Annotated in this window: 52 protein-coding genes and 1 pseudogene (1 of these 53 cut by a window edge); 7 read left to right on the top strand and 46 right to left on the bottom strand. The window is 70.3% G+C overall.

The genetic code is table 11. From position 1 onward, the window contains the following. From WAF18_RS11935 to WAF18_RS11780, 32 genes and pseudogenes are all read right to left on the bottom strand, one after another. A partial coding sequence (locus tag WAF18_RS11935; RefSeq protein WP_337245279.1) for an Hpt domain-containing protein occupies positions 1–703 on the bottom strand: 703 nt, incomplete at its 3' end. A 3-nt stretch (positions 704–706) separates the two neighbouring features. Further along, positions 707–1,324 carry a protein phosphatase CheZ gene (locus WAF18_RS11930; RefSeq protein ID WP_337245278.1) on the bottom strand — a complete coding sequence of 206 codons (618 nt, stop codon included), beginning with the start codon at positions 1,322–1,324 and terminating at the stop codon, positions 707–709. Then, complete coding sequence (locus tag WAF18_RS11925; RefSeq protein ID WP_183426876.1) at positions 1,321–1,713, bottom strand: chemotaxis response regulator CheY; 393 nt, start codon at positions 1,711–1,713, stop codon at positions 1,321–1,323. Before WAF18_RS11925 ends, WAF18_RS11930 begins: the two co-directional genes overlap by 4 nt. A 22-nt stretch (positions 1,714–1,735) precedes the next feature. Further along, complete coding sequence (locus WAF18_RS11920) at positions 1,736–2,491, bottom strand: RNA polymerase sigma factor FliA (protein ID WP_337245277.1); 756 nt, start codon at positions 2,489–2,491, stop codon at positions 1,736–1,738. After that, complete coding sequence (locus tag WAF18_RS11915; RefSeq protein WP_183426878.1) at positions 2,488–3,339, bottom strand: MinD/ParA family protein; 852 nt, start codon at positions 3,337–3,339, stop codon at positions 2,488–2,490. The genes WAF18_RS11920 and WAF18_RS11915 overlap by 4 nt, the downstream gene beginning before the upstream one ends. Beyond that, positions 3,326–4,867, bottom strand: a complete 1,542-nt coding sequence (flhF, locus tag WAF18_RS11910; protein WP_337245276.1) for a flagellar biosynthesis protein FlhF — start codon at positions 4,865–4,867, stop codon at positions 3,326–3,328. The genes WAF18_RS11915 and flhF overlap by 14 nt, the downstream gene beginning before the upstream one ends. A 170-nt stretch (positions 4,868–5,037) precedes the next feature. After that, positions 5,038–7,107, bottom strand: coding sequence for a flagellar biosynthesis protein FlhA (flhA, locus tag WAF18_RS11905; RefSeq protein WP_337245287.1), 2,070 nt, complete (start codon positions 7,105–7,107; stop codon positions 5,038–5,040). Between the two features lie 8 nt (positions 7,108–7,115). After that, positions 7,116–8,255: a flagellar biosynthesis protein FlhB gene (gene flhB, locus WAF18_RS11900; protein ID WP_337245286.1), complete on the bottom strand. Its 1,140-nt coding sequence runs from the start codon at positions 8,253–8,255 to the stop codon at positions 7,116–7,118. A gap of 79 nt (positions 8,256–8,334) precedes the next feature. After that, positions 8,335–9,132 (bottom strand): flagellar biosynthetic protein FliR, encoded by a 798-nt coding sequence (gene fliR, locus WAF18_RS11895; protein WP_337245275.1) that lies wholly within the window; start codon positions 9,130–9,132, stop codon positions 8,335–8,337. A 28-nt stretch (positions 9,133–9,160) separates the two neighbouring features. Then, entirely contained in the window at positions 9,161–9,430 is a 270-nt protein-coding gene (locus WAF18_RS11890) for a flagellar biosynthetic protein FliQ (protein ID WP_183426883.1), read from the bottom strand. Continuing rightward, positions 9,427–10,200, bottom strand: coding sequence for a flagellar type III secretion system pore protein FliP (fliP, locus tag WAF18_RS11885; protein ID WP_337245274.1), 774 nt, complete (start codon positions 10,198–10,200; stop codon positions 9,427–9,429). Before fliP ends, WAF18_RS11890 begins: the two co-directional genes overlap by 4 nt. Position 10,201: 1 nt before the next feature. After that, a complete protein-coding gene (gene fliO, locus WAF18_RS11880; RefSeq protein WP_183427101.1) occupies positions 10,202–10,564 on the bottom strand; it encodes a flagellar biosynthetic protein FliO in 363 nt (120 codons plus the stop codon). Positions 10,565–10,782: 218 nt separating this feature from the next. Next, complete coding sequence (fliN, locus tag WAF18_RS11875) at positions 10,783–11,127, bottom strand: flagellar motor switch protein FliN (RefSeq protein ID WP_183426885.1); 345 nt, start codon at positions 11,125–11,127, stop codon at positions 10,783–10,785. Continuing rightward, positions 11,124–12,137 carry a flagellar motor switch protein FliM gene (fliM, locus tag WAF18_RS11870; protein WP_337245273.1) on the bottom strand — a complete coding sequence of 338 codons (1,014 nt, stop codon included), beginning with the start codon at positions 12,135–12,137 and terminating at the stop codon, positions 11,124–11,126. The genes fliN and fliM overlap by 4 nt, the downstream gene beginning before the upstream one ends. A 10-nt stretch (positions 12,138–12,147) precedes the next feature. Further along, complete coding sequence (locus tag WAF18_RS11865; protein WP_337245272.1) at positions 12,148–12,636, bottom strand: flagellar basal body-associated FliL family protein; 489 nt, start codon at positions 12,634–12,636, stop codon at positions 12,148–12,150. 177 nt (positions 12,637–12,813) lie between these two features. Next, the gene (locus WAF18_RS11860) at positions 12,814–13,890 is read right to left on the bottom strand and encodes a flagellar hook-length control protein FliK (protein ID WP_337245271.1); all 1,077 of its coding nucleotides are present in this window, start codon (positions 13,888–13,890) and stop codon (positions 12,814–12,816) included. After that, positions 13,887–14,333: a flagellar export protein FliJ gene (fliJ, locus tag WAF18_RS11855; protein ID WP_183426888.1), complete on the bottom strand. Its 447-nt coding sequence runs from the start codon at positions 14,331–14,333 to the stop codon at positions 13,887–13,889. Before fliJ ends, WAF18_RS11860 begins: the two co-directional genes overlap by 4 nt. Beyond that, positions 14,330–15,721, bottom strand: a complete 1,392-nt coding sequence (locus WAF18_RS11850; RefSeq protein ID WP_337245270.1) for a FliI/YscN family ATPase — start codon at positions 15,719–15,721, stop codon at positions 14,330–14,332. Before WAF18_RS11850 ends, fliJ begins: the two co-directional genes overlap by 4 nt. Then, entirely contained in the window at positions 15,718–16,338 is a 621-nt protein-coding gene (locus WAF18_RS11845) for a FliH/SctL family protein (protein ID WP_337245269.1), read from the bottom strand. The genes WAF18_RS11850 and WAF18_RS11845 overlap by 4 nt, the downstream gene beginning before the upstream one ends. Continuing rightward, complete coding sequence (fliG, locus tag WAF18_RS11840) at positions 16,335–17,327, bottom strand: flagellar motor switch protein FliG (protein WP_183427103.1); 993 nt, start codon at positions 17,325–17,327, stop codon at positions 16,335–16,337. Before fliG ends, WAF18_RS11845 begins: the two co-directional genes overlap by 4 nt. Before the next feature lie 10 nt (positions 17,328–17,337). Then, positions 17,338–19,038 carry a flagellar basal-body MS-ring/collar protein FliF gene (fliF, locus tag WAF18_RS11835; protein WP_337245268.1) on the bottom strand — a complete coding sequence of 567 codons (1,701 nt, stop codon included), beginning with the start codon at positions 19,036–19,038 and terminating at the stop codon, positions 17,338–17,340. Between the two features lie 23 nt (positions 19,039–19,061). Beyond that, entirely contained in the window at positions 19,062–19,457 is a 396-nt protein-coding gene (fliE, locus tag WAF18_RS11830; RefSeq protein WP_337245267.1) for a flagellar hook-basal body complex protein FliE, read from the bottom strand. Positions 19,458–19,735: 278 nt separating this feature from the next. Further along, positions 19,736–21,157: a sigma-54 dependent transcriptional regulator gene (locus WAF18_RS11825; RefSeq protein WP_337245266.1), complete on the bottom strand. Its 1,422-nt coding sequence runs from the start codon at positions 21,155–21,157 to the stop codon at positions 19,736–19,738. Beyond that, positions 21,154–21,549: a response regulator transcription factor gene (locus WAF18_RS11820; RefSeq protein ID WP_337245265.1), complete on the bottom strand. Its 396-nt coding sequence runs from the start codon at positions 21,547–21,549 to the stop codon at positions 21,154–21,156. The genes WAF18_RS11825 and WAF18_RS11820 overlap by 4 nt, the downstream gene beginning before the upstream one ends. 8 nt (positions 21,550–21,557) lie before the next feature. Continuing rightward, entirely contained in the window at positions 21,558–22,967 is a 1,410-nt protein-coding gene (gene rpoN, locus WAF18_RS11815; RefSeq protein ID WP_337245264.1) for an RNA polymerase factor sigma-54, read from the bottom strand. Between the two features lie 166 nt (positions 22,968–23,133). Then, positions 23,134–23,766: a response regulator transcription factor gene (locus WAF18_RS11810; RefSeq protein WP_337245263.1), complete on the bottom strand. Its 633-nt coding sequence runs from the start codon at positions 23,764–23,766 to the stop codon at positions 23,134–23,136. A gap of 72 nt (positions 23,767–23,838) precedes the next feature. After that, the gene (locus WAF18_RS11805; RefSeq protein ID WP_337245262.1) at positions 23,839–24,408 is read right to left on the bottom strand and encodes a PilZ domain-containing protein; all 570 of its coding nucleotides are present in this window, start codon (positions 24,406–24,408) and stop codon (positions 23,839–23,841) included. Further along, positions 24,405–24,701, bottom strand: a complete 297-nt coding sequence (locus WAF18_RS11800; RefSeq protein ID WP_337245261.1) for a hypothetical protein — start codon at positions 24,699–24,701, stop codon at positions 24,405–24,407. Before WAF18_RS11800 ends, WAF18_RS11805 begins: the two co-directional genes overlap by 4 nt. Continuing rightward, a complete protein-coding gene (fliS, locus tag WAF18_RS11795) occupies positions 24,698–25,114 on the bottom strand; it encodes a flagellar export chaperone FliS (RefSeq protein ID WP_337245260.1) in 417 nt (138 codons plus the stop codon). The genes WAF18_RS11800 and fliS overlap by 4 nt, the downstream gene beginning before the upstream one ends. A gap of 19 nt (positions 25,115–25,133) precedes the next feature. Then, positions 25,134–26,531, bottom strand: a complete 1,398-nt coding sequence (gene fliD, locus WAF18_RS11790; RefSeq protein ID WP_337245259.1) for a flagellar filament capping protein FliD — start codon at positions 26,529–26,531, stop codon at positions 25,134–25,136. Between the two features lie 217 nt (positions 26,532–26,748). Next, complete coding sequence (locus WAF18_RS11785) at positions 26,749–27,003, bottom strand: flagellin (protein WP_337245285.1); 255 nt, start codon at positions 27,001–27,003, stop codon at positions 26,749–26,751. Between the two features lie 834 nt (positions 27,004–27,837). Then, positions 27,838–28,392 (bottom strand): annotated as a pseudogene (locus WAF18_RS11780) (flagellin); the annotation flags it as partial. A 283-nt stretch (positions 28,393–28,675) separates the two neighbouring features. On the opposite strand from WAF18_RS11780, the gene WAF18_RS11775 reads away from it, so the two are divergent. Both WAF18_RS11775 and WAF18_RS11770 read left to right on the top strand, forming a co-directional pair. After that, positions 28,676–29,185 carry a helix-turn-helix transcriptional regulator gene (locus WAF18_RS11775; RefSeq protein ID WP_337245258.1) on the top strand — a complete coding sequence of 170 codons (510 nt, stop codon included), beginning with the start codon at positions 28,676–28,678 and terminating at the stop codon, positions 29,183–29,185. Further along, positions 29,169–29,897, top strand: coding sequence for a nucleotidyl transferase AbiEii/AbiGii toxin family protein (locus WAF18_RS11770; protein WP_337245257.1), 729 nt, complete (start codon positions 29,169–29,171; stop codon positions 29,895–29,897). The genes WAF18_RS11775 and WAF18_RS11770 overlap by 17 nt, the downstream gene beginning before the upstream one ends. A gap of 78 nt (positions 29,898–29,975) precedes the next feature. On the opposite strand, the gene flgL is transcribed toward WAF18_RS11770, so the two are convergent. From flgL to WAF18_RS11710, 12 genes are all read right to left on the bottom strand, one after another. Continuing rightward, positions 29,976–31,178, bottom strand: coding sequence for a flagellar hook-associated protein FlgL (flgL, locus tag WAF18_RS11765; protein ID WP_337245256.1), 1,203 nt, complete (start codon positions 31,176–31,178; stop codon positions 29,976–29,978). Next, on the bottom strand, positions 31,175–33,049 hold the full coding sequence (gene flgK, locus WAF18_RS11760) for a flagellar hook-associated protein FlgK (protein WP_337245255.1): 1,875 nt from the start codon (positions 33,047–33,049) through the stop codon (positions 31,175–31,177). Before flgK ends, flgL begins: the two co-directional genes overlap by 4 nt. Before the next feature lie 15 nt (positions 33,050–33,064). Beyond that, positions 33,065–34,198 carry a flagellar assembly peptidoglycan hydrolase FlgJ gene (gene flgJ, locus WAF18_RS11755; protein WP_337245254.1) on the bottom strand — a complete coding sequence of 378 codons (1,134 nt, stop codon included), beginning with the start codon at positions 34,196–34,198 and terminating at the stop codon, positions 33,065–33,067. Position 34,199: 1 nt separating this feature from the next. Beyond that, on the bottom strand, positions 34,200–35,318 hold the full coding sequence (locus WAF18_RS11750) for a flagellar basal body P-ring protein FlgI (protein WP_337245253.1): 1,119 nt from the start codon (positions 35,316–35,318) through the stop codon (positions 34,200–34,202). An 8-nt stretch (positions 35,319–35,326) separates the two neighbouring features. Further along, on the bottom strand, positions 35,327–36,025 hold the full coding sequence (flgH, locus tag WAF18_RS11745; RefSeq protein ID WP_337245252.1) for a flagellar basal body L-ring protein FlgH: 699 nt from the start codon (positions 36,023–36,025) through the stop codon (positions 35,327–35,329). A gap of 7 nt (positions 36,026–36,032) precedes the next feature. Beyond that, complete coding sequence (gene flgG / locus WAF18_RS11740; protein ID WP_183426908.1) at positions 36,033–36,818, bottom strand: flagellar basal-body rod protein FlgG; 786 nt, start codon at positions 36,816–36,818, stop codon at positions 36,033–36,035. Positions 36,819–36,904: 86 nt separating this feature from the next. Beyond that, complete coding sequence (locus WAF18_RS11735; RefSeq protein WP_183426909.1) at positions 36,905–37,654, bottom strand: flagellar basal body rod protein FlgF; 750 nt, start codon at positions 37,652–37,654, stop codon at positions 36,905–36,907. A gap of 127 nt (positions 37,655–37,781) precedes the next feature. Continuing rightward, complete coding sequence (gene flgE / locus WAF18_RS11730) at positions 37,782–39,005, bottom strand: flagellar hook protein FlgE (RefSeq protein WP_337245251.1); 1,224 nt, start codon at positions 39,003–39,005, stop codon at positions 37,782–37,784. Between the two features lie 40 nt (positions 39,006–39,045). Continuing rightward, the gene (locus WAF18_RS11725; RefSeq protein ID WP_337245250.1) at positions 39,046–39,711 is read right to left on the bottom strand and encodes a flagellar hook capping FlgD N-terminal domain-containing protein; all 666 of its coding nucleotides are present in this window, start codon (positions 39,709–39,711) and stop codon (positions 39,046–39,048) included. After that, positions 39,711–40,118, bottom strand: a complete 408-nt coding sequence (gene flgC, locus WAF18_RS11720; RefSeq protein ID WP_183426912.1) for a flagellar basal body rod protein FlgC — start codon at positions 40,116–40,118, stop codon at positions 39,711–39,713. The genes WAF18_RS11725 and flgC overlap by 1 nt, the downstream gene beginning before the upstream one ends. A gap of 3 nt (positions 40,119–40,121) precedes the next feature. Continuing rightward, positions 40,122–40,529 carry a flagellar basal body rod protein FlgB gene (gene flgB, locus WAF18_RS11715; RefSeq protein ID WP_337245249.1) on the bottom strand — a complete coding sequence of 136 codons (408 nt, stop codon included), beginning with the start codon at positions 40,527–40,529 and terminating at the stop codon, positions 40,122–40,124. 78 nt (positions 40,530–40,607) lie between these two features. Then, the gene (locus tag WAF18_RS11710; protein ID WP_337245248.1) at positions 40,608–41,567 is read right to left on the bottom strand and encodes a chemotaxis protein; all 960 of its coding nucleotides are present in this window, start codon (positions 41,565–41,567) and stop codon (positions 40,608–40,610) included. Positions 41,568–41,676: 109 nt separating this feature from the next. Between WAF18_RS11710 and flgA the strand changes: the two genes are divergently transcribed. The 4 genes from flgA to WAF18_RS11690 all read left to right on the top strand — a co-directional run bounded on the left by flgA (position 41,677) and on the right by WAF18_RS11690 (position 44,399). Then, positions 41,677–42,354, top strand: coding sequence for a flagellar basal body P-ring formation chaperone FlgA (gene flgA / locus WAF18_RS11705; RefSeq protein ID WP_337245247.1), 678 nt, complete (start codon positions 41,677–41,679; stop codon positions 42,352–42,354). Positions 42,355–42,461: 107 nt separating this feature from the next. Then, positions 42,462–42,779, top strand: a complete 318-nt coding sequence (flgM, locus tag WAF18_RS11700) for a flagellar biosynthesis anti-sigma factor FlgM (protein WP_183426916.1) — start codon at positions 42,462–42,464, stop codon at positions 42,777–42,779. Positions 42,780–42,783: 4 nt separating this feature from the next. Beyond that, positions 42,784–43,119 carry a flagellar protein FlgN gene (locus WAF18_RS11695; protein WP_337245246.1) on the top strand — a complete coding sequence of 112 codons (336 nt, stop codon included), beginning with the start codon at positions 42,784–42,786 and terminating at the stop codon, positions 43,117–43,119. Positions 43,120–43,229: 110 nt separating this feature from the next. Then, the gene (locus WAF18_RS11690) at positions 43,230–44,399 is read left to right on the top strand and encodes an ATP-binding protein (RefSeq protein WP_337245245.1); all 1,170 of its coding nucleotides are present in this window, start codon (positions 43,230–43,232) and stop codon (positions 44,397–44,399) included. Positions 44,400–44,417: 18 nt separating this feature from the next. On the opposite strand, the gene WAF18_RS11685 is transcribed toward WAF18_RS11690, so the two are convergent. Together WAF18_RS11685 and WAF18_RS11680 are read right to left on the bottom strand one after the other, a co-directional pair. Beyond that, a complete protein-coding gene (locus WAF18_RS11685) occupies positions 44,418–46,127 on the bottom strand; it encodes an EAL domain-containing protein (protein WP_337245244.1) in 1,710 nt (569 codons plus the stop codon). 35 nt (positions 46,128–46,162) lie between these two features. Next, positions 46,163–47,428, bottom strand: a complete 1,266-nt coding sequence (locus WAF18_RS11680; protein WP_337245243.1) for a sensor histidine kinase — start codon at positions 47,426–47,428, stop codon at positions 46,163–46,165. Between the two features lie 200 nt (positions 47,429–47,628). On the opposite strand from WAF18_RS11680, the gene WAF18_RS11675 reads away from it, so the two are divergent. Continuing rightward, positions 47,629–49,132, top strand: the 5' portion of a protein-coding gene (locus tag WAF18_RS11675; RefSeq protein WP_337245242.1) for an EAL domain-containing protein. It continues 1,241 nt past the right edge of the window; the window shows 1,504 of its 2,745 coding nt (coding positions 1–1,504); its start codon is at positions 47,629–47,631; its stop codon lies off the right edge, out of view.

Below are 49,132 nucleotides of genomic sequence, written 5' to 3'. Positions count from 1 at the left end.
GCGCGCCGTGCAGCTGGTCGAGCAGCGCTTCGAATTCGTCGTCGTCGATGGTGTCGCCACCCGCGGCCGGTGCGGCGGCGACCGGCGTGGCGCCTGGGGCGGCCTTGCCGTGCAACTGATCGAGCAGGGCTTCGAACTCGTCGTCGTCGATCGGATCGTTCGGGCCTGGTGCGGGCGCCGGGGCCGATGCGCCGGGCGCCGCGTTGCCGTGCAACTGGTCGAGCAGCGCCTCGAACTCGTCATCGTCGATCATCTCGCCGCCCGCGGCAGACGGTGCGGCGACGGTCGGGGCCGCACGGGCGGCCGGGCCCGGTGCAACGGGGGCGGCGGTGTCGAGCGCGAATCCGGCAATCAGCTCGGGCGGCGCATGCGGCACGTCGCTGCCGGTTTCGACCGCGTCGACCATCGCCTGCAGCCAGTCGAGCGACTGCTGCGCGGCGTCGAAATGCCGCGGCAACAAGGTCGCGGCGCCCGAGCGTGCGGCGCCCAGCGTTTCCTCCGCGGCATGGCACAGCTCGACCAGCGCGGTTGCGCCGAGGAAGCCGGCGCCGCCCTTGAGGGTGTGGAAGGCGCGGAAGACCGCGTTGAGCTGTTCGCGGTCGTCCGGCGACTGCTCCAGTTCGACCAGTTGCCCGCCCAGGTCGACGAGCAGCTCGCGTGCCTCGAGCACGAAATCGGCGGCGATGTCGGGCGAGAACTGCATCGCTCAGAGTCCCAGGCGCGAGAGCAGGTCGTCGGCGTCGTCCTGGCCGACGGTGCCGGTGTCGAGCCCGGCAACGGCCGGGCCGACGGCCCGCAGACGGTCCTGTTCGCCGTCGGCGGGCGGCAGCCCGAGGGCGCCGAAGCCTTCGTGCACGCCGCGCACGATGCCGGCGACGCGGCGGATGATCTGCCCGCCCAGGTCCTGGTGGCTCTGCGCCAGCGCCATCTCGCGCAGGTTCTCGCGCAGCGCGTCGATGGTCGCGGTCTGCGCGGCGTCCAGCGTGCCGGCGCGCAACTGGGCGACGTGCGCGCGGCTGTCCTCGATCAGATCGAGCGTGCGGTGGGTGGCCTGCTCGGTCATCGTCACCACGTGGTCGAGGCGGGCGCAGGCATCGTCGAGCCCACCTTGCGCGGGTGCGGCCGGCAGCGTGTCGAGCGCCTGCGCCAGTTCGCGCGCCAGCCGGCCCAGGCCGTCGACCAGGGTGCGTGCGCGGGCGGCGGCGAGTGCGTCGACCTGCCGACGCCAGCCGGCCTCGTCGCCGCGTTCGAGCGCTTCGAGCGCGTCGTGCAGCAGCCCTGCGAGCTGGCTGCGGTCGGTGGTCACCGCGACGGTGGCGGTCACGCCGCGCCTCCCAGGCGCTCGAAGATCTTGCCAAGCTTCTCCGACAGCGTCTGCGCGGTGAACGGCTTGATGATGTAGCCGTTCACGCCGCTCTGCGCCGCCTCGATGATCTGCTCGCGCTTGGCCTCGGCGGTGACCATCATCACCGGCAGCGCGCGGAACTTGGGGTCGGCGCGGATCGCGCGCAGCAACTCGATGCCGGTCATGCCGGGCATGTTCCAGTCGGTGATGACCAGGTCGACCGCATCCTGGCGCAGCACGGCCATCGCGCTGTTGCCGTCCTCGGCTTCGACGGTGTTGTTGAAGCCCAGGTCCGACAACAGATTCTTGACGATGCGGCGCATCGTCGAGAAGTCGTCGACCACGAGGATACGGATGTTCTTGTTCAAAGCGGGCTCCACGGGTGGGGCATCAGTCGGCGTTGCCGATGCCGGTATCTGCGAGTTCGAAGGCGGACAGGCGGCCGCGCAGGCGCACCACGGCCTGGCCGTGGATCTGGCATACGCGCGATTCGCTCACGCCCAGTACCGCGCCGATCTCCTTGAGGTTGAGTTCCTGTTCGTAGTACAGCGACAGCACCAGCTGTTCGCGCTCGGGCAGCAGGGTGATCGCCGCGGCCAGTTCCCGGCCGAACTCGCTGCGTACCAGGTGTTCCTGCGGCGTCGGTCCGCCGTCGCGGTTGGCCGGCTCGACCTCGCCGTGGTCCTCGACGTGCGAGTCCAGGCTCAGCACCTGGCCGCGGGCGGCGTCTTCGAGCAGACGTTGATAGTCGGCCAGCGGCATCTGCAACTTGGCCGCGACCTCCTGGGCGCTGGCGGCGCGGCCGCTGGCCTGCTCGATCTCGCGGATTGCGGCGGCGGCTTCGCGTGCACGGCGATGGACCGAGCGCGGCACCCAGTCGCCGCGGCGGATCTCGTCGATCATCGCGCCGCGGATGCGGATCGAGGCATAGGTCTCGAACGAGGCGCCCTGTTCGGCGTCGTAGCTGCGCGAGGCCTCGAGCAGGCCGATCATGCCGGCCTGGATCAGGTCGTCGATCTCGACGCTGGCCGGCAGCCGCGCAGCGATGTGATGGGCGATGCGGCGCACCAATTCGGCATGCACCACGACCGGATCCGGCGCGCTGGCGCGCTGGACCGCCTGGTACTGGCGGGCGGCGGCGTTCATGCGGCCGCTCCCTGGCGCAGCAGGCGATCGACGAAGAATTCGACGTGGCCACGCGGCGCGGTCGGCGCCTGCCAGCGCGCGACGCGACGTGCGATCTCCACCAGCGCTTGCGACGACGGGCTGCCCGGGTAGGCGCGCACCACCGCCTGCTGGCGCTGGACCGCGGCGCGCAGCCACTCGCATTGCGGCACTGCGCCCAGGTAGTTCAGCGAGACGTCGCCGATGAAGCGCTCACACACGCGCACCAGCTTGTCGTACAGCGCGCGGCCCTCCTGCGGGCTGCGTACCATATTGGCGACGACCTGGATCCGGTCCAGGCCGCGCTCGCGCGCAAGCACCTTGATCAGTGCATACGCATCGGTGAGTGAGGCCGGCTCGTCGCAGACCACGACCACTGCGTCCTGCGCGGCCTGGCAGAAGGTCAGCACCGAGTCGGTGATGCCGGCGGCGGTATCGACCACCAGCACATCGAGCTCGCGCTCAAGCTCGTTGAAGACGTTGACCAGGCCGGCATGCTCGATCGGACGCAGCTCGGCCATGTGCCGGCGGCCGGAGGCGGCGGGCACGATCAGCACGCCCGCCGGGCCCTCGATGATCGCCTCGTCGAGCGTGCAGCGCCCGGCCACGAGGTCGGCCAGCGTGAAGCGCGGCGACAGGCCCAGCAGCACATCCAGATTGGCCAGGCCCAGGTCCGCGTCGAGCAGCATCGTGCGCTGACCCATGCCGGCCAGTGCGATGGCGAGGTTGGCCGACACGTTGGTCTTGCCGACGCCGCCCTTGCCGCCGGTGACGGCGAGGGTGCGGACGGGCGCGAACGGGGCGGGGGCGGGCAGGTCAGGCGACGGCATGGTGGGACTTCTGGGCGTCGGGGTCGTGGAGATCGTGCGTGGGGACGATCGGCTTATCGGCATCGCGGCGGAGATCTTCAAGCCGCAATGCCAGATGGGCGGCATTGGCGCGATGCAGGTCGTCGGGAATGCGCTGGCCGTCGGCGATCCAGGTCAGCGGCAGGGCGTGATCGACGGCGACCGACAGCACGCTGCCCAGCCGCCCGGTCTCGTCGAGCTTGGTCAGCACCGCGCCCTGCGGGCGGGCACCCTCGAAGCGGCGGACGACTTCGTCGAGGTCGGCGAAATGGGTGTTGGCGGGCAGCACGAGCAGGGTGCGGATCTGACGCGCGGCGCGCAGCCAGTGCAGTTGGCCGGCCAGGGCGCGGTCGCGCTGACTGAGCCCGGCGGTGTCGACCAGCACCAGCCGGTAGTCGCGCAGGCGCTGCAGCAACTGGACCAGCCCGGTCTCGCTGTCGGCCTCGTGCACCGCGATGCCGAGCTGCCGGCCGTAGCTGTGCAGTTGTTCGCGGCCGCCCACGCGCACGGTGTCGGTGGTCACCAGTGCCACGTCGCGGGCCTGGTGGCGGGCGACGTACCGTGCGGCGAGCTTGGCGATGGTCGTGGTCTTGCCGGCGCCGGTCGGGCCGACCAGCGCGATGACCCCGGCCTCCTCCAGCGGGTCGATCGGGCAGATCGGCAGGCGCTTGGACAGCAAGGCCAGCATCAGGCCGCGGACGCGGTGGGCCGGGGTGTCGGCCGGCACCTGCAAGGCGATGTCGCGGGTGATGCCGGCATCGAAGCCGTAGTCTTCCATCAGTTCCATGACCTGGCCGCGGGCCGGGGACCCGCGCAGGCGCTCGTCGGTCAGGCGCGCCATCTCGCGCTCGATCATCTGCCGCATCTGCGCCAGTTCCTCGCGCATCTGCGCCAGCTCGCCGTCGCTGCTCGGCGCCGGCGGTGCGGGCACGGCGACGAGGGCGGGCGGCGTGGCGACCGGGGCCGGCGGCATCGAGGTATGCGCGATGGGCGCGGCCACATCCGGCGCGGGCGCGGGCGGTTCGGGCGGCGCCTGCGACGGAATTCCGTCGTCTTCGGCGGCCCATGTCGCCGCGGCGGAGCGACGGCGCCCGAGCAGCTCGGCAAACGACGGAAATCCGGCGCCGGCGTCCGCGAGCTCGGCGTGCAGGGCCTCGGTGATCGCTGCGGGCGGCGGGTCGGCGACTGCCGCATGGACCACCGCCTGTGGCGGCGCAGCCGCCTCGGCCGGTGCCAAGGCACGCAGCCAGCGTTCGGCGGGCGAGTCGTCGCGGGCGTCGGCGGCCTGCGCCTGCGGCGGCTCGGCAGGCGAGGCGGCCGGTGCCTCGCGCCGCTGGGCCTCGTCGAGGGCGCGCTGGACCACGCTTTCGTCGTAGTTGCTGGCCGCGACAATCTCCACGCCCTCGTCGGTGCGGCGATTGGACAGGATCACGGCATCGGGCCCGTGCGCGGCCCGCACCATCTGCAGGGCGCTGCGCATGTCGGCGGCGACGAAACGGCGGATGTTCATGGGCGGCGGCCGGAGATGAGGAATGGGGCATGCGGCCTGGCGCAGGCGAGGGCACTGCGCCGGTCGGGGCGGCCTTGGGGGGCGCTGGGGTGTCGTGCGTGCATCGTGCGTTCTCCGTGGCGGGGCCCTGCGTTCACCAGTCCCCAGTCCCTACAACAAAGTCCCGCGCTTCAACTGATCGTCCCCAGCAACTTGAGCCGCTTGTCTTCGGGGACTTCGGTGTAGGCCAGCACCGACAGGGTCGGGACGCTGTGCCGGACCAGACGCGCGAGCGCGGCGCGGACCTGGCCGGGGACCAGCACCACTGCCGGTTCGTTCCTGGCCTCCTGCTGGCCGGCGCAATCGGCCAGGCTCTGCTGCAGACGTTCGGCCAGGCCCGGCTCCAGCGCAGCGCCGGTCCCTTGCGCGGAATCCTGCAAGACCCGTTCCAGCGCGGGCGCCAGCGTGTAGACCGGCAACTCGGGCGCCGGGCCGGCGATCTCCTGGACGATGAAGCGGCCCAGCGCGGTGCGGACCGCGGCGGTGAGTTGACCGGGGTCCTGGGTGTGCGCGGCGTGCTCGACCAGTGCCTCGGCGATGCGGCGCAGCTGCCGGACGGGAATACGCTCGACCAGCAGGTTCTGCAGCACCCGGACCACCACCGCCAGCGGCAGCGCCTTGGGTGTGAGGTCCTCGGCGAGCTTGGGCGCGCTGCGCGCCAGGGTCGCCAGCAACTGCTGGACTTCCTCGTGCCCGAGCAGTTCGGGCGCCTGTTCGCGGACCAGGTGCGAGAGGTGGGTCGCGACCACGGTCGCCGGATCGACCACGGTGTAACCCGCGGCTTCGGCCTGGGCGCGCTGGATCGGCAGGATCCACAGTGCGTCGAGCCCGAACGCCGGGTCCTTGCCCGGAATGCCCTCGATCGGCTGCAGCGCGCCGCCTGGGTCGAGCGCCAGCAGGCGGTCGGGATGCACCTCGGCGGTCGCCACCGGCACGCCGTGGACAAGCAGCCGGTAGGCGGTGGGCGACAGTTCGAGGTTGTCGCGGATGTGCACCGGCGGAATCAGAAAGCCGATGTCCTGAGTGAGCTTGCGACGCACGGCCTTGATCCGCGCCATCAGCTCGCCGCCTTGGGCCTTGTCCACCAACGGAATCAGCCGATAACCGACCTCCAGGCCGAGCGGATCGACCGGGCGCAGGTCGTCCCAGCCGAGCTCCGCATTGGCGGCCTGCTCGGGCGCGGGCAGTGCGGCGTCCGGCGCGGCTGCGGCGCGTTCGGCCGCCAGGCTGCGCTTGCGCATCGTCCAGGCGCCGTAGCCGACCAGCGCGGCCAAGGTCAGGAAGGCGAGGTTCGGCATGCCGGGCACCAGCCCGACCACCAGCAGAATGACCGCCGCGATCGACAACGCCCGGTACTGGCCGAACACCTGCCCGGTCACCGCGCCGCCCATGTCCTGGGCCCGCGAAGCGCGGGTGACCAAGAGCGCGACCGCCGAGGACACCAGCAGCGACGGTAACTGCGACACCAGGCCGTCGCCGATCGACAGCAGGGTGTAGGTCGCCGCCGCGTCTCCGAACGGCATGCCGTGCTGGAGCATGCCGATCACCAGGCCGCCGATGATCGTCACGAACAGGATCAGGATGCCGGCGATCGCATCGCCGCGGATGAACTTGCTGGCGCCGTCCATCGCGCCGTAGAAATCGGCTTCCTGGCGGACTTCCTCGCGCCGGGCCTTGGCGTCCTCGCGGGTCAACAGGCCGGCATTGAGGTCGGCGTCGATCGCCATCTGCTTGCCGGGCATCGCATCGAGGATGAAGCGCGCGGTGACTTCCGAGACCCGGCCCGCACCCTTGGTGATGACCATGAAGTTGATGATGGTCAGGATCGCGAACGCGACGATGCCGACCGCGAAGTTGCCGCCGACGACGAACTCGCCGAACGACTCGATCACGTTGCCGGCTGCGCCCGGGCCGTTCTGACCGTGCAGCAGGATCACGCGCGTGGAGGCCACGTTCAGCGCCAGGCGCAGCATCGTGGTCATCAGCAGCACGATCGGGAAGATGCTGAAGTCCAGCGGGCGCTGCACGTAGACCACCGCCAGCAGCACCACCAGCGAGATCGCGATGTTGAAGCTGAAGAGCACGTCGAGCGCGAACGGCGGCAGCGGCACCACGACCATCGCCAGCAGCGCCAGCACCAGCAACGGCGCGCCCAGTCCATGGCGCAGCATGTCGAACAGGCGCTTGGGGCCGGACTGCATCACCGCGCTCACGGCTGCGCCCCCCGGCCGGTCGCGTCCTCATCGACTTCGACCGCCGACAGTTCGGGGTAGGGCTGGCCCGGCGCCCAACTGCGCAGCTGGTACACGTAGGACAGCACCTGGGCGACGGCGGCGTAGAGCTTCACGGGGATTTCCTGACCGATCTGCGCCTCCCGATACAAGACGCGTGCCAGCGGCGGCGCGGCGACCAGCGCAATGCGGTGCTGCTCGCCGACGGCGCGGATGCGCAGCGCCATTTCGTCCACGCCCTTGGCGATCACCTTCGGCGCGCGCATCGCCTCGCCCTCGTACTTGAGCGCGACTGCGTAATGCGTGGGATTGACCACGATCACGTCGGCACCGGGCAAGTCTTCCATCATCCGCCGCTGCGACATCTGCTGCTGCATCTGGCGGATGCGGCCCTTGACCTCCGGCCGGCCCTCGCTTTCCTTCATCTCCTCGCGCAGTTCCTGCCGCGTCATCTTGAGCTTCCGGCGCCAGTTCCATTTCTGGTACGGCGCATCGAGCAAGGCCAGCAGCAGCAAGGCCGCGGAGGTTGCCATCAGCATCCACAGCGCGAAGCCGAGGCCGGCGCCGGCGGCGGCCTCGAGTGGTTGGTCGAGCATGCTGCGCAGGCGATGCAGACCGGGCCACAGGAACAGCGCGGCCGCGGTGCCGACCAGGGCCACGCGCAACAGCGATTTGAGCAGTTCGGCCGCGCCCTCGGGGCCATAGATGCGCTTGAGGCCGGCCAGCGGGTTGAGCTTTTTCAGATCGGGCACCAGCCCCTTGGTCGAGGCGTTGAATCCACCCATCAGCGCCGGTGCGACCAGACAGGCGAGCAGCAGCACCAGCAGCAGCGGCGCCAGCAGCCACAGGAAGCCGAGCATCAGCTGACCGGCATGGCCGAACAGCATCTGCGGCGATTCGAGCATCGCCAGGTCCGGGGTCAGCGCCGCACGCATCCAGTCGAGTGCGCGCGCCGACAGGCCGCCGCCGGTGACCAGCAGCATGCACACGCCCGCGCCGAACACCGCCACGGTCGACAGTTCGCGCGAGCGCGGGACGTTGCCCTTCTCGCGTGCGTCGCGCAGTCGTTTTTCGCTGGGCTGTTCGGTCTTCTCCTGACCGTCTTCGTTCTCGGCCATCGTTGCCGGCATCGCAGGTGACGGGCTGTCCGCTGCAAGTCATATGCCGCGCGGGCGGTGCCTTGGCTCAGCCGCGGCCTCAACGCCCCAGCGGCAGCCGCGCGGCGGCATCGAAGGCCAAGTCGAACAACCGCTGGATCGGCGGGCCCAGTTCCCCGGCCAGCACTGCGATCAGCAACAGGCCCACGAGGACCGAGATCGGCAGGCCGAGCTGGATCGGATTGAGCGCCGGCGCGGCGCGAGACAGCACACCGAACGCGAGATTGACCGCGAGCATCGCGACCATGACCGGCAGCGCCAGCGAGACCGCGCCGCGCAGCACCAGCGCGAAGAACTCGGGGGCGACGCGCAACGTGGCCTCGAGCTCGGGCAACGCCGTGCCGATCGGCAGCGCCTCGTAGCTGCGCACGAGCAGCGCAACCAGCGCGAGATGGCCGTTGGCGGCGAAGAACAGCAGGCCGAAGGCCAGATAGAACCACTGGCTGATGATGCCGGAGTTGACCCCGCGCATCGGGTCGCTCATCTGTGCGAACGACAGGCCGGTGCCCTGCGAGATCAATTCGCCGGCCAGCGCCCCGGCCTCGAACACCAGGCGCAGCATGAATCCCATCGCAGCCCCGACCGCGAGCTCGCGGGCGATCGACAGCACGGTGGCGGCGTCGAAGCCGGTCCAGGCTGGCGGCGCGGGCAGGATCGGCGCCAGCGCCAGGCTCATCGCCAGCGCGACCATCACGCGGATCCGCGCCGGCAGCGCACGCGTGCCGATCATCGGCATCGCCATCAGCAGCGCGCCCACCCGCAGTGCGGTCCACAGCAACGCGCCGATCATGCCGAAGGCCGCCTGGCCATCGATCGCCATCTGGGTGGCGGCATCCATCAGCGGGGGCCTGCGCGCATCGCGGCGATCAGCCGATCAGATGCGGGATGCTGTGGAACAACGTCGTCGTGTAGTCGACGAGATAGCCGATCAGGAAGGCGCCGAGCGCAAACAGCGCGGCGGTCAGCGCGACCGCCTTGGCGACGAATGCGATCGTCGGCTCGTTGATCTGGGTGGCGGCCTGCAGCACGCCGACCACGACGCCAACCACCAGCACGGTAGCCAGCAGCGGGCCGCCGACCCACAGCGCGACTTCGAGGCCGCGGCGCAACTCGGTGAGGGCGAGTTCGGGGGTCATGGCAGGTTGAAACTGGCCGCCAGCGTGCCGACCGTCAGCACCCAGCCGTCCACGAGCACGAACAGCAGGATCTTGAACGGGGCGGAGACCAGCATCGGCGAGAGCATCATCATGCCCATCGACATCAGCACGCTGGCCACGACCAGGTCGATGATGATGAAGGGGATGAAGATCAGGAACCCGATCTCGAACGCGGTCTTGAGTTCGCTGGTCACGAACGAGGCGACCAGCACCTGGAACGGTACCTCGTCGGGACCGGCATAGGTGCCGTGTCCGGCAAGGCCGGCGAAGGTCATCAGGTCGGTTTCGCGGACCTGCGCCAGCATGAAGCCGCGCAGCGGCGCCGTGCCGAGGTCCCACGCGGTGCGGAAATCGATGCGGCCGTCGAGATAGGGCCCAAAGCCCGCATTCCAGGCCGATTCCCAGACCGGCGTCATCACCAGCGCGGTGAGAAACAGCGCCAGGCCGACGAGCACCTGGTTGGACGGCGTCTGGCCGGTGCCCAGCGCCTGGCGCAGCAGCGCGAGCACCACGATGATGCGGGTGAAGGCGGTCAGCACCAGCAGCATCGACGGGATTAGCGTGATCGCTGTCATCAACAGCAGGGTCTGCAGCGGCAGACTCACCGGCGCATCGCCGATCTGGCCGACGGTCACATCGGGCAATGCCGGCAGTTGCGGCGCGATCGCCGGGGCGGCGAGTGCCAGCACCGGCAGCAACAGGCACAGCGCGCCGGCCAAGCGTGCGAGCAAGCGGGAATGGCGGGACATATCAGGGGTCCTTGCGCAGCCGCTGGGCGAGCAGCTGCCTGAAATCGGGAAGCGACTTGAGCGTCGGCATCGCCAGCGGCGGTGCCTCGGCCAGCGGTGCGGGCAGCACGTGCAGCGTGCGCACGCCGCCGGCGCCGATGCCGACCAGCAACTGCTCGCCGCCGACCTGCAGCACCGCGGCGCGCTCCTTGCCGCCGAGTGGAATGCTGGCGACCACCCGCAGGCCGTCGGCCTGGCGCAGGCCGCTGCCGGGCAGGCGCTTGAGCAGCCAGGCCAGGCCGAGGATCAGCCCGAGCACCAGCACCAGTGCGACGAATGCACCGCCCAGGCCCGGGGCCTGCGGCGCATGGCTGCCGATCGGCATCGGTGTCGGCGCGCCGAGGCTGGCGAGCGGCGTGGCGGCCGCAGGGGCCGTGGCCGCAGCCTCGACGGGTATCGCCGGTGCATCCGGTGCCGCGTCCGTCCCACTGCCCGCGGCGCTGTCGACGCGGGGTGCCGGCGCCGCTGCTGCCGCGTCCGGCGCGGCCGACAGGGCCGCGGCCCGACCGGTCGCCGCGGCAGCGGGAAAGGCGCCTGCGACGATCACCGCAGTCTCCGGATCCGTTCGCTGGGGCTGACGACGTCGGTCAGGCGCACGCCGAAGCGATCATTGATGACCACGACTTCGCCATGCGCAATCAGCGTGCCGTTGACGTACACATCGAGCGGCTCGCCGGCGCCGCGCTCCAGCTCGACCACCGAACCGCGATTGAGCTGCAGCAGGTTGCGGATCGGCATGCGCGTGCGGCCGACTTCCAACGACAGCGCGACCGGCACGTCGAGGATGACGTCGAGATTGAGGTCGGCGGCATCGTCGGCGCGCTCGGCGCGCAGGTCGTCGAAGCGCGCGGGCTCGGCTGCGGATGCGGCGGGATCCTGGGGATTCATGCGGGCAGGTCCTGGACGGGGGTGGGGCGGGGCGATGGGGTGCCGGGCGGGCGTGTGTCGGTGATCTTCACCACGTTGCAACCGCCGGCGGTGCCGAAGCGGCCGGTGAAGACCGGGATGTCCTCCACGCAGATCGGCACTTCTTCAGGCAGCTCGATCGGCAGGATGTCGCCGACCTTCAATCGGGTCAGGCGGCGCAGGTCGATCGTGCGCTTGGCCAGGATGCTCGACACCGTGACCTCGGCCGACATCAGCTGCTCGCGCATCGACACGTTCCAGCTTTCGTCGCGGTCGACGCGATCGCTCTGGATGCCGGCATCGAGCAGTTCGCGGATCGGCTCGAGCATCGAATAGGGCAGGGTGATGTGGATCTCGCCGCCGCCACCTTCCAGTTCGACGTGGAAGCGGCTCACCACCACGTACTCGCGCGGCGTGACGATGTTGGCGAAGTGCGGGTTGATCTCGGAGTTGATGTACTCGCACTCCACGTCCAGCACTGGTGCCCAGGCCTCGGCCATGTCGGCGAAGGTCTGGCGCAGCATCAACTGGATCACCCGCATCTCGGTCGGGGTGAACTCCCGGCCTTCGATGCGGGTCGGGTAGCGGCCGTCGCCGCCGAAGAAGTTGTCGACGACTGCGAACACCAGCTTGGGCTCGAACACGATCAGGCCGGTGCCGCGCAGCGGCTTGAACTTGATCAGGTTGAGGTTGGTCGGCACATAGAGCTGGTGCAGGTAGTCGCCGAACTTGATCAGGTCGATGCCGCGCACCGACAGGTCGGCCGAGCGGCGGATCAGGTTGAACAGGCCGATCCGCCACAACCGCACAAAGCGCTCGTTGACCATCTCCAGCGTCGGCATGCGCCCGCGGATGATGCGGTCCTGGCTGGCGAAGTCGTAGGTCCGCGCCTCGCCCGGATCGGCCTGCGGCTCGGTGTCCACCGCGCCCGAGTCGACGCCGTGCAGCAGCGCGTCGATCTCGTCCTGCGACAGCAGGTCGTTGGGATTCATGCCGCTCGCCTCACTGGGTCACGAAGCTGGTGAACAGCAGCGCCTCGGCACGCGGCTTGCCGGTTTCCTCGGTCATCAGCGTCTGCACCTCGCTCAGCGCCTGCGCGCGCAGCGCCTCCTTGCCCTGACGCGTGGCCACGGTGCCGGCGGTCTGCTGCGAGAACAGCATCAGCAACCGCGCGCGCAGCGCCGGCTCGTGGTGCTGGAGCTGGGCGACATCGAGTGGATCGCGGGTGACCAACTGCACTTCGACCTGCAGGTAGCGCGGTCCCTCGCTGTCGTCGCCGAGGTTGACGACGAACGGCGGCGCCATCGGCAGGTACTGGGCCTGCGCCGGCAGCACGGGTTTCGGCGGGCCCGGGTTGTTGCGCAGGTGCAGCGCTGCGGCGCCGCCGGCGGCCGCCAAGGCAAGCAGCACAAGGCCGCCGAGGATCGGCCACAGCAGCTTGCGCCGCTTCTTGGGAGGAGACTTGGGTTGGGGATCGGCAGCGGCGGCCACGGGGTGGGTCCGAAAGGGAATGCCTGCCTGCCGATGCAATCGCCGTGCCGTTCTGGCGACGGCGGATCGTCGCGCGGCGTACGCGTGGCCGTGCCGGAGGGTTGGAGGACGGCGCAGCGCGCCCGCCGCGGCGCGCTGCGCCGCCACTGGAAGGCCGTCGCGGGATCGACGCCCTGCCTAGGCGTAAGCGTCGAGCAGGCCGATCCGCCGGGTCGTCGGGGCGGGCGTCGGCAGCGTCTCGGGGCCGTGATCCTGCCGAGAAGCGGATGCCGGGTGCCCGGCCGGCGACGACATTCCTTCGCGTGCGTCCGAGCCGCCGTCGTGGCCGACGCCGGCATGCGCGAGCTGGAAGCCGTGTTCGCCGAGCAGGTCGCGCAGCCGCGGCAAGCCCTGTTCCAGGGCGTCGCGGGTCTGTGCGTGCGGACTGACGAAGTCGGCGGCGATGCGATCGCCGTCGAGCTGCAGACGCACCTCGATCGGACCCAGATCCTGGGGCGTGACGCGGATGCGGGCATGGCCGATCTTCTGGCCGGCCATCCATTCGAGCTGCGCGCCCAGTTGGTCCTCGAACTCCCCGCCATGGAGATCGGGCGTCGGCAGTGGCGCATCGAGCAGCGGCGGCGGGGCGCGTACAGCCGCCGCAGGGGCGCCCGGCAGGGCGAATGCGATCGGCGCCGGGGCCTCGCCGGGATCGGGCGCGGGTTCGCCGGCCGGTAATGCTGCGGCGATGTCGGCGGCGGCGACGGTCGCGAGCGCAGCCTCGTCGCCGGATGCGGTATCGGGCGACAGCGCGAGCGCGGGCATGCGGGGCACGGCTGCCGTCGCAACTGCGGGGCTTGCCGATGCCTGGGGCGGGCTCAAGGCCTCCGGCACTGCGGCAGTCTCGCCAGGCGGCTCGGCAAGCGGCATCGCAGCCAGACCCGGCAGCCCGGCCAGGCCTGCGGGCGGCCACGGCATCGGCTCGACAGGCAGTGGCTGGGGTCCGGTCGCGGCAGCCGATTCGCGGTCTTCGGGCGCTGGTGCGGTGTCGGGTGACGCCGCGGCATCGACCTCGTCAGAAGCGCGGTCGTCGCTCCGCGCCTGCGGGGCGCGCCGCTGCGCCGAGGCGTCGGCACTGCGCTGTGCCTGTCGCCGCTCGAGTGCGCGGGCGAATCCGTCCTCGCTGCCGGCGGGGCTGGGCGACGCGCCGGGACCGCGTGCGGCCACGGATGTCGCGCCGATGCCGGTGGTCGCGGTGGTCGCCAGTGGGGTCATGCGTCCTGGCCCTCGGCCGCGGCAAGGCGCACGCGGCGCGCGCCCAGGTCGTCGAGTTCGCGCTGCGAGCGACGCTCGTCGACCTGGCGCTCCTGCGCGCGATAACTGGCGGCCAGTTGCTCGAGCACCTGCTTGTCGCGACTGGCCAGCAGCAGCCGGCCACGCTCGAGCTCGACCGTCTGCCGGCTCTGATCGACTGTGCGGCTCTGCTGCTCGACGGCGCTCTCCAACCGCTCGAGGAAGGCGCGGCGGTTGGCGAGTTGGGCCGGGCTGGTCGCCGCGAGCTGGCTGTGCGCGTACTCGTCGGCATAGCGGCGCAGTTCGGCCAGGCGGGCCTCGTGCTCGTCGAGCGAGGACTGGCGCTGGGCGAGCACGCGCGCCGCGGCATCCTCGTGGTCCTGGGCGCGGCTGAGCAGCGGATCGATGCGTCGGGACTGTTTCATGCGGCGGATTCCTCGGGTTGCAGCAGGCGTTCGAGTGCCTCTCGGCTGTGGTGCAGGTCGGCGGCGCGCGCGATGTCCTGGCCCAGGAAGCCGACGATCTCTGGCCAGCGCGCCAGTGCCTCGTCGACGGCCGGGTCGCCGCCGCGCTGGTAGGCGCCGATGGCAATCAGGTCGCGGTTGGCGTTGTAGGCGCTGACCAGGCGCTTGAGTGCGCGGATGCGGTCGCGCCACTCGACATCGGCGATCTCGGTGACCACGCGGCTGACCGACGACTCGACGTCGATCGCCGGATACAGGCCGGCGTCGGCGATCCGGCGCGAGAGCAGAATGTGGCCGTCGAGAATCGCGCGGGCGGCATCGGCGATCGGGTCCTGCGGATCGTCGCCCTCGGTCAGCACGGTGTAGAACGCGGTGATCGAGCCGCGGCCCTTGGCGCCGTTGCCGGCGCGCTCGACCAGGGCCGGCAGCTTGGCGAAAACCGACGGCGGATAGCCGCGCGTGGTCGGCGGCTCGCCGACCGACAGCCCGATCTCGCGCTGGGCCTGGGCGAAGCGGGTCAGCGAGTCCATCAGCAGCAGCACGTTGAGGCCCTGGTCGCGGAACCACTCGGCGATCGCAGTCGCACGATACGCACCGTGCAGGCGCGCCAGCGGCGGTCGGTCGGCCGGGGCGGCGACCACGACCGCACGTCTGAGCCCGTCCTCCCCGAGCGTGGTCTCGACGAAGTCGCGTACCTCGCGGCCGCGCTCGCCGATCAGGCCGACCACGATCACATCGGCCGAGGTGAAGCGGGTCATCATGCCCAGCAGCGTCGACTTGCCGACGCCCGAGCCGGCGAACAGGCCCACGCGCTGGCCGCGGCCGATCGGCAGCAGCGCGTTGATCGCGCGCACACCCACGTCCAGCGGCTGGGTGATCGGTTCGCGCGCCAGCGGGTTGATCGACACACCGGCCATGCCGACCGTGCCTTCGGCGCGGATCGGGCCCTTGCCGTCGAGCGGCACGCCGTCGCTGTCGATCACCCGGCCGAGCAGGCCTTCGCCGATCTCCACGCCGCCGCGGCGCTGCAGCGGCACGACGCGGGCATTGGGCAGCAGGCCGTGCAGTTCGGCGCTGGGCATCAGCGAGGTGCGCTCGCCGGCAAAGCCCACGACCTCGGCCTCGACCCAGCCGCCGTCGGCGACCTCGACCCGACAGGTTGCGCCCATCGGCGCCTCGCAGCCGACCGCCTCGAGCGTCAGCCCGACCGCGCGGCGCAGGATGCCTTCGCGGATCAGCCCGCGGCCTGCCGCCGGATCGGGCCCGGTGGTGTCCAGGCGTGCGGCCAGCCGCAGGTTGCGTGCAGCCAGCCAGTCGGCGGGATCGGCGCGGGGCAGGGAAGCACTCATCCGCGCGTCCCGGCACGACGCAGCACGGTGTCCAGTGCGCCGCGCAGTCGCGCCTCGAGACTGCCGTCGATGCGCACGCTCGGCGCATGCACGCGCAGGTCGCCGCGCGCCAGCGCCGGATCGGCGACCAGGCGGGTTTCGTCCGGCAACGCCAGCAGCGGCGTCAGCGAGGCGATGTCGTCGGGATGCAGGCGCACCTCGACCTCGCGCGCCGCGCCGCCGACCGCGTCGACGGCTTCGGCGACGAGTTCGGCCAGCAGCGCCGGCTCGGCCTCGTAGGCGCGGCCGACCAGGCCGCCGGCCACGCGCACGGCCAGTTCGCCGAGCGCGGCGACGACTTCGTTTTCCAGCCGCGCCAGCGGCCGTGAAAAGTTGTCGAGGATGCCCTCGATCTGCGCGGCCAGCCGGCGCATTTCCGCCTGCGCCTGCGCCAGGCCTTCGGCGCGACCCTGGGTCAGGCCTTCGGCATGGCCTTCGCGCTGGGCGTCGTCGCGGATGCGCTGGATCTCCTCGAGCGAGGGCGGGCGCGGCAGTTCGGCCGGGACCTCGGCCGCCACCGGGGCCAGGCTGGCGCCCGCGTCGAGCGCCGGTGCCAGCCAGCGCACCGCGCCGCTCATACCAGCGCCTCCGCGTTACCGCCGCCGCCCAGCGTCAGCGCGCCCTCATCGGCGAGCCGGCGCACGATGGTCAGGATCTCCTTCTGCGCCGACTCCACGTCCGACAGCCGGACCGGCCCGCGCGCCTCCATGTCCTCGATCAGGATCTCGGCCGCGCGTTGCGACATGTTGCGGGTGATCTTCTCGCGTACGCGCGGATCGGCGCCGCGCAGCGCGATGCCCAGGCGGTCGCCCGACACCTCGCGCAGCACGATCTGCAGCTCGCGGTCGTCGAGCTCGATCAGGTCGTCGAACACGAACATCAGGTCCTGGATGCGCTGGCACAGCTGCGGGTCGATCTTGCGGATCGCGCCCAGCAGGCCCTGGTCCTGACCCGATTCCATGAAGTTGAGGATGTTGGCCGCGACCTTGACCCCACCCACCGCCGACGACTTGAGGTTCTGGTTGCCGGCGAACTGGCGCTCCATGATCTCGTTGAGTTCGTTGAGCGCATTGGGCGGGATGCCGTCGAGCGTGGCGATGCGCAGCAGCACGTCGGCGCGGGTGCGCTCGGGCATCAGCTTGAGTGCATCGGCGGCCTGATCGGGATCGAGGTGCGACATCACGATCGCGATGATCTGCGGATGCTCGTGGCGCACGAGGTCGGCGATCGCGCGCGGGTCCATCCACTTGAGCGTGTCCAGCCCGGTGGTGTTGCGTCCCAGCAGGATGCGGTCGATCAGGCTGCCGGCCTTGTCGGCGCCCAGCGCCTGCACCAGCACCGCGCGGATGTAGTCGTCGGCGCCCACGCCGAGCGAGGTCTGCCGCTCCAGTGCGCCGTGGAAGTCGTCCATCACACCGGTCACCTGCTCGCGGCTGACAGGCCCCATGGTCGCCATCGCCAGGCCGAGTTTCTGCACTTCCTTGGCGCCCATGTGCTTGAGCACCTCGGCCGCATCGGCCTCGCCGAGCGAGAGCAGCAGCACCGCGGCGCGCTGCACGCCGGTCATATCCCCCATGTCAGGTGGTCGCTTCATCGCCCAGCCATCCCTTCACGACCTGCGCCACGCGCTTGGAATCTGTTTTCACTGCTTCGCGGGCCTGCCGCAGGCGGTCCTCATAAGCATCGGACGGCAGCGCGATCGTCGCCTGCGCATGCGCTGGCGCCGACAGCGCGCCGATCTGCGCGGTGTCGTCGGCAAGCGCCGGCAGCGCCTCGTCGTCGAGCATCACCACCTCGGCAGTCTCCGGGTCGGCAGCGCGCCGGGGCTTCGCCGACGGCCCGGTGATCTGACGCACCGCCGGGCGCACCACGCCGAACAGCAGCGCCAGCACGACCAGCGCACCGAGTGCGATCCGCGCAATATCGCGCAACATCGGCTGCTGCCACCACGGCAGCGCGCCGACGTCGTCGAGCGTTTCGCGCACGAACGGCGCGTTCATCACCGACACGACGTCGCCGCGGGCCTCGTCGAACCCCACCGCCTGGCGCACCAGCGCTTCGATGCGCTGCAGCTCGGCCGCGGTCAAGGGCTGCAACGTGGTCGCGCCGTCGGCGCCGGCACGCGGCACGTGGTCGACCAGCACCGCGGCGGTGACCCGGCGGATCCGGCCGCCCGGCTGGCGGGTGTGGCTGAGGGTGCGGTCGAGCTCGTAGTTGCGCGTCGCGCTCCGCGACGATTCGCCCGCGTTGCCCGCGGCCGCAGCCACTGCCGCATCGACCGGCGCCGGATTGGCGGCGGTGTCGGGCAGGTTGCTGGTCGCGCCGGGAATGCCCTGCGGGCCTGCGGGCGCGCTGTTCTCGCTGGTCTGTTCGCTGCGCAGCTTTGGCGGCTCGGCGTTGTAGAGCTCGCGCGCCTCTTCGCTGACCGAGAAGTCCATGTCCACGGTGACCTCGGCATTGACCCGGCCGGCGCCGGTCATCGGCTCGAGCAGTTCGCGGATGCGCTGGTTGAACGAGGTTTCCTGGCGCCGCGCCTGCTCGAACTGCTGCGCGCTCATCGCCGCGTCCGGATCCTGACGGCTGTCGCTGAGCAGACGGCCGTTCTGGTCGACGATGGTGACCCGCTCGGGCGCAAGGTCGGGGATGCTGGAGGCGACCAGGTGCACGATCGCGTCGACCTGACCGCGCTCGAGACTGGCGCCGCCGCGCAGCTCGAGCACCACCGAGGCGCTGGCGGCCTCGCGCTGGCGGGTGAAGGCGCTGGGCTTGGGAATGGCGAGGTGCACGCGGGCATCGCGCACCGGGCGCAGCGCGGCGATCGTGCGCACCAGTTCGGTCTCCAGTGCGTGCTGGTAGCGCGCGGTCTCGACGAACTGGCTGACGCCAAAGCCCGGGTCGCGCTCCATCAGTTCGAAGCCTAGACGGCCCGACTCGGTCAGTCCGGAGCCGGCGAGCTTCAGGCGGGCGTCGTGCACGTTCTGCTCGGGCACCGAGATCGCGCCTGTCGCCTGGTCGATGCGGAACGGGATCTGCGCGGTGCGCAGCAGATCGGTGGCTTCGGCCGTGGCCTTGGCGTCGAGACCGGCATAGAGCGGCACGTAGCCGGGCGTCTGCGACCAGAAGAACACGATCAGGCCGCCGGCGATGGCCGCGGCCAGCAACAGCATCTTGCCCAGGCGACGGGCGAGCTGCATCTTCTCCAGCCGGTCGAGCACCTCGACCGCCTTTCCGCCGGCCTTGTCGGCGTTGAAGACATCCTTGGGAAGCGGGATCGCCATGGCTCAGTCGGTCTCCGGTGCCGTCACAGCGGCATGTTCATGACGTCCTGGTACGCCTGTACCAGTCGGTTGCGCACTTCCACGGTGGCGCGGAACGCCACCTGCGATTGCTGCGAGGCCACCATCACCTTGGCCAGGTCCGCGCCCGGCTCGCCGAGCTCGAACGCACGTACCAACGCGCCGCTGCGCTGCTGCGCCGCGTTCACGCCCTCGATCGCGTTGCGCAGCGTCGCGCCGAAACTCGGGCTTGCCGCGCCTGCGACACCGGCCGGCGCCTGCGCGCCGCCCAGGCCCTGGACCGGGATCGCATCCGAGCGCGCGGCATCGGCGGCGATCGTCTCGCGCGCCTGCGCCATGGCCGGCATCTGGCCCTGGTAGCTGCGGATCTGCGAGAGGATCGAGTTGACCGAATGGCTCATGAGGGGCGGGGTGTCGGAATCCTGCCGGGACGATGCAAGTCGCGTGCCGCAGGCTTGGCGGCGGTGGCGCCGGAAAGTCGGCGCCGTGTCCGCTGCGTGTTCTGCCTGCGCGGCCGGGGCGCAGGCGGCAGGCGATGTCCTCGAGGATGCAGCGCATGGCACGCGACGCAGGCGCCGGTTGCGTTCGACGACGCTCGCACGAATGGTCGAAGCGCGCTGACGACGTCGGCGACGGCAGTACGCGTCATCGGGCGCCCGGACCGCGCCTTGCAGGCCGCTCAGGCGGCCAGTTCGCGCTCGATGCCGTACTTGCGCAGTTTCTCGGCCAGGGTGGTGCGCCGCAGGCCGAGCAACTGCGCGGCGTGCGCGACGACGCCGTCGCTGCGCTCGAGCGCCTCGCGGATCAGGCCCAGCTCGATCCGCGCCATGTGATCGCGCAGGTCCAGCCCGTCCTCGGGCAGCTGCGCAGGCTCGGCCACGTCCGCGGTCGCCGTCGGCGCTGGGACATCCACCAGCGGCGCCGCAGGCGTCGCCTCGATCAGGTGCTCGCGGTAGCGTTGCGGCAGATCCTGCACGCGCACCAGGCCGCCCGGATTGAGCACGGCCAGGCGCTCGACCAGGTTGCTCAGTTCACGCACGTTGCCCGGCCATGCATAGCCGGCCAGTGCGTCGAGGGTGTCGGGCGCGAAGCGGATCTCGCCACGGCCGTTGCGTGCCAGCTGGCTGGCGATCGTCGCCACCAACTCGGTCAGGTCGTCGCGCCGTTCGCGCAGCGACGGCATCTCGATCGGGAACACGTTGAGCCGGTAGAACAGGTCCTCGCGGAACTGGCCCTCGCCGATGCGCGCCTCGAGATCGCGGTGGGTCGCCGCGATCACGCGCACGTCGCAGCGGATCGATTGGTTGCCGCCGACGCGCTCGAAGCACCGCTCCTGCAGCACGCGCAGCAGCTTGACCTGCATCGGCAGGCTCATGTCGCCGATTTCGTCGAGCAGCAGCGTGCCGCCCTCGGCCATCTCGAAGCGGCCCTTGCGCGCCGACAGCGCCCCGGTGAACGCGCCTTTCTCATGACCGAACAGCTCGCTTTCGAGCAGTTCGGCCGGGATCGCGCCGCAGTTGATCGCCACGAACGGCCCATCGCGGCGGGCCGAGCGCTGGTGGATGGCGCGTGCGGCGACTTCCTTGCCGGTGCCCGATTCGCCCAGCACCAGCACCGTGGTGTCGAACGGTGCCACCTGGTCGATCATCCGCCGCAGGCGCCGGACCGGCTCGCTGCTGCCGGTCGGCCCGAAGCCCTGGTCGGTCGCGGCCTGGTGGTCGGCATCGATGCGCCGCAGGCTGGCGATGCGCAGCAGGTTCTCGAGCTGAGCGTGGCGCAGCGGCGATTCGAGCGTCCACACGCCAGCCTCGTGCAGGCCATGCGCGGCGGCGAACGCCGGCGCCTCGCCGTCGATCAACAGCACCGGCGGCGCGATCCCGGCCTGGCCCAGCCAGCCGAAGAACGCAGATGCGGCGGCATCGTCGGCCGCGATGTCGCCGACCAGCACCGCGACCCAGTCGCTGGGCCGGTGACGCGCGGCGGAGATCTCGCCGGGTTCGGCGACCCAGCGCGGGCGCAGGTCCATGAACTCGAGCAGCGTGCACAGCCGCTCGGCGCGGTCGCCGTCGGCGTCGATGACCAGGATGCGCGGCTCGCTCACGACTGCGCTCCGGGCTGGCCCTGCGGATGACGCAGGCTTTCGAGGATCTGCATGACTTCCTGGATGTAGGACAGCTTGCTGACGAAGTTGTCGGCACCGGCGCGCGTGGCGTGCTCGCGGTGCTCGGCGTCGTCGAAGTGGCTGGCGATCACGATGTAGGGCGGGTCGTCCTGCGCCTTGATCAAGCGAGCGGCCTGCAGGCCGCCCATCTCGGGCATCGCCAGGTCCATCAGCACCACGTCCGGGCGCAACGCCTCGGATTGGGCGATCGCCTCCAGGCCGTTGCCGGCGGTGCCGACCACGTCCAGCCAGTCCAGCCGGCGCAGGTGGCGCAGTGCGGCGTTGATGAAGCCGTCGTGGTCATCGACCAGCAGTACTTTGATCTTGTCCATGGGCAGTCTCAGGCCGTTCGGGCCAATGGCGCGGACGCCGGTGCGCGGCGCAGACGCGCGGGCGGAATGTCGAGCTGTTCGCGGTACTTGGCGACCGTCCGCCGTGCGATGTGCACGCCTTGTCGTGCGAGCAGGGCAGCGATCGCGTCGTCGGCCAGCGGCCGGTGCCGCGGCTCGGCCTCGATCAGCCGCCGGACCATCGCCCGGACTGCGGCGCCGGAGACCTCCGCGCCTTCCAAGCGCACCGCGAAGAACCGCTTCATCTCGATCGTGCCGCGCGGCGTCTGCAGGTATTTGCCGGTCGTGATCCGCGACACCGTCGATTCGTGCATGCCGATCGCCTCGGCGACCTCCTTGAGGGTCAACGGCGCGATGGCCTCCTCACCCCGGGTCAGGAACGCGGCCTGGCGTTCGACCAGCACGCGCGCGGTGCGCAGCAAGGTGTCGTAGCGCATCGACAGGCCGCGCGCAAACCAGCGCGCCTCCTGCAGCAGTTCGCGCATCGGCGCAGCGGCCTCGCCGCCATCGGCGAGCATGCGTTCAAAACCGGCGTTGATGGCCACGCGTGGGGTGGTGGCGGGGTTCAATGCGACGCGCCAGCCGGCGTCGGCATGCCAGACCACGACGTCGGGCACCACCGCGTCGTCGACCACGGGGGCGCCGACTTGCGCCGGGCGCGGGTCGAGTGCGCGCACCAGCGCGACCGCCTCGTGGACATCCTCGCCCGCGCGGTCGAGACGGCGGGCGATCGCATCGATATCGTGCGCGGCCAGCAGGTCGAGCGCGACCTCGACCAGGCGCCGGGCCAGCGGGCGGCCCGGTACGCGGCCGGGCAGGGCGTCGAGTTGTGCCAGCAGACACTCGGGCACATCGCGCGCGGCGATCCCGGCCGGGTCGCCGGCCAGCAACCGCTGGCGCACCGCCTCGGCCTGTGCCGCCGAGCAGCCCAACTGGGCCGATGCGCGCGTGGCGAGCGCGTCGGGCGGCTCGAGCAGATAGCCGGACTCGTCGCAATGAGCCAGCCAGAACGCGGCGATCGCCAGCTGCGCGTCCGGCAATTCCAGCGCCAGGCGCTGCAGGATCCGCCAATGCGGGTCACTGGACTCGGTGGCCGCCATCCGCTGCAGGCCATCGTCCTCGCCGCTCCAACTGGCGGTGCGGACATCCCACATCGTGCTTTCGGGCAGTTCGTCGAACGCGGCGACTTCCACCCGGCCGTCGGGGATGACGTCGGCGTCGGTCGGGACGGGCGCAGCGGGGGCCGCCTCATCGAGCTCGAGCATCGGGTTGTGCGCGAGCACGCGGCGCACTTCCAGTTCCAGTTGCTGGCCATCGAGCTGCAGCAGACGAATGGACTGCAGCAACTGCGGTGTCAGGTGGAGCTGCTGGCCGAGCTGCAGCGAGGCGGAGGCCTTCATGTCGGAATCCCGTCGCGCAGGAGGACGGCGCGTGCAGGCATCGTGAAGCCCGCGTGACGGCAACGCTATCGGGCGGTTCCCGACGTCGGCAAGGCATTACCTGACTGCTGTCGGGGTTTCCCTGACAGGCTGGCCGGCGCCGGTGCCGGGATTCCGGCGGCGCGCCTCAGTCGCCGGCCGGCCGCTGGCGCGCAGCAAGCAGCACCAGGTCGTTGGCGCGCCGGCAGCCGAGCGTTTCCATCATGCGCGCGCGGTGGGTTTCGACCGTCTTGATGCTGATCGCGAGCTCGGCGGCGATCTCCTTGCTGCTGCGCCCGCGGCCGATCAGGTCGAGGATCTGTTGCTGGCGCCTGGACAGCGCATCGACGCCGCCTTGGACCGGGCGGCCGAACATCGGCGCCATCAGCCGTGACGACAGCCGCGGGCTGAGATACAGCTCGCCGGTGAACGCGGTGCGCAGCGCCACTTCCAGTTCCATCGGCGCCGCGTCCTTGACGATGAAGCCGGCCGCGCCGCGTTCGATCGCCGAGCGCACGTGCTGGGCATCGTCGTGCATCGACATGATCAGCACGCGGGTGGCGGGCAACTGCGCGTGGATCGCGACCATGGCGTCGATGCCGCTGCGGCCGGGCAGCGAGAGGTCCATCAGCACCAGGTCGGGACGATGGGCCAGGCTCAGCGTCAGCGCCTCGTCGGCGCCACTGGCCTGCGCGCATACATCGACATCGTCGAAGCCTTGCAGCAGCCGGTCCAGGCCGGCCCGTACCAGCGTGTGGTCATCGACGATCAGTACGCGCACCAGTCCAATCCCCTCCTGGCCGCCGTAAGGGGGCCGCCCGGTGGACAGGATACGTCAGCCGGGCGGCAAGCTTCAGCGCCGCCGCTGTTCGGCGACCTGGCGCCGGTGCAGACGGAACAGATGGCGGTCCAGCGCCTCGACGAGATCGGCGCGCAGACTGGCGAAGGCCAGCCACACCCGGGTGCCGGCGTGGCCCTGTTCGCAGGCCACCACCGTCGCCGGCAGTGCCAGGTGGTCGGGCAGCCAGTCGGCCGGCTGCAGCCGCACGATTGCGGCCGCGCCCGGGGGCGGGTGCTGGCCGGGCTCCAGGTCGACCCGCAGGCCATGGCAGGACCAGTGCAGCCGGCGGTCGACCAGGCCGTCATCGCGCCGGGCCAGCCGGCCGAGCAGGGCGAGGATCAGGTCGAGCTTGGCGTCCATGCGCTGGGCCAGCAGCGGCAGGTCGCCGTGGTCCTCGCTGCCGTCGTCCTTGCGCAGGTCCTCGATGTGGGCCAGTGCCGACAACAGGGTGATGGCCTCGGCCTGACGGCCGGCGCCGTCGGCCGGCTCGATGGCCACCGGCAGGTCGAGTTCGCAACTCAGGGCGTCGCCGAACAGCCGCGCCTCGGCGTCGGCCGGCGTGGTCGACGCGAGCGGACTCACGGCGCCTGCTCCAGTCCGGCGTAGACCCGCGAGGCCGCGTTGGCGCGGTGTGCCTGCCGCAACTGGGCGGCGGCCGCGTCGCGGCGCACGCCCAGGCGTGCGGTCAGTGCGAGCTGGGCGTCGAGCAGCGCGCGCAGGGCCGGCACCGGCAGGGGAACGGCGGCGGACGCCACTGTGCCTTCCAGGCGTTGCTGGTAGGCGTCCAGCAGGCCCGCTGCGGTCGCCAGGTCATCGTCGGCGATCGCCGCCTCGAGCGCGGCAAGGTCGTGGTGCAGGACCTCGAGTCCGCTCATGCCGGCGCGCCGGTCGCTTCACTGGCCGCCTTGCCGGGCTGGATCGCGGCCCAGGCGGCATCGACCTCGGCCAGCAGCGCCAGCGATTCGCGCAAGCCGGCAGGGTCGTTCTGCAGGTTGGCTTCGGTCAGCCGGCGCACGATGTAGTCGTAGAGCGAAGACAGATTGGCCGCGATCTCGCCGCCGGCTTCGTGGTCGAGCGAACCATCGAGATGACCGACGATCGCGCAGGCCTCACCGATCGCCTTGCCCTTGCGCGCCTGGTCGCCACGCTCAAGGCACGCTTCGGCCAGGCGGATGCGCTCGCAGGCGCCCGCCAGCAACAGCGCGACCAGCCGGTGCGGATCGGCCTCCATGACGGCGCCCTCCAGCTGCGTCTGACGGTACTGCTGGGCGTAGTTGCGGGGCATCATCGGGGGTCCCTCCGAGGGATCACTGTGAGCTCTGCGCCGACAGCGCGGTGAGCTGCTGGGCGAGATAGGTGTTGGTGGTGCTCATCTGCGACATGAGCTTGTCCAGCGCCACGAACTGCGCCTTGTAGCGCTCAGCAACGCCCTTCATGCGCAGCTCCAGCGCATCGCGCTGCTTGCCGATGTCCTTGATCTGGCCATCGAGCCCCTCCTTGCGCGAGGTGAACGAACCTTCCTTGCCGACATAGGTCTTGACCACGGCGTTGAGCCGGCTGGCGATACCGGTCTCGCCGGTAAAGGCGGCGGCGATCTTGGCCGGATTTTCGGCCATCGCGGCGTCGAACTTGGTGGCATCGAGCACCAAATTGCCGTTGGGGTTGGGATGGCCCTGGGTCTGCAGGCCCAGGGTCTTGGCATCCAGTCCTTGGGCGGCGAGTTCGCCGAGCAGTTCGCTCATCATCCCGCGCAACTGAGAGCCGGCGCCGCGCATCTGTGCATCGCCGGTCAGCGAGGAGGGCGTCTTGGTCTCGGCGTTGTAGCTGGTGGCAGTGGTGATTGCATTGAGGGCGGCGTTGTAGGCTTTGACGAAGCCTTCGACAGCGGTGCGGCTGCCGGTGGGATTGGCCGCGACTTCGACGATGCTGGTCCCGGCATCCTTGAGCTTGAGGGTCAATCCCTGGACCGCGTCGGTGACCGTGTTGCTGGCGCTGGTGGTGACCAGCCCGTCGATGGAGAGCTTGGCATCGCCGGCCGGGACCTGCTCGGTCATGCCGTCGACCAGGCCATGCAGATCGCTCTCGCCCTCAAGCACGGACAGCGTGATCGCATGCGCCGCGCCGGTCTTGGCGCTGCCCAGGGACAGATGCTGGCCCTCGTCGGAGGTCAGCAGCGCGGCCTGCACGCCGTGCTTGCCGGCCGCGGCGGTGATCGCGTTGCGGATGTCGGTCAGGGTCGCGTCCTTGGCCACGGTGACATCGACGAAATCGGCGCCGATCCCGACCCGCAAGGTGCCGGCACCGAACTTGGTGGCCTTGTCGATGCCGTCGCCGACCAGTTTGTGCGCGCTGGCCAGGCGCTCGACCACGACCTCATAGCGCCCCAGCGGGGTATTGCCGCCGACGGTGGCGCCGAGCACGGTATCGGTGACCGTCCCGGTCGGCGCGGTGCCGGTGGTCGAGCGCGAGGTGACCATGCGGGCACCCAGTGCCTCGGGCTTTTGCAAGGCATCAAGTGCGGTCTTGAGGCCGTCGAACGCGGACGTCACCGTGCCCAGGCCCGAGAGTTTGAACTTGGCGTTGGTCTCGAGCTTGTTGAGCCGCGCATCGTGTGGCGCACGGTCACTGCTGACCAGCTTGGTGACGATTGCGCTGATGTCCAGGCCGGAGCCGACGCCGCCGTAGCCAAAAGAATAGTCCGCCATGTCCGGTCTCCCGTTGCCCGCTGGCGCCGCCCTGGCAGGCGTGTGCCCTCTGGATTGGATATCGGCGCGTTTGCGCCGCGCTTGAGTCGATCCAGGCCATGCAGGTTGCGTGCCAGCGCCGCGTCGTTGCCAGGCGCCGCTGCCCACAACGCGAAACCCGCCTTCCGTTGCCGGAAGGCGGGTCGCGGTCCACGTCAGTGCGAGAACTGCGGCGCGATCAGCGCAGCAGGCTCAACACGTTCTGCGGGATCTGGTTGGCCTGCGCCAGCATCGCGGTACCGGCCTGCTGCAGGATCTGCGTGCGCGACAGCTCGGCGGTCTCCTTGGCGAAGTCGGTGTCGACGATGCGGCTGCGCGAGGCCGACAGGTTCTCCGAACCGGTCTGCAGGTTCGCCACGACCGAGCTGAAGCGGTTCTGCACGGCGCCCAGGTCGGCGCGGGCCGAGTTGACCGAGTTCAGGGCGGCGTCCATCGCCAGGATCGCGTTCTCGGCGCCACGCTCGGTCGAGATGTCGAGCTGGGCGAAACCGGTGGCGGCGTCGCCGGCGGCCCAGGCACCAGCGGATCCCGCCGTGGTGCCGGCGGTCAGGCCGGTCTGGGCGAGCAGGCCGGCGGCATCGTCACCCGTGCTGAGGCCGACAGTGAAGTTGCCATTTGCCGAGGCCAGCTCGACCTTGCCGTCCTTGAGCGACGCAGTCACGCCGGTGTTGTAGCTCTGGTTGTTGATCGCGGTGACCAGGTTGCTGGCGCGCTCGGAAGCGCTGCCGGCCTTGTCGTAGCTGATCGTGATCGCCTCGGAGTTGTCGCCCGACGGCAGCACGCCCTGCAGCGTGAAGCTGCCGGCGGCGAAGGTGCCGGCCGTTGCAGGCGTGCCGGGGGTGCCGGTACCGTCCACAGCTTCGGTGCCGTTGGTGTGCGCACCGGCGAACCCGGCCGTCGCGAAGGTGCCCTGGGTGCCGACATCGCCGCCCAGTGCGATCGTGAAATCGGCGCCATCGGCGCGGCTGAAGGCCAGCGTGCCCGCAGCAGCCGTGCCGGTGAACGTGATGCCAGCGTCAGCGAGATCGGCCTGGTTGGTGGCGAGCTGCGCGTCGATCGCAGCGCCGGTCACCGTATCGCCCGTGTTGGCGAGCGTGATATTGACGGCGGGCTCACCACCGACAGTCAGGGTGAACGTCTGTCCATTGGCAGTCGCTGCGGCCGGCGTCCAGACACCCGAGGCGCCCGAGGTCGTGGCAACCGCTGCCGAGCCCGGGGTGTAGTCCGCCGACGGCGGTTTTGCGGCGGCACCGCCGACGCCGAGCGCAGCGGCGCCGGTGACCGTTGCCGAGGTCGCGGCCTCGTTCCAGTTGCCGAGCTCGCTGATGTTGGCGTTGGCGATCTGTGCGACGCTGATCGTCTGGCCCTGGTTGGCGCCGACCTGGAAGGCCTGGTTCTGGAAGCTGCCGTCGAGCAGCTTCTTGCCGTTGAAATTGGTCTGCTCGGCGACGCGCTGGATCTCGGCCTTCAGCAGCTGGACTTCGGAGTTCAGCGCGGCGCGGTCGGTGTCGGAGTTGGTGGCGTTGCGCGACTGCACCGACAGCTCACGGATGCGCTGCAGGTTATTGCCGATCTCGCCCAGCGCGCCTTCGGCGGTCTGTGCCAGCGAGATGCCGTCGTTGGCGTTGCGGGCGGCTTGGTTGGCGCCGCGGATCTGGGTGCTGAAACGCTCGGAGATCGCCAGGCCGGCAGCGTCGTCCTTGGCGCTGTTGATGCGCAGGCCAGACGACAGGCGCTGGATCGTCGTCGACAGGCTGGCGCTGTTGGTCGACAGGTTGCGCTGGGCGTTCAGCGAAATGGTGTTGGTGTTGATGACGGACATTGCTGGTCTCCTGGATGAGGGAATCCGGCGGGTACAGGGCCTTGCCGGGTGGCTCCGCAGGGGCTTGCCGTCTCACCGGCCCTGTCCTCTGCTGACACCATTAACGGCGTCCCGGGGCAGGGCTTTAGGGCTGTCGTCGCACATCATGGGGACCGGTCGCCATCTGCCCATTCGCTGACCTAGGTCGCGTCCGCGTGAGGCGCCGAGTCGAGGCGACTGAACACAGTCTTGTTGTGCATCACCTTTGTATCTATTTGTTTACATTTCGCGCGAAATGTATAGAATGAGAAACGAAATCGAGGAGTCATCCGTGGCTATCGAACGCGTTCCCGATGTGGCAACCCAGGCTAGGCATAGCGGGCAAAGGCTGCGCGACAGGCGCAAGTCGCTGGGCATCAGCATGACGGCCGCCGCCGAGGCTGCAGGCATGTCGCGTGTCACTTGGCATCGACTGGAGCGCGGCGAGACCTCCGTTGCGTGGGGCTATGTCCTCGCGGCGGTGCATGCGCTGGGGTTGGAGGTCGAGATCGAAGTCCCAGGTGCGGCTGCGACCGTACCCGCGTCTTCGGATCTGCCAGTGCTGCCGCTGACAATCCGCCTCTCTGATTACGCGCAGTTGCAGCGCTTGGCGTGGCAGGTTGGCGACGGCGCCACGATCCTGTCGCCGCGGGAGGCACTGGCGCTTTACGAGCGTAATCGGCGACATCTGGACATCGCAGCGCTCGCTTCCGGGGAACGCGCCTTGATCGATGCGTTGTCGCAGGTGTTCGACGTGGATGTCCTCGGTGTTTGAACGCGGTCATCACCGTCGGATCGCCGCCGTACTCGAGGCGTTGGACGGCGACCGCCTGCGCCAGGCCCACTGTTGGTTCGGTGGCGGCACCGCCATCGCCTTGGCCCACGGCGAGTATCGCGAATCGGTGGACATCGATCTGATGGTGTCGGATGTCGCCGGATACCGATGCCTGCGACAGATGCTGGCCGGTCGCACAGATCTGACGCCCATCCTGAAGGCCGGTCGGACGTCACCCACGGTGACGCGCGCCCTTCGCGCGGACCAGTACGGCATCCGGACATGGCTCGAAGTAGACGGTGTGCCGATCAAGTTCGAGATCGTGCTGGAGGGCAGGATCGAATTCGACACGCCCCGCGTTCGCGACACGATCTGCGGCATTGCGACGCTCACGCGATCCGATCTCGTGGCGAGCAAGTTGCTCGCGAACGCCGATCGCTGGGCAGACGACAGCGCGTTCTCGCGCGACGCCCTGGATCTGGCCATGATGGCGCCGGCGCCCCGTACGTTGCGACCGGCCATCGCCAAGGCCCGGAGCGCCTATGGCGATGTGGTCGTGCGAGACCTTCAACGGGCGCTGGAGGCGCTGCATCGCCGACCCCAATACCTGGCGCGTTGCATGCGAGCAATGTCGATGACGTTGCCGCCAGCCTTGCTGCAGCAACGGCTCCGCGCGTTGCGGCTGAGACTGCAGCGCATGGAGCAGGCCTGAGCGTATCGCGAACGTGGGTGCTCGTGCAGAAGACGTTTCATGGACGCGCCGTGGACGTCCAGGCGCCCTTGCCCGGCGTCAGCGCAGCAGGTCGAACAGCGACAGGCGCTGCATCTGCACGAAGCTCAGCTGGGCGGCGTCGAGCGCGACCTTTTCCAGATTGAATTGCGCGATCGCCTCGGCATAGTCGAGGTCGCGCAGGCCCGAGAGCGTGGTCTCGATGGTCAGGCCCTGGGCGTCGCGCAGGCTGTCGGCACCATCAAGCGCGGACAACTGGGCGCCGCCCGCGGCGCGGGCGTCGATGAGGTGGTCCTGCGCGGTGGCGATGTCGCGCATCGCGCCCTGCAGCGCGTTCTGCTGCGCGGCGCGCTGCGCATCCGTGGTCGGGTCGAGCGCCAGCGCACCGAGCAGACGATCGATGGTCGCGAACACGTCGCGGGTCGACGCCGGGCCGACCTCGAAAGCATCGCCGTCGGCCGGCGCGCCACTGACGACGACGTGGACGCCATTGACGTCGATGGCCTCGCCGTCGACATGCGTGCCACTGCCGACGACCTCGCCTGCGGCATCGCGCACCTCGTAGGCACCGGCCTCGCCGAACGCAATCTGATAGCTGCCGCCGTCCCAGCGCGACGAATCGGCGACCGAGAAGCTGCCGACCCGGCCGGTGCCGGTATTGCCGGCCTGCGCCGCGACATCGACCCGGCCATCGCCGGTACGCACACGCAGGAAGACCTCGCTGCCGGGCGCGGTGTCGGCGACGAACAACTGCGGCGCGACCTCGACCTGGCGCTGGGTCTGGTCGCCGCCATAGACGACGCTGCCAGCGACACGGCTGAACGGTGGACTGCCGTCCTGGGTGCCGCCGAACAGATAACGGCCGGTGCCGTCAGGGCTGTTGGCCACTTCCAGCAGGCTGTCGCGCAGGCTGGTGATCTCGATGGCGATGGCCTTGCGGTCGCCGTCCGACAGCGAGGCACTGTTGGCGCGCACGGTCAGCTCGGTGATCCGGCCCATGATGCCGCCGGCCTGGGTCAGTGCGCTTTCCTGCATCCCTAAGCGATGGCGCACGGCGTCGCCGTTCTTGCCGAAGCGTTCGAGCTCGGCGAGCGCGCGATCCAGGCCGACCGCGGCGCCGGCGCCGACCGGGTCGTCCTTGGCGGTCAGCAGCTTCTGCCCGGTGGTCATCTGCTGTTGCAGGCGTGCCAGCGAGGCCTGCTTGGATTGCAGCGAGGCGATCGACTGCTGGTAGAGCATGCTGGTGGAGATGCGATTGCTCATCGGCGGACGGCTCCCAGGATCGACTGGAACAGGGTGTCGGCGGTGGAGATGATGTGCGCGGCGGCCTGGTAGGCCTGTTGCAGCTGCAGCATGTTGGCCGCTTCTTCGTCGAGATTGACACCGGACACGCTGTCACGGGCCGATTGCGCCTGCGCGTGCACCACCGCCTGCGCCTCGGCGGCATAGGCGGCATGTCGCGCGGTCGAACCGACAGCCGAGGTCAGGCCCGAGATCGCGCTGTTGAGGCTGACGTTGCCGCCGTCGAGCAGCCGCAGATCGTCGAGCCCGGCGAGCAGGGCCGCATTGCCGTTGTCACTGGAGCCGGCGCCGGTCGGGCTGACGGTGAAGGTGTCACCCGCGGCCGGAATGCCGTCGAGCACGAACGACCAACCGTTGGCCTCGATCCGCGCGCCCGGCGTGTAGGGGAACGGCCCGTCGCCATCGATCATGTACTGATCGCCGTCGAGGAATTCGATGCTGGCCGGGCCCGCGATCGCTGCCTGGGCATCGTCGACGCGCATGCCCGAAGGCTTGCCGGTGCCCTGGTTGTCGAGCGCGGCATCGACACGCACTGCCGTTGCTGCGGCGATCCGGCCCGGATCGGTGATCGCCACCGCCAGGCCGCCGGCGACCTGGGCGGTGGGCTGCAGCAGGAAACGATCCTGCTGCGCGGGCGCGCCGTTGACGACCAGCGCGACGCCGCCCACGCGCAGCGGATCGTCGGCGCTGCCGGTGCCTGTGACCGGCACCGAGGCGCCGGTGGCCGCATCGCTGGCCGACCAGGCGCCGTCGCGCCACTGCACAATCAGGTTGCGACCATCGACCGCGGCGAGGTCGGCGACGCTCGCCGACAATCGCGCAGATCCGGTGTTGGCGCTGTGGCCGGAGACCACCGGTGCGGGCACGCTGAAGAAATCGCCGCCGCGTGCCCCGGTCTGATCGACGCCGGCGGCGTGCCCGGCGTTGAACCGCATGCCCAGACCCAGCGCGATCCGGCCCAGTTCCGCCTGGGTCGGGTCCAGCACCTGGCTGCGGAACTCGAGCAGCCCGCCCAGGCGCCCGCCCATCGCACGCTCGTCGATGCGCACGGTCTGGCCGGCGCCCTGCAGCGCCAACTGCTGCCGCTCGGGCTGGTAGGGGTCGGAGACGGTGGTCAGCTGCGAGGCCTGCGCGCCGACGACCAGAGCCTGGCCGCCGCTGGAGAACACATTGATCGCGCCGCCGTCCTGCGGCACGGCGGTGCCGCCGGTCCAGCCGACGAGCTCGGTGATCAGCTGATCGCGCTGGTCGAGCAGGTCGGGCGAGGCCGTCGATGCACTGCTGATCCGCGCGTTGAGCTGGGCGATCTGCCCGGCCAGCCGGTTGACCTCGGTCGCGCCGGCAACCAGCCCGTTGTCGACCTCGGTCGCCAGGCGCCCGAACTCGCCGTGCAGTTGCTGGAAGCGCGAGGTCAGCGCCTTGGCGTCGCCGAGCAGGCTCTGCCGCTCGGCCGATGCCGAGGCCTTGGACGACAGCGCACTGACCGCGTCGAAGAAGTTCGACCACTGACCGGCGATGCCGGTGGCCGACTCGGACATCAGGCTGTCGACGCGGCCGGTGAGCGTGGAGAGCTGCTGCAGGCGGGCCAGTTCGCCGCCGCTGTCGATCAGCCGGGCATTGGCCAGATCGTCGGCGACGCGGCGGATGTCGCTGATGCGCGTGCCGCTGCCGATGTAGCCCACGCCGATGTCCTGCGGCGTCCCGGTGGTGAACTCGACCTGCTGGCGGCTGTAGCCGGGCGTCTTGATGTTGGCGACGTTGTGGCCGACGGTCGAGAGTGCCCGCTGGAACGCGATCAGCGCGCTGGTACCGGTGGTAAGGACGTTGGCCATGACGGGTCCTGGCGACTAGCGGCGGGAGAACGCCTGGCCGGGCGCGTCGGCGCCGGCGAAGCGGAACGGTTGCACGGCGTCGCCGGCCTCGCGCGCGACCTCGGCGATCGTCGACAGGGCACGCCCCAGCGTGGGGCCATTGGCGATCGCGCTGATCTTGTCGGCGTAGCGCGGATCGGTGGCGTAGCCGGCCTGCTGCAGCGCGCTGGCGAAGCGGCGCACGTCGCCGCCCGACTCGAGTGCCTGGCGATAGCGCGGGTTCTGTTTGAGCAGCCGCACGTAGTCGGCGAAGCTCTCGGCCGGCGAGGCATAGGCGCGGAACTGCGCGCGCTCGTCGCGGCGCACGCCGTTGCGGTACTCGTGGGTCGTCGCGGTGACGCGCTCGCCCTGCCAGCCGGTGGCCTTGATGCCGAACAGGTTGTGCGCGGTCCCGCCATCGCCCTGGCGGATCATGCGCCGGCCCCAGCCGGTCTCGAGCGCGGCCTGTGCCACCAGTGCCCGGGCATCGACGCCGAGTTCGCGCGCCGCGCTCTGTGCGTGCGACCAGATCGAGGCGACGAAGCCCTCGGGCGTGCGCGTGCCCAGCCGGTCGGCGGCGGCGCGCGAGGCGCTTTCCAACGCGGCCGCCCCCGGCACCAGTGCGGTCGCGGCCGCGCCGGCGGCCGAGGCGGCGGGCTGCACACGGGCCAGCAGCCGATCGATGAAGCCATCCATCGGCGAGGCCGGGCTCGCGCTCTCGGCGGACGCGGCGGTGCGCCCGGCGATCAGGTCGAGCGTGCGTGCGCCGAGTGTCTCGGGCAACAAGGACCGGTCGCCAGTGTCGCCGTCCGCAGAGGGCAGCGGCGCGCTCGGGTCCAGCCGCGTGTCGAGCGGCGGTGCGGCCTGCGTGCCGCCCAATTGCCGCGCGATGGTCTTGGCCAGGCCCAGCCCCGGCCCGTCGGTCAGCGACTTGGCGAGCTTCTGGTCGTAGAGGTCGCGGTAAAGCTGATTCTCGCCCGGAAACAGCGCATCACCGAAGCTTGCATCGCGCATGCTCTTGATCAGCATCTGCGCGAACACGCCTTCGAACTGGCGTGCAGCATCGTCGATGCGGCCGGCGTCGGGCCGCTGGCCAGGCGCAAGCTCGATGGGCGTCGGGGCGATGCGCATGTCAGATCACCTCCAGCTCCGCGCGCAGCGCGCCGGCCTGCTTGAGCGCCTCGAGGATCGCGATCAGGTCGCCGGGGGCTGCGCCCACTGCATTGACCGCGCGGACGATCTCATCGAGCGAGGTGCCGCCGGCGAACTTGAACATGCGGCTGCCGTCCTGGCCGATCTGGATATCCGAACGCGGCGCCACGACCGTGCTGCCGCGGCCGAAGGCCTCGGGCTGGCTGACATCCACGCTCTCGGTGATCGTCACGCTCAACGAGCCATGGGCGATCGCCGCCGGCAGCACCTTGACCTGTGAGCCGATGACCACGGTGCCGGTGCGCGCGTTGACGATGACCTTGGCCGGCGCCGAACCGGCGGCCAGCTGCACGTTCTCGACCTGCGCGAGAAAACCGATCCGCGCAGCCGGGTCGTACGGCGCACGCACCGCGACGGTCACGCCGTCGACGGCGCGGGCGGTGCCCGGCCCGAAACGCGCGTCGAGCGCGGCGACCATGTTGGCGATGGTGCTGAAATCGGCGCGGTTGAGGTTGAGCGTCAACTCGCCGCTGTCGCCCAGCTCCCCGGTCGCCACCCCGCGCTCGACCATCGCGCCATTCGGGATGCGGCCCACGCTGGGGATGTTGACCGACACGCGCGAGCCGTCGCGGCCCTGCGCGCCGAAGCCGCCGACGACCAGGCTGCCCTGGGCGATCGCGTAGACCTGGCCATCAGCGCCCTTGAGCGGCGCCATCAGCAGAGTGCCGCCACGCAGCGAGACCGCGTTGGCGATCGACGAGACGGTGATGTCGATCGTCTGGCCGGGCTTGGCGAACGGCGGCAGCTCGGCGTGGATCGCGACCGCGGCGACGTTCTTGAGCTGCGGATTGACGTTCGACGGCACGGTGACGCCGAGCTCGTTGAGCATGTTGCGCAGGCTCTGCACGGTGAAGGGCGCCTGGCTGGTGCGGTCGCCGCTGCCGTCCAGACCGACCACCAAGCCATAGCCGACCAGCGCATTGCCGCGCACGCCGCCGATGGTGGCCAGATCCTTGATGCGTTCCTGCGCGAACGCGGGCAGGCACGCGCACAGCACAAGCGCGGCGACGAGCAACGGACGGTAGCGGGCAGGGCGCATGACAGGACTCAGTAGGGAGACAGCCGCGAATTGAAGAACCGGCCGAGCCAGCCCATCGCGTTGGACTGGGCGATCGCGCCGCGGCCGCCGTAGACGATCCGCGCGTCGGCGACGCGGCCCGAGGGCACACTGTTGTCGGGGGCGATGTCGGCCGGGCGCACGATGCCCTGGACCTGCACCAGTTCATTGCCCTGATTGAGGCGCAATTCCTTGCTGCCTTCGACGACGAGATTGCCGTTGGGCAGACGCTGCACCACGGTGACGGTGATGCTGCCCTGCAGGCGGTTGCTCTGCGTGCTGCGGCCATTGCCGTCGAAATCGCGCTTGCCGCTGGCGCTGGCGCCAAGCACTTCGCGCCCGCCAATCGTGACCGGGGCGCCGAACAGGTTCGGCGGCGCGATGTCCACTGCGCTTTCCTTGCCGACCTTGGTCGCAGCGTTGGTCTGCGCGATCGTGCTCTCGATCAGCTGGATCGTGATCAGGTCGCCGACCTCGCGCGCGCGCTTGTCGGCGAACAGCGACAGTCCGCCGCCCCCGGCCTGGTAGATCGCGCCCTGGGTCGCATACGTCGGCGGGGCTGCGACCGGCTGGATCGGTGCCAGCGCGGGATACGGCCGGACATCGCCGGCGGCGACGCAGCCGCCGAGCAGGGCAGGCAGGGCGAGCAGCACGAGCGCGCGTAGCGCAGAACACGGAACGACGAACATGACGGCCTCAGACGTTGTTGTTGAGATAGCCGAGCATCGAGTCGGTGGTCGAGATCGCCTTGGCGTTCATCTCGTAGGCGCGCTGGGTCTCGATCATGCTGACCAGCTCTTCGACCACATTGACATTGCTGCCTTCCAGCGCGCCCTGTTCGATCAGGCCCAGGCCGTTGAGGCCGGGCGTGCCGTTCTGCGCCGGCCCCGAAGCGGTCGTCTCCAGATACAGGTTCTCGCCGCGCGCCTGCAGGCCCGCGGGGTTGATGAAGTCGGTGATCGTCAGTGAGCCGATCTCCAGCGCCTGGCCCTCACCGGCCATCTGCACGGTGATCGTGCCGTCCTGGCCGATGGTCATCGCCTGCGCGCCCTCGGGGATCTGGATGCCCGGCTGCACCGCGAAGCCGCTGTTGGTCACCAGTTCGCCCTGCGGACTGATCTTGAAGCTGCCGTCGCGGGTATAGGCCGACGTGCCATCGGGCAGCAGCACTTCGAAGAACCCACGGCCGTTGACCATCACGTCGAGCGCGCGGCCGGTCTGCTGCGGATTGCCCTGCTGGAAGTCCTTGGCCGTCGACACCACGCGCACGCCAGTGCCGAGCTGCAGACCGGTCGGCAGCTGCGTCTGCGCCGAGCTCGCACCGCCAGGCTGGCGCACCTGCTGGTAAAGCAGGTCCTCGAAATTGGCGCGATCGCGCTTGAAGCCGGTGGTGTTGGTATTGGCGAGATTGTTGGAGACCACCGACATGCGCGTCTGCTGCGCATCCAGCCCGGTCTTCGCCACCCACAGTGCCTGGTTCATCGTCGTGTCCTCGATGCGGCGCACCGCGCCATCCGCAAGAAGCGATGCAATCCCCGTGCCACCTGTCTCTAGAACCGGGGTCAGCGTCAGCCGCCCAGGCGGAGCAGGCTGTTGGCGGCCTGGGCGTTGTCGTCGCCGCGCTGGATCAGCTTGACCTGCATTTCGAACTGGCGTTGCAGTTGGATCATCTGCACCAGGGCGCCGGCGGCGTCGACGTTGCTCGATTCCAGGGCGCCGGTCGTCATGACGTTGCCGACGGCCTGCGCCGGGGGTTGCTGGGGGTCGGTGCTGCGCATCAGCCCGTCGAGCCCGCGCGTGAGCCGGTCGGGGGTCGCCTCGACCACGCGCAGGCGGCCGACGATCGCCAACGTCTGCGGGCCTTCGCCGAGCGGCACGATCGACACCGTGCCGTCCTCGCCGATGTCCAGCGCCTGGTGCGGTGGCAGCGCCAGCGGCTGGCCGTTCTCGTCGATCAGTGGATGTCCGCCGCCGGTCACCAACTGGCCGTTGGGGGTCGGCGACAGATTTCCGGCGCGGGTGTAGGCCACCCCGCCGTCGGCCGACTGCACCGCCAGCCAGCGGTCGGGCCGCAGCGAGACATCGAGCGCGTTGCCGGTCACCCGCTGCGCACCGACCCGGCTGTCGAAGCCTTGGTCGATGTGCATCGCGTCGATGCGCGAGGCGTGTTCGCCGCCGGGCACGCGATAGGCCCGGGTATTGGCCAGTGCGGCCTTGAAGCCGGCGGTCTCGGCATTGGCGAGGTTGTGCGCCACCGTGCCCTGGGCCTGCAGCGTGGCGCGGGCACCGCTCATCGCGACGTAGAGGGCTTTGTCCATGGGAGGCCGGGCCTTGAGTTTCGGGGGTGAGGGCGCAAGACGAGCGGGGAGTCGGCGATCCGGAGCGGGTGCGGACGTGCGCGCAACGTCGTCCTAACACCCGCCACGCGTCGACCGGCCAGGCGCATCAACGGATGTTGATGACCGTCTGCGTGACCTGGTCCTGGGTCGAGATCATCTGTGCGTTGGCCTGGAAGTTGCGCTGGGCGACGATCATGTTGACCAACTGCTCGGTCAGATCGACGGTCGACGATTCCAGCGCGCCGGCCTGCAGGTGGCCGAAGTCGGCGCTGTCGGGCACGCCTGTGCGCGAGGCGCCCGAGTCGTAGCTTTCGGCCCAGAAGTTGTTGCCCTGCGATTGCAACCCCTGCGGGTTGACGAAGGTCGTCAGCGCGACCTGGCCCAGCGCGGCGTCGGCGCCGTTGGAATAGCGCGCAAACACCACGCCGTCGGCCGCGATGCTGATCTCGTCGAGCTTGCCGGCCGCGTAGCCGTCCTGGCGGTTGTCGCGCAGCTGGAAGCCGTTGCCGTACTGGGTCGAGCCGCTGACATCGAGCGTGACCGCGACCTCGCCAGCTCCGTTGCCCGGCACGAACGGCGTCAGCACGATGCGGCCATCGGCGGGCTCGGTCAGCGCGCCGTTGTCGGTGAAGCTGAGCGTGGCGACATCGCCCACGCGTTCGCCGTCGATGTAGGTGTGCACCTGCCATTCGTTGGCCACATCGGTCTTGACGAAGTACGAGGTCTGCACGTGGCTCACGCCCAGTGAGTCGAACACGGTGACGCCGCCGCTCGAGGCGTTGTAGCTGTTGGGCTCACTCGGGTCGAAGGTCGCGATCGTCGGCGGCTTCGCATTGCCGGGCAGGGTGAACTTCAGGTTGACCGCGCTGGTCGCGCGTGGCGGGCTGTCGGTGGTCAGCAGTTGCAGGTCAGTCACGCGGCCGATGTCGAAGCCGGTGCCGTTGGCGCTGGGGGGATAGACCTGCAGCCGGGCCCCGTCGGGGGTGCCGATGTAGCCCTGGTTGTCGGCCTGGAAGTTGCCGGCGCGGCTGTAGAGCCGGGTGCCGTTCTTGTTGAGGGTGAAGAAGCCCTCGCCGTCGATCGCCATGTCCAGGTTGCGCCCGGTCGGCGTGATGTTGCCCTGGGAGAACTGCTGGGCGACGTTGCTCAGCTTCACGCCTGAGCCGATCGCATTGCGCGCCAGCCCGTAGGACGTCCGCGAGAACAGATCGCCGAATTCCGCGCGCGATTCCTTGAAGCCGGTGGTGTTGACGTTGGCGACGTTGTTGGCGGTGACGTTGAGGTCGGCGTTGGCTGCGTTGATGCCGGACAGCGCGGTATTGAAGCTCATGGCGGACTCCGTTGTGGTCGGGCGCGGATGAAAAGGGCGGTCAGTTGACGCGCAGCACGTAGCCGATCGGCGCGGTGCCCAGGCCGTCGAGATCGAGGTAGAGCCCGTCGCTGCCGACCGACACGCTGTCGACGCGGGCGCGCACATAGGTGCTCAGCACCGAGGACTCGCCGCTGCCCGCAAGGTGGCGTGCGGCGATGCCATAGGTCCCGGCCGGTAGCCGGTTGCCGGCGGCATCGGTGCCGTCCCAGGCGAACGCGACCTCGCCGGCGGCGGTGGCCGGCACGCTGAACTGGTGCACGAGCTCGCCGTTGGCATCGGTGACGTCGAAGTTCACGATGCCGGCCGCCGGGGCGGCGACCAGGCCGGTCGCGCTGCCTTCGCTCGGCAGCGCCAGCTTGGCCGATGGCAGCACCACATCACGGCCCACCAGATTCGCGCCGCGCAGCAATTGGTCGCTGGCCATCGCATTGGCGAAGCCATTGACCGAGCTGTTGAGATCCTGGATGCCCTGCACAGTCGAGAACTGCGCCAACTGGCCGAGGAACGCGCTGTTCTCCATCGGCTTGAGCGGGTCCTGGTGCTTGAGCTGTTCGGTCATCAGCCGCAGAAAGTCGGCCTGGCCGAGTGAGGCGTCCTTCTTGTCGGCGGCCTTGCCGCCACCTAAGCCGAGGCTGTTGGCGATGTCGCTGGAGATCGTGCTCATCAGCGGCCCATGCTCAAGGTGGCGACGGCCAGTTCCTTGGCGGTGTTCATCATCTCCACGCCAGCCTGGTAGCTGCGCGAGGCGGAAATCAGGTTGACCATCTGCGACACCGGGTCGACGTCAGGGGCGTACACGTAGCCCTGGGCATCGGCGAGCGGATGACCGGGTTCGTAGCGCTGGATCGGCGGGGTGTCGCGCTCGACGATGCCGGCCACCTGCACGCCGGTCAGCGCCGGGTCGCTGGCATGCGCGCTGGCGCGGAACACCGGCTCGAGCGGCCGGTAGACCTGCTCGGGCGAGCCGGCGACCGAGTCGGCGTTGGCCAGGTTGCTGGCCAGCGTGCTCAAGCGGACCGACTGGGCCTGCATGGCCGAACCGGCGACATCGAAGATCGGCAGGTTGCTCATCGGTTACTGTCCGGTGATGGCGGTCAGCAGGGTGCGGACCTTGGATTCGAGGAAGCTCAGCGAGGCCCGGTACTCCAGCGCCGCCCGGCCGTAGGCGGCGCGCTCGGCATCGGGGTCGACACTGTTGCCGTCCAGGCTGGCCTGGGCGGCGACACGCGCGACCTCGAACGGCGCCAGGGCATCGGCCCCCGGCAGCGGGATGTGATCGGCGCGCTCGCGCAGCGGCGACTGGCCGCCGGCTTCACGCGTGCGCGCAGCGGCGGCCAGCGCGGCGTTGAAGTCGAGGTCGCGGGCCTGGAAGCCGGGCGTGTCGGCGTTGGCCAGGTTGCTGGCGATGAGCTTCATCCGCTGCTCGCGCAGCGGCAGCGCATCGGCCTGCAGCCCGAGATAGGACGAGATCGGATTGGACATGACCGGCCTCCGGCGGAGTTCGCCGGTGACCGTGCAAGCGGCGTGCCAAGGCGTGCGGCGCGGCGGCCGCGGCCAGGCTCAGGCGGCGACGAGTCGGCCGCCGGCTGCGTCGGCGACCTCGTGCAGGCGCTTGAGTACTTCGTCGGCCAGGTCGTGCGGGCTGTACTTGGCGACGAACGCGTTCGCGCCCACGCTCTGCACCATCGAGGTGTTGAACACGCCCGACAGCGAGGTGTGCAGCAGCACGTACAGATCGGCGAGGCCGGGGTGGCGACGGATTTCCGTCGTCAGCGTGTAACCGTCCATCGCCGGCATCTCGATATCGGAGACGATCATCGCGTAGCGCTGTGAGGGCGGCTCGCCAGCCGCGTGCAGTTGCAGCAGGTGGTCGAGCGCCTGGCGGCCATCGGACAGCAGCGTCACCCCGACGCCGAGCTGGTCGAGCACGCTGCGGATCTGCTGGCGCGCGACCCGCGAGTCGTCGACCACCAGCACCTGCATCGGCGGTGCGTCGGCCGGCAGCGCGTAGTCCGGGGACAGATCGGCGTCCATCCGCGCCTGCGAGATGTCGGCCAGCACGCTTTCGACGTCGATCACCTGGATCAACTCGCCCTGGTAGCGCGTGACCGCGGTCAGATAGCCGCCCTCAGCGCCCAGGTCCGGCGGCGGCAGCACGTCCTCGACCGCGATGTTGACGATGCGCTCGACCCCGCTGACCAGAAAGCCCTGCACCGAGCGGTTGAACTCGGTGACCACCAGATAGCCGGGCGGGGCATCGTCGCTGCGCTCGGGATGGCCGATCGCGACCCCCAGATCGAGCACCGGCACGCTGCGGCCGCGCACGTCGGCCACACCGGCGAACTGTGCCGGCAGCCCCGGCACCCGGAACAGATGCGGTCGGCGCAGCACTTCCTGCACCTTGAAGACATTGACGCCAAAAACCTGACGTCCGCCGAGACGGAACAGCAGCAGCGCCAGCCGGTTGTGGCCGGCGAGGCGGGTACGCTGGTCGATGCGGTCGAGCAGATCCTGCGACATGCCTGCGATATCGGCCCGGGGACCGGCGACTTGAGCCGAAGGTGCGATGCACGCCGCGGCACGCCGCTTGCATCGCCGGCAGCATCCGTTCGTCCCAGAGGGCCCCGCCATGACCGCCTGCCTGCCGCGTCCCGCCGGAACCGCCTGGCGCCTGGCCGCTACGCTGTTGGCCTGCGCCGCAGCCGCCTCGGTCGTGGCGTCGGAGGCCTTCCAGTCGGTCGACGCGATCCGCCTGGCCGCCCTGTCGGCGGTCGAAGGCGGCGAGGCCGAGGCGTCGCTCGACCCGGCCCTGCGCATGCCGCGTTGCGCCGAGCCGCTGCAGGCCACGCGCAGCGGCGGCGCCACCGTGGAGGTAAGTTGCCCGGCCGGTTGGCGGCTGTACGTCCCGGTCCGCGTGCGGCGCAGCCAGACGGTGCTGGTGCTGGCGCGCGGCGTGGCTTCAGGCCAGACGATCACGGCCGATGACCTCATCGCTGAACGCCGCGACGGCGCGCGTGTGGCCGGCGCCGCGGTGGCCGATCCTGCCGAGGCCATCGGTCGCAGCGCCCGCCGCACCTTGTTGGCCGGCAGCGTGCTGACCGCAGGCGACCTGGTGTCGCCGCGGCTGGTGCGCCGCGGCGACACCATCGCCCTGGTCTCGCGCCAGGCCGGTGTCGAGGTGCGCATGGCCGGTCGCGCACTCGGCGACGCCGGCGAGCGCGAGCGGGTCAGCGTCGAGAACCTGTCCTCGCGCCGGGTGGTGCAGGGCATCGTCGATCCGTCCGGCGATGTGGTCGTCGGACGCTGACCGATGCTGCGATCCGACATCCGGCGCCAATCGGCGCTAAAGCTCCGCGGACGGCGGCCGATACCGTCCACGAACCCATTCACGCACTTCGTGTCAGGATCCCTGCCATGACCCACAAGATCGATGGACTCCAGGCGCCGACCGTCCGCAGTGCCGCGCCCGTGGCCGGCGCCCAGGTGGCCCGTGCCGGCGACAGCCGCAACAAGGCGGTCGAAGCCGCCAGCGCCACGGCCGGCGACAGCCTGCGCCTGACCGGCGAGGCGACCGGCCTGCAGGCCTTGCAGCGCGACCTCTCGACGCGACCGGCCTTCGACGAATCGCGCGTCCAGGCTGTGCGCGAGGCGATCGCCTCGGGCAGCTACCGCGTCGACGCCGAGGCGATCGCCTCGCGGATGCTCGATCTCGACGCCCGCCTGGGCGGCTGATCCGATGACGGCGGCACAGGACAGCCTGGCCCGTCTTGCGAGCGCGCTCGCCGACGAGCGCGAGGCGCTGATCGGCCACGATGTCGGCGCGCTGATGCGCTCGACCCAGGACAAGATCATCGCGCTGCGCGAGCTCGAACGCTGCCCGGCCGGCGAACTGGCCGGTCCGCTGGCCGAGCTGAGCGAGCTCAATCGCGCCAACGGCGCACTGCTGGCCCGGCGCCGCCGCGAGGTGAACTGGGCGCTGCGGCATCTCGGCCGCACCGAGAGCCTGCCCGGCTACGACGCACAGGGCCGCGCCGAGCGCGATTGCCGCAGCCGCGAACTCGCGGTCGCCTGAGCGGCCGCCGCCTGCGGTTAGACCACCTGAGGTTAGAATCGCCGGGCGTCCGTAGCCGGCTCTTTGCAGTGCCCCCGATTTCCGATCCCGTTGCCGCACCGCCTCCGACCATGCCCACTTCGGTCCTGTCCTGTATCGAGGAGGGCGTCTACCTCTACGGAGGCGACGGTCGCCTGCTCTACGCCAACCCCACCGGCGACGCCCTGCAACGCCTGCATCCGACCTGGGCCGCCGACGCCTATCGGCTCGATGCGTTGCTGCCGGCACAGGCGCTGGAGCAGGCCGAGACCATCGGCCGCTGGCGCGACCAGGTCGCGTTCGGTGAAGGGACCCAGGTCGCCGCGCGGCTGTACCGGTTGGCGGCCGACGACGGTCGCTACCTGCTGGTGCTGCAGGACCCGGCCCGGCCGCGACGCGGCGACGACGAACTGCTGCAGCGCCACCGCGAGCTCAACGTCCGCTTCAATGCTGCGCAGGAACAACTGCTGCAGGCCGAGAAGCTGGCCTCGATCGGTCAACTGGCCGCCGGCGTCGCGCACGAGATCAACAACCCGATCGGCTACGTGCACTCCAACCTCGGCAGCCTGCAGGAGTATGTCGGCAACCTGTTCGCGCTGATCGACGTCTACGAGCGCGCGTTGCGTGCCGACGATCCGCAGGCGATGCGCGCGGAGATCGACGCCACCCGCGAACGCCTGGATATCGACTTCATCAGCCGCGACCTGCCGCAGCTGTTGACCGAGTCGCGCCAGGGCATCGAGCGGGTCACGCGCATCGTCCGCGACCTGCGCGACTTCTCGCGTTCGGATCGCGAGCATGCCTGGCGCCTGGCCGACCTGCATGCCGGGCTCGAATCGACGATCAACATCGTCTGGAACGAGCTGCGCTACAAGGCCACGCTGGAGAAGGACTACGGCACGCTGCCGATGGTCGAGTGCCTGCAGTCCGAGCTCAACCAGGTGTTCATGAACCTGCTGCTCAACGCCGGCCAGGCCATCGAGACCCAGGGCACCATCGCGGTGCGCACCGGGCACGAGGGCGAGGAGGTCTGGGTGGAGATCGCCGATACCGGCAACGGCATCCCGGCCGAGATGCTGCAGCGGATCTTCGATCCGTTCTTCACCACCAAGCCGGTGGGCAAGGGCACGGGCTTGGGATTGTCGATCTCCTACGGCATCGTCGCCAAGCACCATGGCCGGATCGAAGTGGACAGCACGCCGGGGGCCGGCAGCCGCTTCCGCATCGTGCTGCCGCTGCGCCAGCCGGGCGCCCACGCCTGAGTCGACCTGGCGCCGCGCTTACTCCGCGCCGTCGCGCCCGCGCTGCATGTCGTAGGTCCGAAACGCCTGGCGGATGTGGTCGCGCAGCACGTTGTCGTCCCAGGGCTTGGTCAGGAACCGGTAGATCGCGCCGCGGTTGATCGCCTCGGTCACCGTGGCCAGGTCGGTGTAGCCCGAGAGCACCAGGCGGATGGTGTCGGGATAGAGCATCTTCACCCGGCCCAGGAACTCGGTGCCGTCCATCTCCGACATGCGCTGGTCGGACAGGATCACCTGCACCTCGTTGGTCGCCAGCAGGCCGAACGCATCGCGCACGTTGCCGGCGGCCAGGATCCGGTAGCCGTCGCGGCGGAACAGCCGTACCAGCGCCCGCAGCACGTTTTCTTCGTCGTCGACCAGCAACAGCGTGCGATGTGATTTGGTCGCGGTGAACAGTTCCGGACGCAGATAGCGGCGACGCAGCGCCTGGCCCGCGGTCTCGGCGCTCATCGGCTCGCCGAACAGGTAGCCCTGGAAGTAATCGCAGTCGGCCCGACGCAGGAAGCCGAGCTGGGCCTCGGTCTCCACGCCGTTGGCGATCACCTTCATGCCCAACTGATGACCCATTGCGATCAGCGCGCGCACGATCGCTGTTTCGCGGCTGCCCGCGGGCGCGGCGTTGATGAAGCTGCGGTCGATCTTGAGGATGTCGGCCGGATAGCGCACCAGCGCGCCCAAGCTGGCCTCGCCGGTGCCGAAGTTGTCGAGCGTGACCCCGATGCCTTCGTGGCGCAGCGTCGAGACCGCCCGATGGACGACGTCGATGTTGGCCCCCAGCGCTCGCTCGTTGAGCTCGAGCACCAGCGAGGACGTCGGCAGTCCGGCCTGCTGCATGCGGCCCAGCAGTCGGTCGACGAACGCCGGATCGAGCAACTGCTGGGTGGTGACGTTCATACCGACGAAGAAATCGTCGAAGCCCTGTTCGCGCCAGGCGCGGATCTGCGCGACCACGCGATCGAGCATCCAATTGCCGATCTGCAGGATCGCGCCGATTCGTTCGGCGGTCGGCAGGAAGCGCTCGGGCAGCAGCAGGCCGAGTGTCGGTGACTGCCAGCGCAGCAGCGCCTCCATGCCGATCACGCGCCCGTCGCGGGCGCTGATCTTGGGCTGGTAGCGCAGCCGGAACTCGCCATTGGGCAGCGCCTCGAGAATCTGCCGGCCGATGCCGTTCTCGCCCTGGCTGCGATCGGCGGCCGCATTGCTGTGCAACTGGACGTGCTCGTAGACCGCATGCGAGGCGCGGCGCACGGCGTTCTCGGCCAGCTGCAGCAGGGCCGAGGGCTCGGTGCCGTGCTGCGGACACAGGCTGACGCCGATCTTGGCATCGAGGAAGAGCGTGTAGGGCAGGACCTCGAGCGGGCGCTCGATCTCCTCGACCAGGGCCTCGGCCAACGCCTGCGCCGAGGCGGGTGCGTCGTCGGGCAGCCAGGCGGCGACGACGAACTCGTCGCTGCCGTGGCGCCATACAGTGCCCTGTTCGCCCAGGCTGCTCTGGAGCCGGGCGCCGACCGCCTCGAGCGCGGCGTCACCGACGTCCGCGCCCATGTTCTGGTTCACCGAGGCGAAATGGTCGATGTCCACATGCAGCAACGCCAGCGCGCCGCTGCGGGTCCTGGCATCGCGGATCATCTGCGCCAGGGCAGGGTGACCGGCACCCAGGCGTTCGAGCGGCGCGGAGATGGGTTGCATCGTGGGAGTCTACCGGGTGTCCGCGGCCGGCGTGGTCACGAGGCGACCGCAACGTCGTAAGGCAGTCGTGCCTGGATCCGGGTCCCGCCGGTCTGCGAGGACGTCGCATCCAAGTGGCCGCCGACGCTTTGCGCGCGTTCGCGCATGATCACCAGGCCCAGCCCTTTGGGCGTACCCGCCGGAAAGCCGACGCCGTCGTCGCCGACGTCCAGGCACAGCGCGCCCGCGTCCTCATGCAGCCGCAACGCCACCCGGCTCGCGCGCGCATGGCGGACGACGTTGGTCAGCGCTTCCTGCGCGATGCGAAAGCACGCCTGCTCGACTTCGCGGGCCGGCCGGCGCGTCAGCGTCGCGATCTCGACTTCGGCCTGCAGGCCGGCATTGCGCAGCAACCGCGCTGCGTGCGCGCGCAGCGCGGCTTCCAACCCCAATGCATCGAGCTGCGGCGGGCGCAGCAGCACCGAGATGTCGCGCAGGCGCTCGATGGTCGTGTCGGCCAGCATCGCGATGTCCTCCAGGTCGTCGCGGCGACGCAGCGCGTCGGTCTCGACCAGCGCACTGCCGGCAGCCAGCTTCATCGCGGTGACCGATTGCCCGATGTCGTCGTGCAACTCGCGCGAGATCGCGCGGCGCTCGTCCTCCTGCAGCGTGAACATGCGGGCCGCGAGCGCACGCAGTTCGGCGTTGCTGACCGCCAGGGCATCGCGCATGCGCTCCACCTCGCTCAGGTCGCGCAAGACCACCAGCACGCAGTCGCTGTCTTCGTAGCGCGTGCGGCTGGCGGTCAGCGAGGCGCGAAAGCCGGTCGCGTCCCGGCGCCGCATGCGCGGTGTTGGCGCGTCGCCCGCGTGCCCGGGATCGGCGAGCAATGCCTCGAGCGCCGCCCGGTCCGCGTCCTCGACCAGCGTCGCTACGTCGACCCCGGCCATCGAGCCGGCATAGCCGAACGCGGCCGCGCAGGCGGCGTTGGCGTGGCGGACCTGGCCCCCTGCGACCAGCAGCGTGCCGTCGGGCAAGCGCTCCAGCAGCTCGCGCAGTTCCCGGTCGCGCTCGATGCGCCGGGCGCCGGCGAGCGCACGCTCGTGATTGCGGACCAGCCGGTCGGCCTGGCGCCGCAGCCACCAGCCGGGCAGCCCGGCTGCCGGAATCAGCAGCAGCGCGGCGACCAGCAGCCGGCCGTCGAACGGCCCGGCAGCGGGCAGCGACGCAGGCAGCACGGCGCAGATCGCAAGCCACGCCAGCCCGCCGAGCAGGCAGCCCAGCCAGACGCGGCGGCCGAATGCGGCGAATCGGCGGCGCAACGCCTCGTCCTGGCGCCGCGCGGCGCGGACGTTCGTGTTTCCCGAGCCCATTTGACCGGCTGCCCCGTGCATCGTTCGCCCACGAGTCTACCGGGCCGTTTTCGACAGCGCTCAACTTCGTCCGAAGGTCGCCGCTAACGGACGGTGAGCCAAGTCGCGATCCGCGACATGCCAAGCCGACACGGAGCGAAGCGGTCCAGATGGATGCCGGCGTCATCTCGAGTCTTCTCGATCACCCGCTGTCCGACGGGTTGTTGCTGCTCGACCGCGGCGGACGCTGCCTGGTCGCCAACCCGGCCGCCCGGCGGCGGGGCCTGGACCGTCTGGTGGAGCTGCACGCGCCGTCGTTGTCGCTGCTCTATGCGCGACTGCTCGACGGCGAGCATGCGATCGCTTGCGAACTGCCGGGGCCCGATGCCCCGTTGTACGGCCGGTTGTCCGCGATCTCGATCGATGGCGCCGGGCCGATCGCGTTCTCGTTGAGCGTGAGTCTGTCGGAGGATGTCGAGGACTGGCTGGAAGCGGCCGAGGCGGGCGGCCATGCCCTGTGGCTGTGGGACGTGCGCCACGACCAGTTGCGTGGCTCGGGCACCTGGCATGCGCTGGTCGGCCATCGCGATGGCGCGCCGCTATCGTTCGAGGAGATGAGCCGGCGCGTGCACCCGGAGGACCGCGGGCGCATGCGCGAGGCGATCAGCGCCTATCTGTCCGGGCGCGAATCCTCCTATCTGTGCGAGTACCGCTGCCTGCAGCCTGCCGCGGGCTGGCGCTGGGTGCGCGACAGCGGCCGGATCATCGGCCGCGATGCCCAGCGCGCACCGCTGAAGATGGCCGGCACGCTAACGATCATCGACGATCAGAAACAGCTGGAGCAGCGCCTGCGCGAACAGCGACGCCTGGTCGAGGACACCCAGCGACTGGCCGGTATGTCGAGCTGGAGCTGGGCCCCCGCCTCAGGCCTGGTGCATAGCGCGCCCGAACTTCGGCAATTGCTGGGCGTCGGCGACGGCTGTTCGTTGCGCATGTGGCTGCGCCGCATCCCGCGCGCGCAGTTCCCGATGCTGCGCACCAGTTGGCGCTGCCTGCGCGAGTGCGCCAAGCCGGCCCATTTCGACCTTCTGGTCGATGGCGTCGCCGGCCCGGCGCACCTGCAGATCTGGGCCTCACCCAGCGGCGAGGAGGACGAGCGCGGCTTGCCGGCGCGGGTGCTGGCCCAGGTCCAGGATGTCACTCGGCAACGACATGCCGACGCCGAGGCGCACCGGCGCGGCGACCTGCTGCGACGCGTCGCCGAGCTCGGCCGCATCGGCGGCTGTGAGGTCGATGCCGCGACCCGCCGCCTGCACTGGACCGGCGAGTGCGCCGGCCTGCATGGCCGCGAGGGCGAGTCGCTGGCGCTCGACGAGCTGCTGCGCCACTACACCACCGAATCGCGCGAGATCCTGCAGGTGGCGATGAGCCGCACCGCGGGCGGCGCGCCCACCCAGACCATCGAGCTGTGCTTCTACCGGCCCGACGGCGCGCAGGTCTGGACCCAGGCGGTGGTCGACTACGAATCCGGCGACGGCCGGCCGGCGCGCTGGCTGGTGCTGTTCCGTGACATCTCCCGCGAGCGCGCGGCCAGCGAGCGCATCGAGCGGCTGGCGCATTTCGACGCGCTGACCGGGCTGCCCAACCGCACCCGGCTGCGACAGGACATCGAAG

This window comes from Luteimonas sp. gir (genome assembly GCF_037198055.1).
In the GTDB taxonomy this organism is placed as follows: Bacteria; Pseudomonadota; Gammaproteobacteria; order Xanthomonadales; family Xanthomonadaceae; genus Luteimonas; species Luteimonas citri_A.
Note: the sequence above shows the minus strand (reverse complement) of the source record. Positions and strands in the feature narration are given on the sequence as shown.

Coding starts and splice junctions, on each gene's coding strand:
- WAF18_RS11920 (WP_337245277.1), bottom strand. CDS start 2,491: ATGAACGCCGCCGCCCGCCAGTACCAGGCGGTCCAGCGCGCCAGCGCG.
- WAF18_RS11915 (WP_183426878.1), bottom strand. CDS start 3,339: ATGCCGTCGCCTGACCTGCCCGCCCCCGCCCCGTTCGCGCCCGTCCGC.
- flhF (WP_337245276.1), bottom strand. CDS start 4,867: ATGAACATCCGCCGTTTCGTCGCCGCCGACATGCGCAGCGCCCTGCAG.
- flhA (WP_337245287.1), bottom strand. CDS start 7,107: ATGCAGTCCGGCCCCAAGCGCCTGTTCGACATGCTGCGCCATGGACTG.
- flhB (WP_337245286.1), bottom strand. CDS start 8,255: ATGGCCGAGAACGAAGACGGTCAGGAGAAGACCGAACAGCCCAGCGAA.
- fliR (WP_337245275.1), bottom strand. CDS start 9,132: ATGGATGCCGCCACCCAGATGGCGATCGATGGCCAGGCGGCCTTCGGC.
- WAF18_RS11890 (WP_183426883.1), bottom strand. CDS start 9,430: ATGACCCCCGAACTCGCCCTCACCGAGTTGCGCCGCGGCCTCGAAGTC.
- fliP (WP_337245274.1), bottom strand. CDS start 10,200: ATGTCCCGCCATTCCCGCTTGCTCGCACGCTTGGCCGGCGCGCTGTGC.
- fliO (WP_183427101.1), bottom strand. CDS start 10,564: ATGCCGATCGGCAGCCATGCGCCGCAGGCCCCGGGCCTGGGCGGTGCA.
- fliN (WP_183426885.1), bottom strand. CDS start 11,127: ATGAATCCCCAGGATCCCGCCGCATCCGCAGCCGAGCCCGCGCGCTTC.
- fliM (WP_337245273.1), bottom strand. CDS start 12,137: ATGAATCCCAACGACCTGCTGTCGCAGGACGAGATCGACGCGCTGCTG.
- WAF18_RS11860 (WP_337245271.1), bottom strand. CDS start 13,890: ATGACCCCACTGGCGACCACCGCGACCACCGGCATCGGCGCGACATCC.
- fliJ (WP_183426888.1), bottom strand. CDS start 14,333: ATGAAACAGTCCCGACGCATCGATCCGCTGCTCAGCCGCGCCCAGGAC.
- WAF18_RS11850 (WP_337245270.1), bottom strand. CDS start 15,721: ATGAGTGCTTCCCTGCCCCGCGCCGATCCCGCCGACTGGCTGGCTGCA.
- WAF18_RS11845 (WP_337245269.1), bottom strand. CDS start 16,338: ATGAGCGGCGCGGTGCGCTGGCTGGCACCGGCGCTCGACGCGGGCGCC.
- fliG (WP_183427103.1), bottom strand. CDS start 17,327: ATGACCGGCGTGCAGCGCGCCGCGGTGCTGCTGCTCTCGCTCGGCGAG.
- fliF (WP_337245268.1), bottom strand. CDS start 19,038: ATGGCGATCCCGCTTCCCAAGGATGTCTTCAACGCCGACAAGGCCGGC.
- fliE (WP_337245267.1), bottom strand. CDS start 19,457: ATGAGCCATTCGGTCAACTCGATCCTCTCGCAGATCCGCAGCTACCAG.
- WAF18_RS11820 (WP_337245265.1), bottom strand. CDS start 21,549: ATGGACAAGATCAAAGTACTGCTGGTCGATGACCACGACGGCTTCATC.
- rpoN (WP_337245264.1), bottom strand. CDS start 22,967: ATGAAGGCCTCCGCCTCGCTGCAGCTCGGCCAGCAGCTCCACCTGACA.
- WAF18_RS11800 (WP_337245261.1), bottom strand. CDS start 24,701: ATGAGCGGACTCGAGGTCCTGCACCACGACCTTGCCGCGCTCGAGGCG.
- fliS (WP_337245260.1), bottom strand. CDS start 25,114: ATGATGCCCCGCAACTACGCCCAGCAGTACCGTCAGACGCAGCTGGAG.
- fliD (WP_337245259.1), bottom strand. CDS start 26,531: ATGGCGGACTATTCTTTTGGCTACGGCGGCGTCGGCTCCGGCCTGGAC.
- WAF18_RS11785 (WP_337245285.1), bottom strand. CDS start 27,003: ATGGACGCCGCCCTGAACTCGGTCAACTCGGCCCGCGCCGACCTGGGC.
- WAF18_RS11775 (WP_337245258.1), top strand. CDS start 28,676: ATGAGAAACGAAATCGAGGAGTCATCCGTGGCTATCGAACGCGTTCCC.
- WAF18_RS11770 (WP_337245257.1), top strand. CDS start 29,169: ATGTCCTCGGTGTTTGAACGCGGTCATCACCGTCGGATCGCCGCCGTA.
- flgL (WP_337245256.1), bottom strand. CDS start 31,178: ATGAGCAATCGCATCTCCACCAGCATGCTCTACCAGCAGTCGATCGCC.
- flgK (WP_337245255.1), bottom strand. CDS start 33,049: ATGGCCAACGTCCTTACCACCGGTACCAGCGCGCTGATCGCGTTCCAG.
- flgJ (WP_337245254.1), bottom strand. CDS start 34,198: ATGCGCATCGCCCCGACGCCCATCGAGCTTGCGCCTGGCCAGCGGCCC.
- WAF18_RS11750 (WP_337245253.1), bottom strand. CDS start 35,318: ATGCGCCCTGCCCGCTACCGTCCGTTGCTCGTCGCCGCGCTTGTGCTG.
- flgH (WP_337245252.1), bottom strand. CDS start 36,025: ATGTTCGTCGTTCCGTGTTCTGCGCTACGCGCGCTCGTGCTGCTCGCC.
- flgG (WP_183426908.1), bottom strand. CDS start 36,818: ATGAACCAGGCACTGTGGGTGGCGAAGACCGGGCTGGATGCGCAGCAG.
- WAF18_RS11735 (WP_183426909.1), bottom strand. CDS start 37,654: ATGGACAAAGCCCTCTACGTCGCGATGAGCGGTGCCCGCGCCACGCTG.
- flgE (WP_337245251.1), bottom strand. CDS start 39,005: ATGAGCTTCAATACCGCGCTGTCCGGCATCAACGCAGCCAACGCCGAC.
- WAF18_RS11725 (WP_337245250.1), bottom strand. CDS start 39,711: ATGAGCACGATCTCCAGCGACATCGCCAACAGCCTCGGCTTAGGTGGC.
- flgC (WP_183426912.1), bottom strand. CDS start 40,118: ATGAGCAACCTGCCGATCTTCGATGTCGCCGGTTCGGCCATGCAGGCC.
- flgB (WP_337245249.1), bottom strand. CDS start 40,529: ATGTCCAATCCGATCTCGTCCTATCTCGGGCTGCAGGCCGATGCGCTG.
- WAF18_RS11710 (WP_337245248.1), bottom strand. CDS start 41,567: ATGTCGCAGGATCTGCTCGACCGCATCGACCAGCGTACCCGCCTCGCC.
- flgA (WP_337245247.1), top strand. CDS start 41,677: ATGACCGCCTGCCTGCCGCGTCCCGCCGGAACCGCCTGGCGCCTGGCC.
- flgM (WP_183426916.1), top strand. CDS start 42,462: ATGACCCACAAGATCGATGGACTCCAGGCGCCGACCGTCCGCAGTGCC.
- WAF18_RS11695 (WP_337245246.1), top strand. CDS start 42,784: ATGACGGCGGCACAGGACAGCCTGGCCCGTCTTGCGAGCGCGCTCGCC.
- WAF18_RS11690 (WP_337245245.1), top strand. CDS start 43,230: ATGCCCACTTCGGTCCTGTCCTGTATCGAGGAGGGCGTCTACCTCTAC.
- WAF18_RS11685 (WP_337245244.1), bottom strand. CDS start 46,127: ATGCAACCCATCTCCGCGCCGCTCGAACGCCTGGGTGCCGGTCACCCT.